Below are 57,671 nucleotides of genomic sequence, written 5' to 3'. Positions count from 1 at the left end.
GCCAGCGCTTCCCTCGAAGCGGCCGAACCTCTGGCCGGAACGGCAGCCACCGCCCGGACCTGGCTGTTGATCGAGCAAGCCGGGCCCTGGGGAGCCAAGGCACTGGCGGACAGCCACCTCGACCCGCACATCGGCCGGGCCCTGGAGGCCGCGGCAGACGGCACCGGCGTGCGCGTCGCTCTCATCCGCCGGCCCGGACGCCACGCCGATCTGCACGGCACCCCCCGGCGTCGCCTGTTCCTTGCGCACACCGCTCCAGGACACTCCTGGATCCGCACCACCACCGTCACCGACCCGGGAGCCGCGCTCGACCTGGATTTCGCCGCCGCGGGAGCCGGAAGCCACCTCGGTGTCTGGGAGCCGTACACCGGCGACCCTGTGGTGCTTGTGTGCACCAACGGCAAACGGGATCGCTGCTGCGCCCTCCTCGGCAGACCGCTGGCCGCTCAGCTGGCCGACAGGAGTACCGCGACCTGGGAGGTGACGCACATCGGCGGTCACCGCTTCTCCCCCACGCTCTTCGTCCTCCCCTACGGCTACGCCTACGGACGTGCCTCGGCTCAGCTCGTCGAGGATGTCGTGAAAGCGGCGGGCCATGGACTCGTCACGCTCGACCAGTGCCGGGGCCGCTCCACGTGGGACCGGCCGGCCCAGGCCGCCGACCTGGCGGTCCGGGAGCTGATCCGAGAGCGGGGCGCGGACGCACTCGACGTCGTAGGGACCGACCCGATGCGGCCCGAACCTGGGAATGGGCACGGACGGGCGCCTGCCGGCGGACCGACGGCTGACGCCGCTCGCAGTTGGACCGTCACCGTTGCACACGCCGACGGGCGGGCGTGGCGCGTGGTGGTCGATCAGCGGGCCGATGGTGCTCCGTCGCCCGCCAGCTGTGGTGCGCCGCTCGGTCCACCGTCGCGCATGGCGGTCGCTTCCATCACTGCGCTCACGGACGGCGCTGCCGCTCGACGGCCCTTCTGTCCCGCTGGTCCGCCGTCCTGACACCGGAGGCGTATCCGGCTCGGCCGCTTTGCCACTCCGATCGGAGTTGCGTGCCCCATCGACCGGTGCCGCGCCTGACTCCACGGCGCGAGCCAGCACAACCCCCAACAGCAGCCCCAGCGTCGCCGCGAACCCTAGGCTCGACACCGCCCCCGTAGCTCGCAGCACGGTGGCGCGACTCCGGTTGCTCCGTGCACCCGCAATCGACGCCCCGGCAACCCCTCCCACAGCACACATGCCCGCTCCCCCTCCGCACGCTGTCCTGGCGCGCACAACGGCCGGTCTTTCGCACGCCCGAGCGCGACGTTCTGCTCCAGCCGCCAAGCAACATGGGCGTACGACCGGCCTTGGACCTGACCCTGCGAGGCTACGCAGACACAACCCGCCACCGAGCGGGCTGTGGATAACCTCCATGCCCGCGCCCGTTCACGCGTTGCCTTCGCCTGGAGCATGACCGAGGCGACGCGCTCCGTGGAATCACCCAGCGCCCTTTGCCGACTTGGCGGGCAGCGTCCGACCCCGCCGGATTACCGCGCCGATGCGCCAGGAGGCTCCGCGAGCCCATGGCGGTAGGCGTAGTGGATCGCCTGGGCCCGGTCCCGTAGTCCCGCCTTGGCGAAGAGATTGTTGATGTGGGTCTTCACCGTCGCCGTGGAGACGTGCAGCGTCCGGGCGATCTCCGGATTGCTCTGTCCTGCCGCGACGAGACGTAGAACCTCAACCTCCCTCGCCGTAAGCCCGTCCGGAGGCTCATCGGGGGGTTGAGGGCGGCTCGCTGCGGGCTCGGCGATGCGCTCCAGCAGGCGTCGCTGGATCTTCGGGGACAGCCCGGCCTCGCCCGAGAGCACGTCGTCGATGGCGCGGACGATTTCGTCGCCGTCGGCATCCTTGGTGAGGTACCCGCGAGCGCCGGCCTGCAGGGCGGGAAAGAGCGAGTCGTCATCGGCATACGTGGTGAGCACCACGACTTGTGTGCCGGGGTGGTCCGCGCGGATGCGGCGTGTGGCCTCGACACCGTCGCAGCGCGGCATCCGCAGGTCCATCAGGACGACGTTGGGGGCGAGTTCGGCAACCAGGTGGACGGCCTCGTCGCCGTCGGCCGCCGAACCGACCACTTCGATGCCCGGCAGCAGGCCCAGCAGCATCACGATTCCCTCGCGCACCACCGTCTGATCATCGGCCACGACCACACGCGTCGTCGTGCGCGCCGTCATGCGGGCACCCGCAACCGCACCACAAAACCCTCCTCGTCGGGGCCGGACTCCAGCGTTCCGCCGAGGAGTTCGGCGCGCTCCCGCATCCCGAGGAGACCGTACCCGGAACCGCTCTGCGCGAGCTCACCCGTCGTGCCGCGACCGCCGGAGTCGCGCACCTCCAGAGTCACGTTGTCCTCGGTGTACTCGAGTCGCACGCGCACCTGAGCGCCGGGAGCGTGCTTGCGTACGTTGGTCAGTGCCTCCTGGGCAACCCTCCGGACCGCGAGTCCCGCCTCGGCGGACAGCGTGCGCTGCTCCCCCACGACGTCGAGCTGGGCGCCCTCAGCAGCCGTCAGACGGCGCAGGAAGTCGTCGACCGGGACCATCTCCCCACGCAGGGCGGAAAGAGCCTCACGCGTGCCGTCAAGCCCTTCTCGCGCCATTCCCCGGCATGCCACCACCCGCTCCAGCAGCTTTTCGCGATCCGCCTCCAGATCGCTGCTGCGCTGGATCAGCTGGCGAACCGCCTCTAGGTGGACCAGTTGGGCGCTGAGGCTGTGTGCGAGGACGTCGTGGATCTCACGAGCGATACGGCCCCTTTCGGCCAGCGCCGCGGTTTCCGCTTCGGCACTGCGGGCCGCGCGCTCCTGGGCCAGCAGCCGCTGTGCGTTGCCGCGCGCCTCGGCGTCCAGGCGCACGACGTAACCGGCAAGGGCAAGACCTCCGGCAGTCACGGCAGTGGTCAGCCAACTGCCGTTGTTCACCGTGACGAAGCCGCCGAGTGCGAGGGCGGAGCACGGGACCGCTGCGCCCAGGGGCAGTCGCTCCATCGCCGTCAGGGCGCAGGCGCACCAGAGGACGATCGCCGGTATACGGGCGCCCACCAGGAAGAAGCCGAAGGCAGCGGCCTCCAGTACGGCGAGCAGGCCGATGGAGGGCCAGAGCCGGCGCTCCAGTGTCATGCGGAAGAAACCCCGGAACGCCAGCACGGTGACGACCAGCACGGCGCCCGCGGCGGCCAGTCCCCAACCGCTGAAGGTCCCGCTCCCGAAGGTGGCCCATAGCAGGCCGCCGACCATCACGACGCGGACGCCGCGGCCGATCAGCAGACGAGTCTCGCTGAGGCCCGCCTTGGAGAGCGACTCCCGCAGCGGCCAACTCGTCAAGGCGTTCGGCGGCACGTCGGTCCTTTCGGTGCGTGGCGCAGGACCTCAGCCCGCGACAGGGACACGGTACGTCGACCGCAGTGCCTGGGCCCGCCAGGCGGTCACACCGGCACGGGTGAGCAGCATCGCCGCTACGGAGAGCAGCGTCGGCTGGCTGCTCTGGTGGATACCCAGGGCGGCAGCGATGCCCATGAGGCCCAGCCGCAGGGCCATGGCGCAGAGCCACACGCCGGCCGCCGCCCAGGTTCCCTCCGTCCAGACCGCGCCCTGCTCGTCCGTCCAGAGACGGGTGGTCCACGCCCATGCCGCGCCGCTGGCCAGCCCGATCAGGATCGTCGCGACCAGCAGGACCTCGGAGGCAGCGCGATGGGCGGGGTCCAGGAGGCCGGGCTGCCGCAGCGCCATGAAGATCAGGACGACCGGTATCAGCCACCACTTCCGACCCTCCGACGAGATGCGCTGCGCGGTGAACTGCCGCGCGAAGACGAGCGCGACTACCGCGACGAGCACAGCGATGTTGAGCAAGCCGGTCATGGCCTGAGCCTCCGTGGAAGGGGAATGTCAATGCCCCGACGCTACGGAGAGAGCCCCATCGCCCGTATCGGAGCCAGGGTGGGTCATGGGTGGAAACGGCGACGGGCGTCTCTCCACCCCCGGGTGGAGAGACGCCCGTAACGGCCGGGGGCCGGCTCAGGTGTCGATGCGCGAACGGTCCAGAGTGGCCGCGGAGTTGGTGATGAACTCCTTGCGGGGGGCGACTTCGTTGCCCATCAGGAGGTCGAAGGTCTTCTCCGCCGTCTCCAGGTCGCTGATGTTGATCCGGCGCAGGGTGCGGTGGCGCGGGTCCATCGTCGTCTCGGCGAGCTGGTCGGCGTCCATCTCACCCAGGCCCTTGTAGCGCTGAATGCTGTCCTTGTAGCGGACGTTCTTGCGCTGGAGCTCCAGCAGCGTCTGCCGCAGCTCATTGTCCGAGTAGGTGTAGATGTACTTGTCCTGCCCCTTCTTGGGGTTGGTCAGCTCGATGCGGTGCAGCGGCGGCACGGCGGCGAAGACTCGGCCCTGCTCGACCATCGGCCGCATGTACCGCTGGAAGAGGGTCAGCAGCAGAATCCGGATGTGCGCGCCGTCGACATCGGCGTCGGCCAGGAAGATGACCTTGCCGTAGCGGGCCGCGTCGATGTCGAACGTGCGGCCCGAACCGGCCCCTATGACCTGGATGATGGCGCCGCACTCGGCGTTCTTGAGCATGTCGGAGACCGACGACTTCTGGACGTTGAGGATCTTGCCGCGGATGGGCAGCAGCGCCTGGAACTCCGAGTTCCGCGCCAGCTTGGCGGTGCCCAGCGCCGAGTCGCCCTCGACGATGAACAGCTCGCTGCGGTCGACGTCGTCGCTGCGGCAGTCCGCCAGCTTGGCCGGCAGGGAGGAGGACTCCAGTGCCGTCTTCCGGCGCTGGGCCTCCTTGTGCTGGCGGGCGGCGATGCGTGTACGGGCCGCGGCGACGACCTTCTCCAGTACGGAGCGCGCCTGCTGCTTGGCGTCCCTCTTGGTGGAGGTCAGGAACGCCTTGAGTTCCTTGCTGACCACCTGGGCGACGATCCGGGAGGCGGCAGAGGTACCGAGCACCTCCTTGGTCTGACCTTCGAACTGCGGCTCCGCGAGTCGCACCGTGACGACGGCGGTCAGGCCCTCCATGGCGTCGTCCTTGACGACGTCGTCCTCGGCGACGCGGAGCAGCTTGCTGGACCGCAGCACCTCGTTGACCGTCTTGGTCACCGAGCGCTCGAAGCCGGCGACGTGGGTACCGCCCTTGGGGGTGGCGATGATGTTCACGAACGACTTGATCGTCGCGTCGTAGCCGGTGCCCCACCGGAGGGCGATGTCGACGCCCAGTTCACGGGTGACTTCGGTGGGTGTCATGTGACCGCGCTCGTCGAGGACGGGCACGGTCTCCTTGAAGCTGCCGTGGCCGGTCAGCCGCAGGACGTCGCAGACGGCCTTGTCCTGCGCGAGGTACTCGCAGAACTCGCTGATCCCGCCGTCGTAGCGGAAGGTCTCCTCCGTCTTCCCGGCGCCGTCGATGCCGCGTTCGTCCCTGACGACGATGGTCAGGCCCGGCACCAGGAAGGCGGTCTGGCGGGCGCGGGCGTGCAGCGTCTCCAGGGAGAGCTTGGCGTCCTTGAGGAAGATCTGGCGGTCGGCCCAGTAGCGCACCCTGGTGCCGGTCTTGGTCTTGGGGATGCGCTTGCCCTTGTGCAGCCCGTTGGCGGGCTCGAACGGGGCCTCCGGGCCGGGCTTGGTGAAGGCGCCGGGGACGCCGCGGCGGAAGCTGATCGCATGCGTCTTGCTGTTGCGGTCGACCTCGACGTCCAGCCGCGCGGAGAGCGCGTTGACCACCGAGGCGCCGACGCCGTGCAGACCGCCGGAGGCCGCGTACGAGCCGCCGCCGAACTTTCCGCCGGCGTGCAGCTTGGTCATCACGACCTCGACGCCGCTGAGCCCGGTCTTGGGCTCGACGTCCACGGGGATTCCTCGGCCGTTGTCCTGGACCTCCACGGACCCGTCGCTGTGGAGGATCACCTCGATGTGGTCGCAGTAGCCACCGAGCGCCTCGTCGACGGAATTGTCGATGATCTCCCACAGGCAGTGCATCAGGCCGCGACTGTCCGTCGAGCCGATGTACATGCCGGGGCGCTTCCGGACGGCTTCCAGGCCCTCAAGGACGAGCAGGTGCCGCGCGGTGTAGTTGGAACCGTCCCGGTCTGCCCCGGTCAGCACTGCGGTGGACGGCACGGACATCTCGGCGGTCACGCGGTTCGCTCCTCGCTGAATTTCTGGCAGTCCGCATTCCGCGGACTCGGTTGTGGCGGTGTCGCCGGTGAGAGGGTACCGAGGCCCAGTAGAGCCGATGTGACGCCACCCGTGAGCGTGACCATGGTAGTAGAATTTCGCTCGTACGTTCGATCGCTCGATAGGGTGACGTCTGAGTGACGTGCACATCACGTTCCCTTCGAGGCATGAACCATTTAGGCTCCGGGCACGTCCTCAACAACAACCGGCAAGCCAGCCGGGAGGGCAGACTCCAGCAACCAACGTGAATCGGACCACCACGCAATACGGCTCATTCGCCGCCACCGGCAACACCCGGCCCCCTCGGAAAGTTTTTTTCGGGGAAAAGGCACGAGCGGGAACGTTTTCGGCCTGGTTGGATGTTGACCCTGGTACGACAGCTCGTCGAGCTAGAGAAGAGGCGACGTGACTACTGTTCTGACACCCGCGAGCCCGCTGACGGCCGCTGACCGGTGCGACCGCTGCGGCGCCCAGGCATACCTGCGCGTCGTCCTGATGTCCGGCGGAGAACTGCTCTTCTGCGCCCACCACGGCCGCAAGTTCGAGCCAGAACTCAAGAAGATCGCCGCGGAAATACAGGACGAGACGGAGCGGCTCACCACCACTCCGAGGTCTGCGTCCGACGAGGAACGCTGACACATCGCATCCACGACGAGCGAGTAGCGGCTCAGCGCCGTGCGGCGGGCGGTCTTTCCGGTACGACCGGGGAGGTCGCCCGCACTTGTACCCTCTCGTGCGCCCGCGTCCCCGCTCGCGTTCAGTCGGCGCCGTGCGCCAGTACTGCCGGGAGCAGCGCGGACGCCCTCGTATAGACACCGGGGCTCCCTGGCCGCCCGCAGCCGGTCCCCCACGACACCAGCCCCACCAGCCGCCCTTGCACCACCAGCGGCCCACCACTGTCCCCCTGGCAGGCGTCCCGCCCGCCCTTCGGTTCCCCCGCGCACAGCATCGACGCCGCGTTGTACATCCCGTCCGCGCTGCCCGGGTAGGCGCGGGCACACACCGAGTCACGTAGGACGCTGACCTTGGCCGCCCGCAGCCGTGACGCGTAACTTCCGTCCCCCGTCATGTCGCCCCACCCGTAGACGGTGGCGGCGTTGCCCGCTTCGTAGACGCTGTCCTCGGGGCCGGCTATGGGGATGGGTTCGTTCGGGACTTTCTTCTGGAGGGTTATGACGGCCATGTCGTCCTCGTTGGTCCAGCTGTTGTAGCTCGGATTGATCCACACCTTGGCGATTTTTATCTCCTCGCCGTCTTTGCCGGTGAGGTTGTTGCGGCCCACGACGACCCGCAGGTCCTTCACCTCCTGCCAGGGCAGTCCGAGGACTTCCCGGCCCAGACAGTGCGCGGCCGTCACCACCGTCGCGTGCCCGACCAGCACTCCGCCGCAGAACTGTCCGGAGCGCCGGTTCCCGAACCGCTGGTGCGAGGCCAGGGCGACCGTCCAGGGGCTCTGGGCGCGACGGACGGGCTTTCCCCCGACCACCGAGTCGTCTGCGGCCGCCGGGGCCGGCGCGGCGAGGATCAGCGCCAGGGCCCCGAGGGCGGCGCGTACGGTGGGGCGCATACGGACTCCTGACTCTGGGACAGTGGTCGCCCACCCAGCGTGACCCAAACGGGGGCGCGCCGCACCCGGACGGCCGCGAGCCCGGCCCTCCCACAGGTGGAGAGCCGGGCTCGCGGCGCGGTCGGAGCTCTTCGGCTAGTCGAGGTAGTCGCGCAGCACCTGGGAGCGCGACGGGTGGCGCAGCTTCGACATGGTCTTGGACTCGATCTGGCGGATCCGCTCACGGGTGACGCCGTAGACCTTGCCGATCTCGTCGAGGGTCTTGGGCTGGCCGTCCGTGAGGCCGAAGCGCATGGAAACCACGCCGGCCTCGCGCTCGGAGAGGGTGTCCAGCACCGAGTGCAGCTGCTCCTGCAGGAGCGTGAAGCTGACCGCGTCGGCCGGGACGACGGCCTCGGAGTCCTCGATGAGGTCACCGAACTCGCTGTCGCCGTCCTCGCCCAGCGGGGTGTGCAGGGAGATCGGCTCGCGGCCGTACTTCTGGACCTCGATGACCTTCTCGGGGGTCATGTCCAGTTCCTTGGCCAGCTCCTCCGGGGTGGGCTCGCGGCCCAGGTCCTGGAGCATCTGGCGCTGGACGCGGGCCAGCTTGTTGATGACCTCGACCATGTGGACGGGGATACGGATCGTGCGGGCCTGGTCGGCCATGGCACGGGTGATGGCCTGGCGGATCCACCACGTCGCGTAGGTCGAGAACTTGTAGCCCTTGGTGTAGTCGAACTTCTCGACGGCACGGATCAGACCGAGGTTGCCCTCCTGGATCAGGTCCAGGAAGAGCATGCCGCGGCCGGTGTACCGCTTGGCCAGGGAGACGACCAGACGGAGGTTGGCCTCCAGGAGGTGGTTCTTCGCCCGGCGGCCGTCCTCGGCGATGATCTCCAGCTCGCGCTTGAGCTTCGGTGCGAGCTTGTCGCTGTTGGCGAGCTTGTCCTCGGCGAACAGACCCGCCTCGATGCGCTTGGCGAGCTCGACCTCCTGCTCGGCGTTGAGCAGCGGGACCTTGCCGATCTGCTTGAGGTAGTCCTTGACCGGGTCGGCGGTGGCACCGGCGGCGGCGACCTGCTGGGCGGGCGCGTCGTCCTCGTCCTCGTCGGACAGGACGAAGCCGGCGTTCTCGGCGGCCTCGGCGTCGGTGGGCTCGCCCTTGCCGGGCGCCGGGGTCTCCTCGGTCAGCTCGTCGTCGAGCAGGTCGTCGACGTCCTTCTTGCCCGCGGTCTTCTTCGCGGTGGCCTTCTTGGCCGTGGCCTTCTTCGCGACCGTCTTCTTGGCGACCGTCTTCTTCGCCGCGGCCTTCTTGACAGGCTCGGGCTCGGCCTCACCGACGGCCGGGTCCGCCACGGCGGTGGTGGCGGAAGCGGTGGTGGTCTTCTTCACCGTGGCGGTCTTGGCCGCGACGGTCTTGGTGGCGGTGCGCTTCGCCGGACTCTTCGCTGCGACGCTCTTGCGGGTGCGCTTGGGCGCCTCTGCGGCACTGACCATCAGCGTCACACCCTCCTCGTCGAGGATCTGGTTGAGGCTGCGCAGAACGTTCTTCCACTGGGTTGGCGGAATCTGGTCAGCCTCGAAGGCCCGACGCACGTCATCGCCGGCGATCTGCCCATCTGCCTTTCCCCGCTCGATGAGCGCCATCACAGACTCGGACTCGGCGATCTCCGGCGGGAGCGTACGGGATGTGCTGGCCGACACGAACAACCTCTCGGAACGATGGAAACGGCTTCCGACCCCGTCCACTGTGGATCGGAGCCGACGACCGCCGGTGGGGATGGACCGACGGCGCAGGGGCAACCGGGGAGTTGAACAGCGCCACGAACGCCGCTCGTATTCCCTCCTCGGCTATCACCTCTTACGTCATCGCGCTTCCTGGGAGAGCGTTACGCCCAATCTGCGTGGCCCGAGTCACACCCCATAACGACCCCTTCCCCGTCATATGCCCTGCAATCCTCTCAAAGTCTTCTGCCGGATCCGGACGATGCCCCGGATCCGGCGATCTTGCGCTCCTTCGGTACGTTCGGCGCGACCTCGGCAGGGGCGTACGGGGCACAAGGCCACGCGGTGCTTACGGTCCGCACGCGGTCGGGTACGAGCCTTCAGTGCTCGCGTGGTGCGGGGACGACATGGTCCACCGGCGTCCCGGCCCCCTGGCCACCGGTGTCGCCATGGGCGGCGAGGAGCTGGCGCATCGCGGACTCGGCGGCGGTGGCGTCGCCGGTACCGATGGCGTCGACGACCCTCATGTGCTGGCCCACGGATGTCTCGACGGGCCGCTCGCAGCCGCTGCCGGAGCCGCCGGAGACCTGCAGGGCGGAGGTGACGATGCCCGCGAGGTGCTCGAGCATGCGGTTGCCGGCGAGCTGGAGGAGCAGGGTGTGGAACTCGGCGTCGGCGCGGTTGAAGGTCATGGTGTCGCCCTGGGCCGCGGAGTGGCCCATGATCTCGACCATGTCCGCGAGCCGCTGCTGGATGTCCTCACGACCGTGGCCTGCGGCGAGCCGGGCGGCGAGCGGCTCGATCGTCCAGCGCAGCTCGCACAGCTCGCGGCGCTGGTCGTCGCGCTGCGGCCCGTAGGCGCGCCATTCGATGATGTCGGGGTCGAGGAGGTTCCAGTCGCTGACCGGGCGTACTCGGGTGCCCACGTTCGGGCGCGCGCTCACCAGGCCCTTGGCTTCGAGGACGCGCAGTGACTCGCGGACGACGGTGCGGGAGACCTCGAAGCGCTGGCCGATCTCCTCGGGGACGAGCGGGCGGTCGGCGCCGAGATCGCCGGAGACGATCATCTGGCCGAGCTGCTGGACGAGTTGGCCGTGGAGGCCGCGGCCGCGGCTGCCCGCCGCGCGCCGGCCGACCCGGCCGATGTCTGCCTCGGAGCCATCCCAGACCGGGGCGACGCGCTCTGCGCGGTCCTGGCCGGTCGCGTTGGCCGCGTTGGCGTAGGGGTAGCGGTCAAGCTCGCCGGGGCCTGCGAGGCCGGTGTCGCCGGGGCGAGCCGCGGTCATCATGGTGTGCGCAAGGGTACTCACGCATCCTTTGTCGGCGGCACCCTGAACGGCCTTGAGGTCTTTGGTGAAAAGCACACGAAAGGGTGATCGCCCGTTATCTCGCAATTGACGCTTTATCGGAAAGAAATGCGCTTTCGACGGTGAGTTGTGGACAGGGGGCGCAACAACGGGGCCCGGAAGCGGACGTTTTGGCCGATCGGGGCCTCCGGCCCGTTAGCACGCTGAACACATAAGCGCAGCCCAGGACCATCGGGGCAACGCGCCTGCGGTGACTCCTGGTTGAACCCTCGGCGGCGCCAGGACCGGAACACCTCGATCGTTTCCGGACGGCAGCCGAGGCGCCTCAGTGGAGGGCCGACTCGGTGCGGTGAGGGGGCGCGGCAGTGGGTGGGTGGGGCCGAGGTCGCGGTGGTGGTCGGATCGGGCGTCAGTTGCCCTGAGGGGAAGAGGAGTTGGCGGCACGCCGGTGACGCGATCCCGGTGGGGGTGTGATGGCGGTGTGGGGGTGCGGTTGGTCCGGTGGCCGGCTGGGGGTGAGTGCGCTCGGGGCGCCGGGGTTGCGAAGCCGCCTTGGCGGATGGGCCGGGTGGGGGCGGTGCTGTTGCCTGAGCGCGCGAAGTCACCTGGGACGGTGAGTTCGGGGGCGTGGTGTTGACGGTGCGGGGAGCTGCGGGCAGGGGTAAACGGGGTGGTCGTCGTAAGCGGTGGCCGTGGGTGGCCACACACCGCTGCGGCGGGTCGCGGGGATCGGGGCGGGGTCCGGCGCGGGTGGCGTTGTGCGGTGTTCCCCGGGGCGCGGGTGGTCGTCAGACCTCCGGGCGCAGCATGGGTGGGTTGAGGAGGGTGGCGCCGCCGGCGCGGAAGAGCTGGGCGGGGCGACCGCCCTGGCGGGTGGTGGTGCCGCCGGTGGGGACGAGGAAGCCGGGGGTGCCGGTGACCTTGCGGTGGAAGTTGCGGGGGTCGAGGGCGACGCCCCAGACCGCCTCGTAGACGCGGCGCAGCTCGCCGACGGTGAACTCCGGCGGGCAGAAGGCCGTGGCGAGCGAGGAGTATTCGATCTTCGAGCGGGCGCGTTCCACACCGTCGGCGAGGATGCGCGCGTGGTCGAAGGCGAGCGGGGCGGTCAGGTCGCCTTCGCGGGTGTGGGCGTTGGCGTCCTGGTCCAGGAGGGTTTCGACCGGGGCCCAGCGGGCGCTGTGGGCGTCGCCGCCGGCCCGGGGGGCCGGCAGGTCGGGGGCGAGGACGAGGTGCGCGACGCTGACCACGCGCATGCGGGGGTCGCGCTTGGGGTCGCCGTAGGTGGCGAGCTGTTCGAGGTGCGCTCCGTACGCGGGCGGCGGGCTGCCCTCCGGCGGGCAGGCGTGCAGGCCGGTCTCCTCGGCGAGCTCGCGGCCGGCCGCCTCCGCCAGGTCCTCGTCGGCGCGGACGAATCCGCCGGGCAGGGCCCAGCGGCCCTGGAACGGCGGCTCACCGCGGCGTACGGCCAGCGCGCACAGGGCGTGGCGGCGCACGGTGAGCACGACCAGGTCGACGGTGACAGCGAAGGGCGGGAAGGCCGACGGGTCGTAGGGAGGCATGCCGCGATCATAGTCGTCCGCCTGACGATAAACAGGTCATGCGGGCTTCACGACCCCAGTTGCAGACCGTCCGCGGCCTCCTCGACCATTCCCATGCCGAGCCGGCCGATCCGTACGGCGAAGGGCTGCTCGGCGATGGTCAGTCCGGTCAGCTGCATCGCACCGAGCGGGGTGGTGCCCAGGGGGCGGACGGCAACCGTCCCGGCCGGGACGTCGGGGCGCAGTCCGGCGAGAGCGATCAGCATCTGCACCGCGCCGGCCGCCGCGACGGCCGCGGGGCGGCAGGCCGCCGGGTGCGGGACGGGAACGCCGCCGGCGGTGCGCTGCTCGCCCGCGAACATCTCGGGCAGGCGATGGCCGAAGCTCTCGGCGGCGTCGAGGATGCCCTTGGTCAGGGCGCCGGCGGCGGCTTCGTGTCCGGCCGCGGCGAGGCCGGCGGCGGCGACGGCGGTTTCGTGGACGCGGACCGCTCCGCTGCGATGGCCGAACGGGTTGTGGCCGCTCTCCTTGGCGCCGAGTCCGCGCAGGCCCCACCCGGAGTCCATGGCGGGGCCGCGGAGAAGTCGGGCGAGTTGGTCGGTCTGGGCGGCGTCCAGGAGTCCGGGGGCGAAGGTTCCGCCGCCGAGGAGGCCGGTGTCGAGGAGGTGGGCGGCGGTGGCGCCGAGGTGGGGGACCTGGCGGCCGTCGCCGGTGAGCAGGGCGGCCGGGCGGCCGCCGAGGCGGTCCTCGGCCCAGAAGTCGGTGCGGAAACGGGCGCGCAGTTGCGCCGCCCAGTCGCGGAGCGCGGCGGCGCCGGGGGCTCCGCAGGCGTCCAGGAGGTCGGCGCCGAGGACCGCGGCGCGGTGGGCGTGGGCCTGGGTCTCGCAGCGGTAGGGGCCGTGGGGGGCGGGGTCGGGGAGGTAGCCGCCGCGGTCCGCGCCGCGGGGGTCGGTGGCCGTGCGGAGCCACTGGAGGCAGCGTTCGGCGGCGGGCAGCAGGCGTTCGGTCTCCTGGTCCGGCAGGCCCCAGCGGCGGGCCTCGGCGAGGACCGCCGGGAAGAGGAGGGTGGCTTCGATGCCGGTGCAGGCGGGCGGGGCGTGCGGCCCGGAGTCCCGGAGGGGGCCGGGGATTCGGCCGAAATCCGCCCCCGGGGTGGCCTGTTGGGTGCGGGCCAGGGTGCGCAGGGTGGCGGCGGCGAGGCGGGTACCGAGGGGAAGCAGCATCCGGGCGGCCCACAGGGCCTCGGCGGGCGCGAGGCCGCAGCGCCAGGGGAAGCCGCCGGCGACGAAGACGTCCGTGGGCAGGGCCGGGTCGCGCATCAGCAGGCCGTGCAGATCGGCGAGACTGCCGGCCAGGAGGGCGTCGGCGCGGGGGTCGTCGCACTCCAGGCGGGCGTCGGACCAGGAGCGCGGGGGCCGTTCGCTGCGGGGGCGGGGGCCGGCGGGGCCGTTGCGCGGGCCGGGGATCAAGGCGGCGCTGCCGCGTCCGGACAGGGTCGGCGGGGCGCCCGTGCCGTGTTCCAGGCGGGGGTGGAGGGTCAGGGTGCGCCTGCCTCCGGGCGGCAGTTCCAGTTCCCAGCGGAGCAGGCCGGCGGAGGCCAGGGCGTCCTGGGGTGCGGGGTCGGCGGTCACCACGGCGTGCGCCCCGCGTCCTGACCAGCGGAGGCCGGACCCATGGACGGCGGCGCGGAGTTCGGGGCCGGGAAGGCCGACGGAGACGGCACCGAGGTCCGCGAGATCGGTGCCCAGGTGGAGTTCGACGGGCAGGCGGACGGGGCGGGTGGCACTGCTGTGAAAGGTGATCCACTCGGTGCCGTCGGCGAACCGCAGCCGCTCGATGCGGATCTCCGGGTCGGGACCGCGCTCACCCGCTCTGCGCAGCACTCCGGTGAAGCGGGCGCGGTCCGTGGCGATCAACCGCCCCTGGACGAAGAGTGGTTCGCTGCCCGCGGCGCGCAACTCGCAGCGGGAGAGGATGCGGCGGCCGTCGCGGTAGCTGCCGTCCAGGCCCCGGCCGGTGAGCTGTCCCGTGGTGGACGACACAGTGAGCGAGGGCAAGGCCATGCAGACCAGTGCCGCGTGGACGGGTTGGGGCTGGGGTGGCCGGGCCGGCGTGGCGCGTCGGTCTCCGGTGGGGCGGTGGGTCGGCTGGGTGGTGGGGACAATCCCTGGCACGCTGTGTGCTCCCTGGTGAGGTCGGGGCTCCGTACGGACTGCGCCATACAGGTGAACGGTGCGGCCGGCGACCAGGTCACGCCGGCCGTACCTCGCCCCTCGCGGTCACCGCCGACTTCGGTCACCGTCCCGTCCGGTCCGGCGGGTGCCCGGCGCTCCGGTCGTCCGGGAACCGGGGGCGGTGCCGCCCCGTGGGCCGCGGCGCCGGGCGGAGTTTCCCTGGCGCGGTGGGGCGGCTGGCCGTTGTGCGGTGCCGCGGCGGCCTTTTGTGGTCGCCTCACCGCCGGCGGAGGCGGCCTCGGCCTCCTCGCGTTGCCGGCGCAGGCAGCGGCGCAGTGGCTCGGGGTCCAGGCCCTCGTTGATGGCGCGGTGCAGCAGTTGGGCGAAGACGCAGTCGGGGTCGGCGGTCAGGGCGCGGCTGAGGGCGACGCGTGCGGACGGGCCGTCGGCCGTGGACCAGCAGACCCAGCCGGCGAGGGTCAGGGGCGCCGCGGCGTGTTCCCCGTAGCCGCCGGTGCAGCGGCGGGCGAGGGCGCGCCAGAGCCGGAGCGCCGCGGCGGCGTCGGGACCGTCCATCCATTCCGCGGCACGGTCCCGGGTGGTGCGGTCCTGGAGGCCGAGGATCAGGGTGGCGGCCTCGGCGTCGGTGATCAGCGCGTCGTCGCAGGCGTCCCGGGCGCGGGTGCTGCCGGAGGGGGTGTCACGGCGGAAACGGTGGACCATCGCGGCGGCCAGTTCGAGCGTGTCCCGTTGGACGGTGCCGGCGCCGTCCGGGCGGAGCATCCGCGGGAGGAGTTCGGAGGCCGCCTCGTCCAGTGCCTTCTCCTGGTCGGCGCCGCGTGGGCCGGTGCGGGGCGCAAGCCTGGCCTCCATCTCCTTGAGCGAGCCGCGCACCTGCATGCCCGCGTAGGCGGCGGCCGCGGCCATGACGGACGTACCGGGCAGGAACAGCGGGGTGCCGTCGGCGGGACAGCAGCGATAGTCGGGGCAACAGTAGGACCAGAAGCGGCCGTTGGAGAGGCACAGGGCTTCCAGGACCGGCACGTCCAGGGAGCCGCAGGCGGTGCGGAGCCGCTGTGCCAGAGGGCGGAGGCGTTCCTTGACGTCCTGGCCGCTCTCGCCCGGTGACGGCTCCTGGCAGAGGAAGACGAGGATGCCGACGAGGCGGTCGGAGCGCTTGCGGGCGCCGGAGATCAGGCAGTCGGCGAGCTGATCGCTGACGTCGGGCCAGTGGGACGGGTCGGCGGGGATGCCGAGTCGGAGTCGGCCGCCGAAGCGGGTGCGTTCGCCGTGCAGGGCGACCATGACGATGCTGTCGTCCGGATAGAAGCCGAGGAGGTAGGGCAGCGCGTCGGCGAGTTCGGCGGGGCCGCGGAGGACGACTTGGGGCTCGGTGGGTGGAGGCGGGGAAGGGTTGGGCGGCGGGACGGAGTCGGCTGCTGCGGCGGGGGCGGAGGGGTTCGCGGCGTCGGGGAGTCGCGGGGTGGTGTTGGGTAGGGGGTTGTCGGTGTTGCAGAAGAGGGAGGGGCTTGGCGGGTCGTAGGGGGTCGGTGGGTGGTTGTGGGGCGCGTGGGGCGGCGCGGGGTCCGGGGTGGCGTCGGCGGGGGTGGTGGCGGTTTCGTCGGGGTGAGGGGTGGCGGAGTGCGGCTTGCCGGCGCGGGAGTTGGCGGTGCAGGAGTTGTCCGGGTCGGGGGTGTCGGGGTGGGTGGCGCGGGTTTCGGCGTCGTGGGGTTGTTGCGCGTCGTCGGGGGTGGGGTCGTGGGGTTCGTTGTGCGGATTCATGGCTCGAAGATCCCGCGGCGGCGCGGCGTTCCGCGACCCCTGTGGACAACTCGCGCGAGCGGTTTTCCACAGGCGGGAGCGGTGGGTTGCGTTGCGCATCCGATCGTGCCGGTTGCCTCCGGACGCGGCTCCGCCGAGGCCCGGGGGTGCTCAGGTGGGCCTCGGCGGTCGTGGCGGGTATGGCCTGTGTCAGGCGGTCGAGCGGGCGTGGGCGACGAGGCGCTTGTTGATGTCCTCCTGGTGGTCGGCCAGGTAGAAGTGGCCACCGGGATAGACGGCGAGGTCGAAGGGGCCGTCGGTGTGCGCCTGCCAGCCGCGGGCGTCCTCGATGGTGGTGCGGGGGTCGTCGTCGCCGGTGAGGACGGTCACGGGGCAGGCAACCTTGGCGCCCGGCTCGCAGCGGTAGGTCTCGATGGCCCGGTAGTCGCTGCGGATGGCCGGGAGCACCATGCGCAGGATCTCCTCGTCACCGAGTACGCGCGCGTCCGTGCCGCTCAGCTTCTTCAGCTCGGCTATCAGACCCTCGTCGTCGCGCTGGTGGACGGTCTCGTCGTAGAAGAGCGAGGGGGCCCGGCGGCCGGAGAGGAACAGCATGGTGGGGCTGATGCCGTCCTTCTCCAGGCGCAGCGCGGTCTCGAATGCCAGCACCGCACCCATGCTGTGCCCGAAGAAGGCGAAGGGCCGGTCGGTCCACGGGCGCAGGGCGTCGGCCAGTTGGTCGGCCATGGCGGAAATGCTCCCGATCGGCTGCTCGCCGTGCCGGTCCTGACGGCCCGGGTACTGCATCGCGAGGACCTCGACAGTGCCGGAGAGCGCGGTGGACACCGGGAAGTAGAAGCTGGCGGAGCCGCCCGCGTGCGGGAAGCACATCAGCCGGGAGCCGGCAGCGGGGGCGGGGTGGTAGCGCCGGACCCACGGGTCGGTGGCGGTGGAGCTCTGTGTCACGGGCGTCGATCCCTTCCTCGGCCCCGCCCATGGCTGTCAAGCCGGGGAGGGCACGGTGAACAGGGGCGCCGCAAGTGCGACGGCGCACATGCGGCACCCCTGAGACGTAAGGTCCGCCGGCCAAGGCGGAGTTCGCCGGTCATCGGCGTTCCGGTACCGACCACGTGTTCCGTGGTTCATGCGGTTCCGGCACTGTGGCGCGGGTCAGCCTTCGACCCAACCGTGGTGGCGCGCGATGTCGACGAGGCTGGTACGGATCCGCTGGATCTGCGCGGCCGTCAGGGTCTCGTCGGCCGCGACCAGGGTCTCGATCAGTTCGCTGCGGAAATCGGCGGCGGTCAGGACGTCGCACAGGTCGTCGTCGACCCGGCGCTCCGGCGCAAGGGTGGTACGGACCGTGCCCGGGGCCAGTGAGCCGCGGGCGAGCTGGCGGCTCACCGGCTTGTTGACGAGCCTGATCTGGGATGCCTTCGGGCCCTTTTCCCCCGCTTCCATGAAGAACTCGACCTCGTAACCGGCCTGGTAGAAATTCTTCTCGTCAACCAGGTCGTTCGCATGCATGAAAACGTCTTCGTCGCCCGTATCGGGAGCGATGAAGCCATAACCGCGAATCTCGTCGAACCGCAGGATCTTCCCGGTCATCAACACAACAGCCACGCCTTCTCGCACATACTGCTACCGCACACAACGGACGCCCCTTTGGCGCCTGTACACAACGTACCTAGGTTCGCGGTTTCGTACGAGTCCTTCCCTATGGATACGGGAGGTGGGGCGTGGGAGGGGGCCCGGCGGCTCGGCCGGTGAACGGGCCGTCATCCGGTGGCGGACGGGCTGTGACCGTGTGTGCTCGTGTCGGCCGGGGAGGCGGGCAACTCGGGCGGGGCGTCGAGCGGTTGTCCTGGAGCGGTTCCGGTTGCGGTTCCGGTTGCGGTTCCGGAGCTGGTCGTCGGCCGGTCGCCGGCGGTGAGCCCGTACCGTCGGCGTTGGAAGGCGTAGGTGGGCAGGTCGACCCGTCGGCCGGGGCCGAGGACCGCTGCCCAGTTCACCGTGACGCCCTGGACGTAGGCGTCCGCGAACGAGGCCAGCAGACGGGCCGGGCCGCCGTCGTCGCGCCGCAGGGTGCCGGTGATCAGGACGGCGGGCGTGCCGCGGGGGTGGGCGGCGACGCCGTCCCGGACGGTGTCGCCGATCGCGGAGACCAACACCGGGTGAGGGGAGGTCTCGATGAACGTCCGGTGCCCGCCCGCGACCAGGGTGCGGAGGGCGCGGTCGAACTCCACGGGGGCGCGCAGGCTGGCGTACCAGTACGCCGGGTCCATCTCCGGGCCGGCCAGCATCTGGCCGGTCATCGCGGAGACGATCGGGATCCGGGCCTCGCCCGGTCTGATGCCCTCCAGGGTCCGGAGGATCTCGTCCCGCAGGTCGGCGACCTGCGGGCTGTGCGAGGCGTGGTCCACGGGGATCAGGCGGGCGCGGACACCGTCCGTCTCGCAGACCGCGGCCAAGTCCTCCAGGGCGTCCGGGTCGCCGGAGACCACGGTGGCCGCCGGGCCGTTGACGGCGGCCACCGACAGCCGGTCGTCCCAGGCGGCGAGCCGCTCCCGTACCCGGGCGGCGGGCTCGGGCACCGAGAGCATGCCGCCCCGGCCCGTCAGCGCCCTCACGGCCCGGGCGCGGAGGGCGACGACCCGGGCGCCGTGGTCCAGGGACAGAACGCCGGCCACGCAGGCGGCGGCGATCTCCCCCTGGGAATGGCCGATCACGGCATCGGGGGTGACGCCGGCGGCCTGCCAGACGGCGGCCAGGGACACCATCACGGCCCAGAGTGCGGGCTGTACGACGTCGGCTCTCTCCAGGGCGGGTGCGCCCTCCGCGCCGGCAAGGACGTCATCGAGGGACCAGTCGACATACGGGCCCAGCGCCTCGGCGCACCGGGCCAGGCGGGCGGCGAACACCGGGCTGGTCTCGCGGAGTTCACGGCCCATGCCGAGCCACTGGCTGCCCTGGCCGGGGAAGACGAACGTCACCCGGCCGGGGCCGTCGGTCGTCGCGGCGGTCACGCCCGTGACCACGCCGGCGGCCGGCTGGCCGGTGGCCACCGCGGCCAGGCCGGCGGCGAGTTCCTCCCGGTCCGCGCCGGTCACGACGGCCCGGTGCGCGAAGGACGTCCGGGTCGTCGCCAACGACCGACCCACGTCCGTGGCGTCGAGCTCCGGGCGGGCCAGGGCGAATTCACGAAGCCGGCCCGCCTGTGCCGCCAGGGCCGCCGCGCTGCGGCCCGAGACCGGCCAGGCCGACATTCCGGGAGCCGAAAGCACCGGCAGCGGCTCCGGATCTGGTTCCGGTTGTGCGTTCCAGGCCGGTGCGGGTGTGGCATCGGCGGCGGGGGCCTCCTCGACGAGGACGTGGGCGTGGGTGCCGCTCGGGCCGAAGCCCGATACGCCGGCGCGCCGGGGCCGTTCGCCCGCCGGCCAGGGCAGGGGGGCGGTCAGCAGCCGCAGCCCGTCTCCCGCCCCGTCTACGGGCAGGTTCGGTTCCTCGTCGTGCAGCGACCGGGGCAGCACCCCGTGGCGCAGCGCCATGACGGTCTTGATGACGCCGGCGACACCGGCCGCGGCCAGGGTGTGGCCGATGTTCGTCTGCACCGATCCGACCAGCAGTGGGCGGCCCGGCGGGCGGTTGCGGCCGTAGACGGCCGTCAGGGAACGGGCTTCGGTCAGATCGCCGAGGCGGGTGCCCGGGCCGTGGGTCTCGACCGCGTCCACGGCGTCCGGAGTGAGGCGGGCGTCGGCCAGGGCTTGGCGGATGACGGCTACCTGCGCGTCCCCATCGGGGGCGGTGTTGGGCGCGCTGCCGGGAGCGGCATGGGGCGTGGTCGAACCACCGCCGAAATCGTCCGAGTTGATCGCCGATCCGCGGATCACGGCCAGGGCGGGGTGGCCGTTGCGGCGGGCGTCGGACAGCCGCTCCAGGGCGATCATGCCGACGCCCTCGGACCACATCGTGCCGTCGGCGACCGCGAGGAACGCCGTGCGGCGGCTGCCCGGGGCCGGGGCCCGCAGTCCGCTGAAGGCGACGGAGTCCGCCGGTGTGGCCATCGCCGAGACGCCGCCGGCGAGCGCCAGCGAGCACGCGCCGCGGCGCAGGGCCTGGGCGGCGTGATGGAGGGCGACCAGCGAGCCGGAGGCGGAGGTGTCCGCTGTGACGCAGGTCGTGTCGCCGCCGGTCAGGAGGGCCAGGAGGCGTCCCGCCAGGCCGGGGGCGTCCCGGAACCGTGGGCCGTCCTCGTGTGGGTCGGCGCCGACGAAGACGCCGGTGCGGCCGCTCCGGAGGGTGGTCGGGTCGAGGGCGGCCCGCTCCAGGACCTCCCGGGACACTTCGAGCAGCAGACGCTGCTGGGGGCTCATCGCCGGCGCCTCGTGGGGCGAGATGTCGAAGAAGGCGGCGTCGAAGCCGGCGGCGTGCTCCAGGAAGCCGCCGCGGTTGACGTACGTCTTCCCGGGGACGGCCGGGCCGGCGTCGTTGTCGTTGTCGTTGGGAGAGTCCAGGTCCCAGCCTCGGTCGTCGGGGAAGTCGGAGATGACGTCCCGTTCGTCGGTGACGACCTGCCACAGATCCTCAGGAGAGCAGATCCCGCCCGGGTAGCGGCAACTCATGGCGACGATCGCCAGGGGCTCGTCGGCGGCGGCTTCGCCCGGCCCGGTCGGGCCGGTGTTCTCGGACTCGCTCATCCTTCGCTCCAAATCCGTAAGCGAATGCTCCGCGCAACGCGAGCGGGCGAGGGCGTCTTTCACGCCTCGTGGGGCTGATACGCGTACCCGGTGCGCCGTGGCCCGTATACGGAAGGGGCCGGTGTACGTCACATCGGGGTAACGCTCGGTGGCGGTGGTGGATTCAGGGCCGGTCGCTTTTCTTTCGCCGTGGTCTGCGCCCCTGTTCAGGAATTCCACCGCACATCAACGGCGCCGTTCCTCACAAGTGCCGCTCCTCACATTCCGCTGGAGTATTCCAGAGCCCGGCGCGCGGCGTAAGGGTGTTCGGGGAGGGCCAGGCACCAGCCGGCCGCGGCAGTGCATGCCGCGGTGGCCTTCAACCAACAGGCGCACAGGGGAAGTTCCCCGACGCGGGAGAGCTTCTCCTCGTCGGCCCCCTGGAGGCTTCCCGTTCGGCGTCCGGTGGGAGCCGGTCGAGCCGCGAGCGCCGTCAGCCCGCCGCGGCGAGGACCAGGGGGAGGACCCGTTCGCTGCCCGCCCGGCGGAGCAGGCGAGCGGCGACGGCAAGGGTCCAGCCGGAGTCGGTGTAGTCGTCCACGAGCAATACGGGGCCCGGGGTGTTCCGGAGGGCGTCCGCCAGCTCCTCGGGGACGGTGAAGGCGCCGGAGAGCGCCCGGAGTCGCTGGGCGGAGTTGCTGCGGCGCGCCGCGTGCGCGCCGCCCGGCCCGCCGTACGCCAGGGTGCCGAGGAAGGGGAGGCGGCCGACGGTCGCGATGCCCTGGGCGAGCGAGCCGACCAGCTGCGGGCGGGCCAGCGACGGTACGGCGACGACTCCGGCCGGGCGGGCGGTGGCGTCCTGGACGTTCGGCGCCCAGCCTCCCGGGGAGCGTGCCCAGTCGGCGAGGACGGCGACGGCGGCCCGCAGGACGTCGTCGGGGACGGGGCCGTCGGGGGCGTTCTCCGCCAGTAGCGGGCGCAGCCGGTTGCCCCAGCCGATGTCCGAGAGCCGGCCCAGGGCGCGGCCGGTGGCGCACTGCTCGGCGGCGGGAATACGGCCCTTGAGCTCGATGCCCAGTGCCGGCATCCCCGTCGGCCACATCCGGCGCGGTTCGATCTCCGTCCCGGGCCGATCCAGCTCCTTCTCCGCCGCCGTCAGCGTCTCCGCCGAGACCGCGGAATCGGCCCACGGGCCCGCGCAGTTGTCGCAGCGGCCGCACGGCGCGGCCCCCTCGTCGTCCAGCTGCCGGCGCAGGAACTCCATCCGGCACCGGGACGTGCGCACATAGTCGCGCATGGCCTGCTGCTCGGCCGCACGCTGCCGGGCCACCCAGGCGTAGCGTTCGGCGTCGTAGACCCACTCGGCGCCGGTGGCCGTCCAGCCGCCCTTCACACGCTTGACCGCGCCGTCGACGTCCAGCACCTTGAGCATCGTCTCCAGGCGGCTGCGCCGGAGGTCCACCACCGCCTCCAGGGCCGGCACGGACAGCGGGCGGCCCGCGTCGGCCAGGGCGGCGAGCGTCTGCCGGACCTGTGCCTCGGGCGGGAAGGCGGTGTCGGCGAAATAGCGCCAGATGGCCTCGTCCTCCGCGCCCGGCAGCAGCAGTACCTCGGCGTGGGCCACCCCGCGGCCGGCCCGGCCGACCTGCTGGTAGTAGGCGATCGGCGAGGACGGGGCGCCGAGATGCAGCACGAAGCCCAGGTCCGGCTTGTCGAACCCCATGCCCAGCGCGGACGTCGCCACCAGCGCCTTGACGCGGTTGGCGAGCAGGTCCTCCTCGGCCTGCAGCCGGTCGGCGTTCTCCGTGCGGCCGGTGTACGAGGCCACCGGGAAGCCGCGCTGCCGCAGATAGGCGGTGGCCTCCTCGGCGGCGGACACCGTGAGGGCGTAGATGATCCCGGAGCCCGGCAGCTCGTCCAGGTGCTCGGCGAGCCAGGCCAGGCGGTGCGCGGCGTCCGGCAACCGGACCACACCCAGCCGCAGGCTCTCCCGCTCCAGCGGTCCGCGCAGCACCAGGGCCTCGCCGGCGCCGGTGCCGAGCTGCTCGGCGACGTCCGCGGTGACCCGTGCGTTGGCGGTCGCGGTGGTGGCCAGCACGGGCACGCCGGGCCGGAGGTCGGCGAGCATGGCCCGCAGCCGGCGGTAGTCCGGGCGGAAGTCGTGGCCCCAGTCGGAGATGCAGTGTGCCTCGTCGACCACCAGCAGGCCGGTGGTCGCGGCGAGCCGGGGCAGCAGCTGATCGCGGAAGTCCACGGAATTGAGGCGCTCCGGGCTGACGAGGAGGACGTCGGTCCCGCCGCGCTCGACCTCCTCGTGGATGGCGCCCCACTCCTCAGGGTTGGCGGAGTTGATGGTGCGCGCCCGGATACCGGCCCGCTCGGCGGCCTCGACCTGGTTGCGCATCAGTGCCAGCAGCGGCGAGACGATCACCGTGGGGCCGGCGCCGCGGCGGCGCAGCAGCGCGGTGGCGACGAAGTACACCGCCGACTTGCCCCAGCCGGTGCGCTGCACCACCAGGGCGCGCCGGCGCTCCTCCACCAGGGCCGACACCGCCTGCCACTGGTCCTCCCGCAGCCGCGCCGCGCCCCCCGGGTCACCGACCAGCTCGGCGAGGATGGCATCGGCTTCGGCGCGCAGCTCCCGTTCGTCCATGCCTCCATGCAACCGGATGCCACTGACAATCAGCCAACTCACTCAGCGTGACCCCGCGCTCGCGAACGGTTCGCGGGTCACTCGCCGACCGGGTGCGGCCGGGCCCGAGCGCTCGTCCGCGCCCCGCCCCGGCCGGCGCCCCTGCGCGGCCAGGAATCCGCCGCGGCCGAACCGGCGGCCACCGGGCGGGCGTTGGGCGCCCACGGGATGTCCCCACCGGTCCCGCCCCCAGGGCGACCCGTCGCCGACGGCGGGAACGGGAGCGAAGGGAAGCGAAGGGAGGGGCGCACCCGGGTATCGGAGGCGGTCGCGGCGGGCAGGGATAACGGCAGCGCACCGGGTGTTTCCGGCCGCGGGCGGGGAATTGCTGATTGCCGCATGCCTGTACGAACCGCGAGAATGGGAAGTGCTTCCCGGTATCCGGCCGTTCGCGGCCCGGCGGGGTCATGCCGTGGTGCGCCGGAGCGCCCGGCCTTGGCCCGCAGCACGGACGCGTAGACGAAGGGAGGACGATGACCTTCGGATTCGCCCGGCCCCCGCAGGATGCATCACCCGATGCGGACGGCTCCGCGGCCCGTCCGGGGCGGTTGTTGGAGCTCGCGGAGTGGGCGTCGGCCGGAATCCCGCTGCTGCGCGATCCCCGTGAGGTCGTCGCCGATCTGCACGACCGTCATCTTCCGGGGCCGTCGGCGGTGGTCGTGGCCGTGCTGGACCCTCGGGAGCGGATCGTCGCCAGCGCGTCGTTCACGGGCCCGGCAGCGGCTCCCGACGGCTGGGAGTACCGCAATGCGCTGCTGACGCAGCTGCGCCGGATCATCCCGCACGATCTGCGGCTGCGCGTCCCGGTGCGCACGGCGGTCCTGTTGCACTGCCGGGAGGGCGACCCGCGCTGGACGGAGGCGGACGGGGCGTGGATGTGGGGCCTGCGCGACGCCTGCACCCTGCACGGCCTCCGGTGCGGCGCGTTCATCGCGCTGACCCGGGACCGCTGGCAGGTACTGGGCGAAGGACGGGGCGGACGGCGCCCCAGGGCGGCCCCGCCCGGACGGCCGGACCGCGGGCCGGACGCGGCGCGATCGGAGCCCCGTCATGAGGCGCGATCGGACCCGCGCCATGACACGCCCGCGATGACCACCGGCACCACCAGGACGGGCGGTACCACCGGCACCAACGGGACAGGCGACACCGCCGGCTCCACCGGGACCGCGACGGCCGAAGTCACGGATGCCGCAGGCGGATTGCCCGCCCCCGACGGCCTCGCGCCGGACGGAACGGCGCCCCCGACGGACCCGCGGGCCGCGGAGGGCCGGGCCGTCCGGCCGGACCGGCCGCCAGGTCCGGACCCGGCGGCTCCGCAGCGCATCCCGCCGGCGTGGCACGCATCGCCGGACGAGCAGCAGCCGCGGCACGGCGACCAGGGCCTGCCCCGGCGCCCCGCCGGCGCGGCGGCGGAAGCGCGGCGCCACCGGGCGGCACGCTGACCGCGCCGGGTGCGGGCCGTCGCCCCGTATGCGGGCGCGCGAACGGGCCCGCTCGGCCATGAGGGCCGGCGGGCCGTGCCGGACCGGCGTCGGTCAGGCGTTCGCGCCGAGCACGGCGTTGATCCGCTGCGGGTCGCCGCAGACGATCAGCAGCGCCCCGGCACGGGCCATGGCCGCGGGCAGCGCCCGTGCGGTGGTCTCGTCGTCGCCGCCGTTCACGGCGACGACCACGACAGGCCGTGCGCCGAGGCGTTCGGCGCCGGCGTCCGCGTAGAACACATCGTCACGGGCGTCGTGCTGGGCCCAGTAGGACGTCTCGCCGAAGGACAGTTCGTGGGCCGCCCACGGGTGGTTCTCGCCGGTGGTCAGCACCAGGATCTCGCCCGGCGCACGGCCGGTGTCCAGGAGCAGGTCGACGGCCTCGTCGGCGGCGTCGATCGCTCCGTCGGCGGGTGCCGGGATCAGCTGGAGCTGGGCGCCCGCGGCACCACCGGTCGTGGCGACCGGAGGCTGCGGGGAGCCGGTGCGCTGCGCCGGCGGGGCCGGGACGGGCCCTCGGGACGGAGCGGCGGGTCCGGGCTTGCCCGGACGGGCACTGGACACGGGGGCACCGCGCGGCGGCGCGGGGCGGGGACCGGGACCAGGGACGGGACGGGGGGTCGACGCGGTGCGGCCGGCGGCCGGAGTTGCGCGGGGACCCGGGACACTCTCGTGAATCTGAGGCTCCTCGGGGATGAGAGGCATAAAGGGATGTCTATCAAACGTAGGTGCGGGACATGTCAGTGGGTACCGAATTCCTGCCCGCTCCGCTCAGAAGTCGAAGCCGAGTTGGCCACCGGCCTCCAGAGCGGCTGCTTCGGGGGTGACGCGCACCTTCTTGAGGTGCCGCCACCGGGGCAGGGCGTCCATGTAGGACCACGACACCCGGTGGTACGGCGTGGGACCGTGCTCCTCCAGGGCGGTGCGGTGGGTCGGCGAGGGGTAGCCGGCGTTGGCCGCGAAGTCGAAGTCGGCGTACTCCAGGCCGATTTCGGCCATCATGGTGTCCCGTCGCACCTTGGCGATCACGGACGCCGCGGCGACCGCGACACAGGACTGGTCGCCCTTGATGACCGTACGGACCCGCCACGGCGCGCCCAGGTAGTCGTGCTTGCCGTCGAGGATGACCGCGTCCGGCCGGACCGGAAGCGCCTCCAGGGCGCGTACGGCGGCGAGCCGCAGTGCCGCGGTCATGCCCAGGGTGTCGATCTCCTCCGGGGAGGAGTGCCCCAGGGCGTACGAGGTGACCCAGGTGGACAGCGCCTCGCAGAGTTCGACGCGGCGCTTGGGGGTCAGCAGCTTGGAATCGGTGAGTCCGTCCGGTGGTCGGCGCAGACCGGTGATGGCGGCGCAGACGCTGACGGGGCCGGCCCAGGCTCCGCGCCCGACCTCGTCGATCCCTGCGACGATCCGGGCGCCCGTGGTGGCGCGCAGTGATCGCTCGACGGTATGGGTGGGAGGCTCGTACGGCATGGCGCCAGCCAGATTACGCCTATTCGGCGCCGTCGTCCGCATCGGATCCGGACCTTGCGTGCGCGGGCGCCGGCGGAGGGCCGGGCGCGGCGGTCCGGGGCGACCGCCTAAGGCCGGGCGGAGGGGCGCGGACGGGCCCGGGGAGGGCGCTTACGGGACGTGAAGTCGCCGGTGGGCGCGGCCCGTTGTGCCTGGAGGCGGTGGGGCGGGCGGTGCGGAGGGAGCGGTTCCGGGGTGGCCGGTCAGTGCGTGGGCGCCCAGGTGGGGAGCGGCTCGGTACGGGCGAGCCATTCGTGGGGCGGGGTGCCACCGGGGGCCGCGGCGACGATGCCGCCGACGATGCCGCAGGTGGTGTCGACGTCGCCGCCGGCCCGGACGGTGGTCCAGAACGCCCCCTCGAAGTCGCCGAGGTTGCGTGCCGCGGCCCAGAGGGTGAACGGCACGGTGTCGTGGGCCGTGGTGCGGCGGCCGCAGCCGAGGACGGCGGCGACCGTACCGGGATCGGCGTAGTCGAGCATGTCGCGGGCCCGGCGCAGGCCGGCCTGTACGGCGCTGCGCGGGATCAGGGCCAGCACACCGTCGATCAGCTCCCGGGGGCCGGGGGTGCGGACCGGGTCGGCGGCCAGGGCGGCCGCGGCGGCCACGGCCATGGCGCCGACGACGGCTTCGCGGTGCTGGTGGGTGGGGTAGGCGGAGATCTCCGCCTGGTGGGTGGCCTGCTCGGGGTCGTCGGCATACCAGGCGCCGAGGGGCGCGATGCGCATGGCGGCGCCGTTGCCCCAGGAGCCGTGGCCGTTGAAGAGCGCGGCGGACAGTTCGCGCCAGTCGCCGCCGGCGCGGATCTGCCGGAGGAGGCGGTCGACGGCGGGGCCGTAGTCGCGGGTGTCGTCGTGGCGGTCGGCGAAGGAGCGGGCCAGGGCGTCCTGGTCGACGCGGTGATGGGTACTGAGGACGCTGAGGACGGAGCAGGCCATCTCGGTGTCGTCGGTCCACCGCCAGGGCCCGGGCGGCAGCTCGCGCCGCCTGAGGTGGGGGTGGTGGGCGGGGACGAAGAACTGCGATCCGAGGGCGTCGCCCACGGAGAGGCCGCGCAGGCTCGCCAGAGCCCGCGTACGGCGGTCCGCGTCACGAGGGTCAGGGGTCGTCATCGCTGTGCACTTTAACCGGTGACGCCATAAGACCGGGGTTCACACCAGCGGTCGAAAGGCCGGTCGAGGGTGTAGCGGCCGTCCGGGCCGAGGAGCAGGCTGCGCCACTCGGCGTTGCCCGGGTTGGACAGCGACTCGAAGTCGGCGACCGTCCAGTGGAACCACCGCATGCAGAACAGCCGCATGGTGAGCCCGTGCGTCACGATCAGGACGTTGGGCGGGTGGCGGGGGTCCTCGAAGCTGCGCCAGAGGCTCTCCAGGAAGGCCCCCACCCGGTCGTAGACGTCGGCACCGGACTCGCCCTGCGCGAAGCGGTAGAAGAAGTGGCCGTAGGCGTCGCGGTACGCCTTCTGGCGCCGTACGTCGTCGCGGTCCTGCCAGTTCCCCCAGTCCTGCTCGCGGAGCCGGGGCTCCTCCCGGACCCGGACCCGGCCCGCGTCCAGGCCGAGGCTCCGGAAGGTCTGGTGGGTGCGGCGGTACGGCGAGACATAGGCGGAGATCCGTTCGCGGCCGAACATCTCCCGCAGCGCGCGCCCGGCCTCCTCTGCCTGGCGCTGCCCGGCCCGCGTCAGGGCGAGCGCGTGGTCCGGCTCGCGCTCGTAGACGGTGTCGTCGACGTTCCCCACGGACTCGCCGTGGCGGAGCAGGACGATGCGTCGGGGCCGCGCCATGCGGCCAGCGTAAAACGCCTGCCCTGTACATGCCGTGCACGGCGGGAGCGCCTGGTGGACGGGGCCGCGCCACCGCTTATACAGGCGACGAGGACGGACGGGGCGACAGGCGACGAGAACCGGGCGCCCGTCGAGGAGCAACACCGCCGACCATCAAACGCAACTCCCGTTGCATTACAATGAGGATGCCGCAACCCTCCCCCGACGCAGCCGGAGCAGCAAGTGACTGGTGAGGCCGAGAAGAAGCAGCCGGCCGGGACCGACGATCCCGCGTCCCCTCCCACGCCCGGCACCCGGCGCCCCGGCGGACGCACGGCCCGCACCCGGGCCGCCGTCCGCGACGCCGTGCTGGCCGGCCTCACCGAACTCGGCTACCCCGGGCTGACCGTCGAGTACGTCGCCGAGCACTCCGGGGTGCACAAGACGACCCTCTACCGCCGCTGGGGGGACGTGGAGGGCCTGGTGGCCGACGCCCTGGACCTGGCGGGCGAGGACAGCTGGCGGCCGCCGGACACCGGGTCGCTGGAGGGCGATCTGCGCGCCCTCGCCCGGGAGGTCGTCAGCTCGTTCACGGGAGCCGCGGCGGCCGCTTCCGGCTCCGCGATGATCGCGGCCGGCTTCCGGTCGGAGCGGGCGGCCGCGGCACTGCGCGCCTACTACGCCGAGCGGTTCGCGCGCTGCGAGGCCATCGTCGAACGCGCCGTGCGGCGCGGCGAGCTGGCGGCCGGCCCGGAGACCGGCATCGATGCCGGGGCGCTGGTCCGGGCCGCGCCCGCACCGCTGCTCTGCCGGCTCTTCGTCACCCGTGAGCCGATCGACGACGAGCTCGCCGACCAGGCTGCGGCGGCGGCACTGGCCGCGGCCCGCGCGGGTGTCTTCACCCGCGGCCGGCCGGCCGGCGCCGCGGCGGGCCGCCCGGAGCGGGCGGACTGAGCCCGGCGCTCACACCGTCCAGGAGGGTTCGAGCTGCACCACGTCGCCCGCGATCGCCTGGACGTCCGCGGCTATCTGGGCCCGCAGCGCCAGCCGCTCCACCCGCTCCGGGCGGTACTTGCCGCGCTCGGCCGCCGACTGCCACATCGACAGGACCAGGAACTCCTCGCCCGGCGCGCGGCCCACCATCCCCCGCAGCATCCCGGGCGAACCGGCCATCGCCGGATTCCAGACCTTCTCCTGCATGAGCACGAAGTGCTCCACCCGCTCCGGGCGCACCTGGCAGTGCGCCAGCCGCAGCACGTCCGCGTCCCCGAAGGCCGGCCGGAAGCCCACCTTCACGTCGAATTCGTGCTCGAACAGCCGGACTTGCGGGTCCTTGTAAGTGCCGCTCTGGGCGGCCGCCAGCCGGTCGTGCGAGCGCGCCATGAAGGAGTCGTAGAAGGCCCGGCTCTCCCAGAAGCCGATCAAGTGCGCCACGCCGGGCCGGGACCGGCTCCAGCCCCCGGCCTGTCCGCGGAAACCGGGCTCCCCCAGGAGCCCGGCCCATTTGCGCTGCCCCCGTTCGAACCCTCGGCGGTCCACGACGGTAAGGCGAATCCACTTGACCAGCACCGCGCCATCGTACGGCCCGGTGGCCACGGGTACGGCTGGACGCCGGCTTCCCGCCGCCCCGAACTCCCTTACGGGAGCGGATCGATGGGCGTCGGTACGCCCAGGCGACGCTCCACCTCTTCTGCGGCCGCCAGACACAGGTCCTCCCGGTAGGCGCGACCGATCAACTGCACGCCGTAGGGGAGCCCGTCCACCACCCCCGTCGGCACCGCCACCGCAGGCACTCCCACGAAGCTGGTCGCGGTGCACAGCCGCATGGCGTTCTGCACCCGCCGATGGCTCTCCGCGTCCCGTGACTCCTCCCCCGGCGGGAACGGCGGCTCGGTGAACACCGGCGCCAGCACCAGCGGCCAGGCGTCCAGGAACGCCGCCCAGTCGCGTTGGACACCGAGCCGCGCGCCGGTCAGCCGCAGGTACTCCGGCAGCTCCGCGGGGGCGGCATCGCCCATCCCCAGCTCGATGTAGCGGTGCCCGCCCTCGCCGAGCAGCGGCTTGACCCTCGGCCAGGTGGTGGCGAACTCGCTCCGGGTGAGGCGCCCGTACACCTCCACCGCGTCGTCCAGCCGCGGGACGTCCATCCCCTCGCACACCTCGTAGCCGGCGTCCCGGAGGGCGTCCGCGGCGCTCTCGACCGCCGCGCGGACGACCGGGTGGACACCGCGGCCGCCCGGGTCGGCCACCACCGCCACCTTGAGGGGACGCGGCAACGGCTCGCCGTACAGGGGCACCGGTACCGCCCTCGGGTCGCGCGGGTCGGCCCCGGCGAGCACCTCGTAGGCCAGTCGCAGATCGTCGACCGTACGGGCCAGCGGTCCGTCGGTGACGAGGACCTGGGCGGCGAAGGAGGGATCGTCCGGCCCGATGCGGTGGTCGGCGGCGAACCTCCCGTAGGTCGGCTTCAACCCCGCGACACCACAGAAGGACGCCGGGATGCGCACCGACCCCCCGGAGTCGTTGCCCAGGCCCAACGGGGCCATCCCGGTGGCCACCGCCGCGCCGTCACCGCCACTGCTACCGCCCGGGGTGACTTCGGGGTTCCACGGGTTGACGGTGTCCCCGTACAGCGCGCTGCGGGTGTGCACCCCGGCGAGGATCATCGTCGGCATGTTGCTGTGCCCGATGGGGACGGCGCCGGCGGCGCGCAACCGGGCCACCGGGGGCGCATCGGCCCGGGCCACGAGGTCGCGGAACCGCTCGACCCCGAAGGTCGTCGGCACGCCCTCGATGGCGGTGGTCTCCTTGACCGTGAACGGCACACCGGCCAACGGGCCCAGCGCGACGCCCGCGGCACGTCTGCGGTCGGTCTCCGCGGCGGCCGCCCGCGCCCGATCGGCGAGCAGCTGGGTGACGGCGTTCACCGTCGGATTGACCTCGTCGATCCGCGCCAGATGAGCCTCCACCAGCTCCGCCGCGGTCACCTCCCCGGCACGCACCGCCGCCGCCTGGGCGCGGGCCGGCATCTTCCACAGCGCATCGCGCATCTCCGTCAGACCTCACCGTTCGTCGTCGTCACGTCGTCATCACGACGTCGCCGCACCGTCGTCGACCACCGGCACCGGCCGACCGCCGCCACCACGACCCGACGTTCCGATGCATGCGCATCGCTACGCCGTCATCGTACCCTAGCAACCGATACGAACGCATCGGAAAGAGCGGGGTGCCCGGATGCCCAGACAGGTGGACCACGAAAGCCGGCGCCGGCAGATCGCCGACGCCGTGTGCCGACTCGCCGACGAGAGCGGCCTGGAGGGCGTGACCCTCAGGGACGTCGCGGCCCGCGCCGAGGTGTCCATGGGGGCCGTTCAGCGCTGCTTCCGCACCAAGGAGGAGATGCTGGTCTTCGCACTCACCCACATCGGTGAGCAGATCACCGCCCGTGTGACGACCCAACTGACCTCCTCGCCCGCCCAGTCGGCCCGCACGACGCTCGGGCATGCGGCAACCGAGGTCGCACTCCTGCACGAGCAGCGGCGTGCCGAGGCACGCGTCTGGCTGGCCTTCGTCGCCCAGGCCGCGGTCACCCCGCGCCTGGCCGCCATCCTGCGCGCCAGTTACACCGAACTCCAGGACCTGTTCGCCCGGTTGATCGCCGGGGCCACCGAGACCGCCGCCCCCCAGCGCGCCGCCCGCGCCCTCCTCGCCCTCGCCGACGGCCTCACCACCCACGTCCTGATCGGCCACCTCTCCCCCACCGAGGCACTGGACGTCCTCGACGACCACCTCACACACCTGTGGGGCGAAGCCACAGGGTGACGCCCCACAGAACGGGAAGCGCACCGAGCTGCGGATCGACCGAAGTTGACGGAAACAGCAAGACGAAAGCGGCAGGACGAGAGCGCGCTCAGCACATCGGCCCCTCGTGCCCGGCGCAATACATCTCATTGCACCGAGGCGCCGAGACACATTGCACCGACGACAAAGACGGCTTTGCAGCGAGCGCGTCAACGCCCGCGGAGCGCGCCGGTCTTACCGGGCCCGCGTCCACCGCCACGTGGCACGATGGTCGAACACGGGGAAATCCCGGGGAGTTGCCCGCAAACGCGCGGACGGGCTGGGCCACGGGAGCTGACGGAAGGGGACCCGGTGAGCACGTTCAACAAGGGGATCGAAAAGGTCGTGGTGGCGCTCGGATGGGACCCCAGCCCCATCGGTGAGCCGGACATCGACCTGGACCTCATCGCGGCGACATACACGGCGGACGCACCGCACGGCGAGCCGGCCTATCTGGTGCACTTCGACAGCCGATCGCCGGACGGGACCATCACCCTCAACCGCGACAGCCGCACCGGCCAGGGATTCGGTGACGACGAAGTCATGACCCTGGAGCTGGAGCGCCTGTCGGAGCACTACTCCCGCGTCGTGGTGGGTGTGGTGATCCAGCAGGCACACGGCCGCAAGGTCTTCTGCGAGGTGGCGAACACCCTCATCGAGGTGCGCGAGGGGTACACCAAGCTGGCGCGGAACGACTTCGCCGGGGTGCCGGAGGCGACGGCCGCGGCGGTCGCCGAGTTCACGCGCGACGCGTCGGGCGAATGGCGGTTCCAACCCGTACTGCGCGGGTTCGACACCGACCCGGAGGGATTCGCCAGGCTGATGGGCGCCTGAAGCCCGAGGCGGTCGACGGCAAACGGGAGGGGAGGCGGTAACGAACCGCCTCCCCTTCGGCGTTCGACCGGACCGTCGCGCCGTCACCCGCCCACCTTCATACGACGCCGGTGGGCCGCGACCCGCTCCCGGGTGGCACAGGCCGTCGAACAGTAGCGACGGGCACTCCCCGGACCGGTCCCCAGATACAGGGTGATGCAGCCGGAGGCCGCGCACTCGCCCCAAGGAACGCGACCGCACTCGGTCAGGATCTGGGCCAGCGCCAGCGCACTGGAGGCCAGGAACCAGTCGCCCCAACCTGCGTCGTCACCACGGTCGACGTGCAGATGCCAGGGATGACCGCCGTGCCGGGACAGCCGCGGCCGGGCCCCGCAGGCGGCCATCAGCTCATTGAGGGCATGGGCGGCTCGATCGGTGTCGGTTACGGTGAGCAGACCGGCGATCCGGGCCGCGGCGCCGCGCAGTTCGTCGGCATCGCGCTCCGAGAACGCCTCCTCGGTGAGGTCGTCAGCGCTCTCCCCATGCCGGCCGAGAAGCGCCACGAGAGCCTCGCGCGGCAACTCGGGGGCCGCACGGACGGCATTGGCGAGATCGATCATCCACTCCGCGGGTCGAAAACCGTGCGGTGCGATGCCACCGCCGGCCGCGTTGCCACTCCCCATCCCTGTCACCATCCCCCATCTCCCGTCTCGCGCGCGGTACTTGACCCCGGTCAAGCCCACTCCACTGCGATCCGGGACCGCCCCGTCTCCGTAACGGCTTATTACAGTAAGCCGTTACGGAGACCTGGGAAAGGAAAAGACCGGCCGTGCACACCGATCACCATCGCGCCCGATTACCGCGCTATCTGGCCGTCGCCCTGCTCGCCCGGTTGGCCGAGGAGGGCATGGCCGTGGCGGTCGTGCTGCTGGCACTCGACCGCACGGGCAGCGCCGCCCAGGGGGCGTTCGTCCTCACCGCATGGATGGCGCCGCACGTCCTCGCCGCTCCCCTGGTGGGCACCCTCGCCGGGCGGACACGGCGCCCCCGGCTCTTCCACATGGCGGCGCTGGGCGGCTTCGCCGCGGCCATCGCGGCGCTGGCGCTGCTCACCGGACGGGCCCCTGCCCCCGTGACGTCGGCCGTAGCCGTCATCGGCGGCAGCTGCGGCCCGGTGGTCTCCGGTGGCCTGTCGGGGATGATCGCCGCGCTGACCCCCGCGGGACCGCCCCGCGACCGCGCCTACGCGCTGGACGCCGCGGTCTACAACGCCGCGTCCGTGACCGGGCCGGCCGTCGTCAGCATGGTCGCCGGGCTGTGGGCGCCGGGGCCGGCGACGGCCCTGCTCGCCGGTGCGGCGATGGTCGCCGCCGGACTGGCCCTGGGGCTGTTCCCCGGGAACCGGCCGTCCGACGCCCGTCCGCCTCGCCGCGAGCCCGCCCCGGACGCGTCGCGCTCGGGTCCGGCGGCGGGGCTGTCCGCCGTACTCCGCGTCCGGGAACTACGAGCGATCACCGCGGCCACCTGTCTGGCGTTCGTCGGGATCGGTGGGCTGACCACCACCACGGTGCTGCTCGCCGCCCACCGGGGGCACCCGGGCAGCGGCGGCGTCCTGATGACCGCGTTCGCCGCCGGGGCACTCGCCGGGTCGCTGGCGATGGCTCGTCGGCAGTCCGGTGCGCCGGCGCAACTGATGGCCACCGCCGCCCTGTTGGGCACTGGGGTGGCCCTCGCCGGCGCCGCGCTCGTCCCCTGGCCGGCGGCCGTCATGGCGCTGTTCGTGCTCGCCGGACTCTGCGACGGCCCGCTGCTGACCGCGACGCTACGGATCCGGGCCGACCACGCCCCGGCTGACGTACGAGCCCAGGTCTTCACCCTGGGCGCCGGCTTGAAGATCACGGCAGCGGCCTGCGGAGCCGGGCTCACCGGACTCGCCGCCACCCTCCCGCCACCCGCGCTGCTGCTGGGGATCGCCACCCTCCAGTTCGCCGCCGCGCTGCTCCACGCCCTGCTGCTGGCCCCGGGCGGACGGCCCACCCCGACGCCCCACTCCCCCTCAGGCCGCAACCCTGGATCCGCGCCCTGGGACAACGCGCCAGAGAGGCCGACGGGCGACAGGAAGGAGATGACGAGAAGGAGATAAAGCGAGAAAGAGAGAAAGGGGACAGGCAGGACGGCGACAACAGCAGCAGCACCTCACCACAATCCCCCGCCCCGATCACGACCGGCCCCGAATTTCTGTCAACACCCCAATACCCCGGCACCTCAACACCCCCAACTCCCCACCCCCACAACACGATTCACCATTCCCCCAGCCCCCTATGCCCCTGGCATAACCACTTGCCCCACGGTTCGCCCCCGCCAAGGATTACGCCCATGCCTGTTCTCACCGCGTCCGACGGGACCGTGCTCGCCTATCACCTCGCCGGAAAAGGCACGCCGCTGCTCTGCCTTCCCGGCGGCCCCATGCGTGCCTCCGCCTACCTCGGCGATCTCGGCGGTATGGCGGACCACCGCCAATTGATCCGGCTCGATCTGCGCGGCACCGGTGAATCCGGCATTCCCGCCGACCCGGCGAGCTACCGCTGCGACCGGCAGGTGGACGACGTCGAGGCGCTGCGCGCGCACCTCGGGCTCGAACGCATCGATCTTCTCGCGCACTCCGCCGCCGGCGATCTCGCCCTGCTCTACGCGACCCGGTTCCCGCGGCGGATCCGCAGTCTCACCCTGGTCACCGCCCGGGCCCGGGCCCTGGGCATCGACTTCACCGAAGCGCATCGCCGGGAAGCGGCGGCGCTGCGGTCCGCCGAACCATGGTTCCCGGACGCGTACCGCTCCTACGAGGCGGTCTGGGCCGGCACCGCCACCGATGCGGACTGGGACGCCATCGGCCCGTTCTTCTACGGCCGTTGGGACGCGGCAACCCAGGAGCACGCCGCGTCCGAGGTCCCCCAGACCAACGAGGAGGCCGCGGAGCGGTACGCGACCGCCGACGCCTTCGACCCGGCGGCGTCGCGGGCCGCGCTGGCCTCACTGGACGCGCCGGTGCTGCTCCTCACGGGCGAGCGGGACAGCGGGCCGCTGCCCCGGGTGGCCGCGGAGATCGCCGCACTGCTTCCCGGCGCCACGCTGACCGTCCAACCGGGCGCCGGCCACTTCCCCTGGCTCGACGACCCGGAGCGCTTCACCCGGACCCTCATGGATTTCCTCCCCCAGCCCGGCTGACGAGCGGGCCCCCACACGCCAGAGCGGTGGAGCCGGGTCTCCCCGTCTCCACCGCTCTGATCGCCAGGTCCGTCCTGGTCGTCCCCGTCGGACGCCCCGGTCAGCTCAGGCCCGCCGCCCGATCACCGACCGACGCCCCTCGGCGCCCCAGGGCCGACCGGCTCAGCTGCACCCGCTGGTCGAGCCGCAGCCCTCGCAGAGGTAGCAGCTGCCGGCCCGCTGCATCTTGGTGCCGCAGGAGAAGCAGAGCGGGGCGTCGGCGTTGATGCCCAGCTGCATCTCGACCAGCTCGGCGTTGGTGTGCGCCTGCTTGGGGGCCGGTGCCGCGGTCTCCTCGACGACCTTGGCCGTCGGCGCGGACTCCTGCCGCGGCTCGATCTGCCGCGGCGCGGACTGGGCCAGGCCCTCCACGTCGACCTCGTCGTCGGGCAGCTCGTACGAACCGGTCTCCAGGTGGCGCTGGCGCTCCTCGACGGAGTGGATGCCCAGTGCCGAGCGGGTCTCGAACGGCAGGAAGTCCAGCGCCAGGCGGCGGAAGATGTAGTCGACGATCGACTGCGCCATCCGCACGTCCGGGTCGTCGGTCATACCGGCCGGCTCGAAGCGCATATTGACGAACTTCGAGACGTAGGTCTCCAGCGGCACGCCGTACTGGAGGCCGACCGACACCGCGATGGAGAAGGCGTCCATCATGCCCGCGAGGGTCGAGCCCTGCTTGGACATCTTCAGGAAGACCTCGCCGAGACCGTCGTCCGGGTAGGAGTTGGCGGTCATATAGCCCTCGGCGCCGCCGACCGTGAAGGAGGTGGTGATGCCGGGACGGCCCTTGGGCAGGCGCTTGCGGACCGGGCGGTACTCGACCACCTTCTTCTCCGCGGCCGGCTCGGCCTCGGCCTTCTTCTCCGCTTCCTTCTTCTTGGCGGAGAGGGGCTGGCCGACCTTGCAGTTGTCGCGGTAGATCGCGAGCGCCTTCAGGCCGAGCTTCCAGCCCTGGAAGTAGACGTCCTCGATGTCCTCGACGGAGGCCGACTCCGGGACGTTGACCGTCTTGGAGATGGCACCGGAGAGGAACGGCTGGGCGGCCGCCATCATCCGGACGTGGCCCATCGGGGAGATGGAGCGCTCGCCCATGGCGCAGTCGAAGACCTCGTAGTGCTCGGGCTTGAGGCCGGGGGCGTCGATCACGTTGCCGTGGTCGGCGATGTGGGCGACGATCGCCTCGACCTGCTCGGGCTGGTAGCCGAGCCGCTTGAGCGCCTTGGGGACCGTGTTGTTCACGATCTGCATGGAGCCGCCGCCGACCAGCTTCTTGAACTTGACCAGCGCCAGGTCCGGCTCCACACCGGTGGTGTCGCAGTCCATCATCAGGCCGATGGTGCCGGTCGGGGCCAGCACGGACGCCTGGGCGTTGCGGAAGCCGTTCTTCTCGCCGAGGTGGAGCACGTCCTGCCACGCCTCGGTGGCCGCGGCCCAGACCGGGGTGTCCAGGTCGTCCATGCGCTTGGCCACGCCGTTGGCGTCGGCGTGCTGCTTCATGACGCGCTTGTGGGCGTCGGCGTTGCGGGCGTAGCCGTCGTACGGGCCGACGATCGCGGCCAGCTCGGCGGAGCGCTTGTAGGAGGTGCCGGTCATCAGCGAGGTGATGGCACCGGCCAGCGCGCGGCCGCCGTCGGAGTCGTAGGCGTGGCCGGTGGCCATCAGCAGTGCGCCGAGGTTGGCGTAGCCGATGCCCAGCTGACGGAAGGCGCGGGTGGTCTCGCCGATCTTCTGGGTCGGGAAGTCCGCGAAGCAGATGGAGATGTCCATCGCCGTGATGACCAGCTCGACGACCTTGGCGAACCGCGCGGCGTCGAAGGACTGGTTGCCCAGGTCGTCGTCGCGGAGGAACTTCAGGAGGTTGAGCGAGGCGAGGTTGCACGAGGAGTTGTCCAGGTGCATGTACTCGCTGCACGGGTTGGACGCGGTGATGCGGCCGGACTCCGGCGAGGTGTGCCAGTGGTTGATGGTGTCGTCGTACTGGATGCCGGGGTCGGCGCAGGCCCAGGCGGCCTCGGCCATCTTGCGGAACAGGCCCTTGGCGTCGACCTCTTCGATGACCTCGCCGTTCAGCCGGCCGCGCAGGCCGAACTTCGAGCCGGACTCGACGGCCTTCATGAACTCGTCGTTCACGCGGACCGAGTTGTTGGCGTTCTGGTACTGGACGGACGTGATGTCGTCGCCGCCCAGGTCCATGTCGAAGCCCGCGTCGCGCAGCGCGCGGATCTTCTCCTCTTCCTTGACCTTGGTCTCGATGAACGCCTCGACGTCGGGGTGGTCGACGTCCAGGACGACCATCTTGGCCGCGCGGCGGGTGGCGCCGCCGGACTTGATGGTGCCGGCGGAGGCGTCGGCGCCGCGCATGAAGGAGACCGGGCCGGAGGCGTTGCCACCGGAGGAGAGCAGCTCCTTGGAGGAGCGGATACGGGAGAGGTTCAGGCCGGCGCCGGAGCCGCCCTTGAAGATCATCCCCTCTTCCTTGTACCAGTCCAGGATCGACTCCATGGAGTCGTCCACGGAGAGGATGAAGCAGGCGCTGACCTGCTGCGGCTGCTGGGTGCCGACGTTGAACCACACCGGGGAGTTGAAGCTGAAGACCTGGTGGAGCAGGGCGTAGGCCAGCTCGTGCTCGAAGATCTCGGCGTCGGCCGGGGAGGCGAAGTAACCGTTCTCCTCGCCGCCCTTGCGGTACGTCTTGACCACGCGGTCGATGAGCTGCTTGAGGCTCGACTCGCGGGCCGGGGAGCCCACCGCACCACGGAAGTACTTGCTCGTGACGATGTTGACCGCGTTCACCGACCAGAACTCGGGGAACTCGACGCCACGCTGCTCGAAGTTGACCGAGCCGTCGCGCCAGTTGGTCATGACGACGTCACGGCGCGCCCACTCGACCTCGTCGTACGGATGCACGCCGGGGGTGGTGTGGATGCGCTCGATGCGCAGACCCTTGCTCGCCTTGCTGCCCTTGGCGCGGGAGCCGCGTGCCGGGCCGCTCGTCGTCTCTGTCATTCCGCCTCCCTGTATACGGGCAAACGCCCATATGTGCCCACAAATTCCGTGGCACGGTGTATGTCTTTCCGGAGTCGGGACGCCCTGCTCTCGTCCCGGCTCAGGTCTGGATGCTCGCCGAGCTCTAGTCGGCAGCGGTGGCGGGCACGGGAACGGCCGGCTCGCCGGCCTCCTCGTCGGCCCCGCCGTGCGCGGGCGGCCCCTGCTCGCGCTGCTCCCGCAGCTCGGCGATGGCCGCCTCGAAGTCCTCGAGTGAGTCGAACGCCCGGTAGACGGACGCGAAGCGCAGGTACGCGACGAGGTCGAGTTCCTGCAGCGGGCCCAGTATGGCGAGCCCGACGTCGTGGGTGGTCAGCTCCGCGCTGCCGGTGGCGCGCACCGCCTCCTCGACCCGCTGGCCGAGCTTGGCGAGGGCGTCCTCGGTGACCGGGCGCCCCTGGCACGCCTTGCGCACCCCCGCGATGACCTTGGTGCGGCTGAAGGGCTCGGTGACCCCGCTCCGCTTGATCACCATGAGCGAGGCCGTTTCGACGGTGGTGAAACGGCGGGAGCAGTCGGGGCACTGGCGGCGCCGGCGGATCGCCGTCCCGTCGTCCGTGGTGCGGCTGTCGACGACCCGGCTGTCCGGGTGCCTGCAGAAGGGGCAGTGCATGGCTCCACCCTCCTCACCCTCGAAAACGGACGCACGCCGACGGAACCGGCGTACGGTGACGGAACCTCCGGCCGGTCCGTACGGGCCCTTCGGAGCAGCCACAAGCATAGGCGATCCGTGGGGCCCGACGGACCCGGCACCACAACTTGTAGGCGGCCGACCGCATCTAAGCACTAGATGTGGTGTCGGGGTGCTTATATCTGCCTACCGCGTGTCGCCACGGGGGGCCGGCGCGCAGCGCCGTCGTCCGGGGGCGGAGGCCGAGCACCGGCCGGGCCGGCGGACCGCCCAGAAGCGTACGGGAAGCCACCCGGCGCGGGGACAACAGGGGCGGGATGACAGAATCGGCGGCGCCGCGGCGGACTGCCCGCCGCGGTACCGTTCGCCGCTTTTCGGGACGGGAGCCGACCGGCATTCCGGACAGCAATCCGGACGGGAATCCCGGGCAGGACGTCCCGGAGGCCCGAATTGCCATTCGGCCATACACCGCACTGCTTGATCAGGTCAGCCAATCGCGGAATTTTTCACTCGAACGTGTGTTTGGCGCAACCTTTCGAAAGCAACTACCGTTGGCTAACTAGGGAGAACATTTCGAGAGGGGCCGACGTGACCACCACCGCAGACAGCGCGACCATCACCGCACAAAGCCACTCCCCGAGCCGATTCGAGCAACCGCAAAGGGCATCGCGGCCGATGGACGAGACCACGTCGGACTCCGAAGAGCACAAGCCGACTCGTTCGCTGCCGGGACGCCCCCCGGGTATTCGCGCCGACAGTTCCGGCCTCACCGACCGCCAGCGCCGGGTGATCGAAGTGATCCGGGATTCCGTGCAGCGGCGCGGATATCCACCGTCCATGCGGGAGATCGGCCAGGCGGTCGGCCTCTCCAGCACGTCCTCCGTCGCCCACCAGCTGATGGCACTGGAGCGCAAGGGCTTCCTCCGGCGCGACCCGCACCGCCCGCGGGCGTACGAGGTCCGCGCCTCGGACCAGCCGACGAGCACGGCGACCGAGACCGCCGGCAAGCCCGCCGCGTCCTACGTCCCGCTGGTCGGCCGGATCGCGGCCGGCGGCCCGATCCTGGCCGAGGAGTCCGTCGAGGACGTCTTCCCGCTCCCCCGGCAGCTGGTCGGCGACGGCGAGCTGTTCGTGCTGAAGGTCGTCGGCGACTCCATGATCGAGGCGGCGATCTGCGACGGCGACTGGGTCACCGTCCGCCGTCAACCGGTCGCGGAGAACGGCGACATCGTCGCCGCCATGCTCGACGGCGAGGCGACCGTCAAGCGCTTCAAGCGCGAGGACGGCCACGTCTGGCTGCTGCCGCACAACGCCGCGTACCAGCCGATCCCGGGCGACGACGCGACCATCCTGGGCAAGGTGGTGGCGGTGCTCCGCCGGGTCTGACCCCGCCCTCACGACCGGGCCCCGGGACGGAACCACTGCGCCGGTTCCGTCCCGGGGCTCTGTTTTGCGCCTAAGCCGGCGCCGCTCTCGCGGACGGGGTGCTGTTCGGTGGGGGTTGCTCCATTGATGGTTGCGGTACAAGCCTGAGGGTGGCGGTACAGACCCGGGTCGGCTACTCCTGCGCCTTCGCCGCGGCATCGATCGCCGCCAACGACCTGCGGACCTGGTTGCGGTCGGTCGTGTACCAGAAGTCCGGCATGGACTTGCGGAGGAAGGAGCCGTAGCGGGCCCGCTCCACGCGCGGGTCCAGCACCGCCACCACACCGCGGTCGCCGGTGGCCCGGACCAGACGGCCCGCGCCCTGGGCCATCAGCAGCGCGGCATGCGTCGCCGCGACCGCCATGAAGCCATTGCCGCCGGCCTCCTCCACCGCCTTCTGCCGGGCGCTCATCAGCGGGTCGTCCGGCCGCGGGAACGGCACCCGGTCCATCACCACCAGCTGGCAGTTGGGACCCGGGACGTCCACGCCCTGCCAGAGCGAGAGCGTGCCGAACAGGCACGTCCGGGCGTCCGCGGCGAACGTCCGGATCAGCTCGCCGAGGGTCTCCTCGCCCTGGAGCAGGACCGGCATGTCCAGCCGGCCGCGCATCGCCTCCGCCGCCGCCTGCGCGCCCCGCATCGACGAGAACAGCCCCAGCGTCCGCCCGCCGGCCGCCTCGATCAACTCCGCCAGTTCGTCGAGCATGTCGTCGCGGCTGCCCTCCCGGCCCGGCTGGGCGAGGTGCTTGGCGACGTAGAGGATGCCCTGCTTGCCGTAGTCGAAGGGTGAGCCGACGTCCAGGCCCTTCCACACCGGCTCGTCCTCGGTCGCGGTGCCCTCCGGGCCCAGGCCCAGCGAGGCGGCCACGCCGTTGAAGTCACCGCCCAGCTTGAGGGTGGCGGAGGTCAGCACCACGGAGCGGTCGGTGAAGAGCTTCTCCCGCAGCAGCCCGGAGACCGACAGCGGCGCCACCCGCAGCGACGCACCGCTGGGCCGGTACGCACCTCCGCCGCGGTGCTCATGGCGCTCGTACCAGACGACGTCGTACTCGGAGCCGCCCGCGATCCGCTCGGCGACGTCGTGGACGGTCTCCACCGAGGCCAGGGCCTGCTTGCGGACGGCGTCCTCGTCCTGGACGGACTTGTCGCGGGTCGAGCCGAGCGCACTGATCACCGTGCGGGCCGCGTCCCGCAGCGCCATCAGGCAGTAGCCGAGGTCCTCGGGGATCTCCTCCAGGCGGCCCGGGAGCGCCAGCTCCATCAGGCGCTCGAAGGTCTCGGCGGCGGTCTGGAGCTGGTCGGCGACCTTCTCGTCGACCAGCTTGGCGGCGCGGCGCACCGCGCGGTTGACCTGGCCGGGGGTGAGCTCGCCGGTGGCCACGCCCGTCACCCGGGAGACCAGCTCATGGGCCTCGTCGATGATCAGGACCTCGTGCTGCGGCAGGACGGGGGCGCCCTCGATGGCGTCGATCGCCAGCAGCGCGTGGTTGGTGATCACCACATCGGCGAGCTTGGACCGTTCCCGGGCCGCCTCGGCGAAGCACTCCGCGCCGTACGCGCACTTCGACGCGCCCAGGCACTCCCGGGAGGAGACCGAGACCTGGCCCCAGGCGCGGTCCGAGACGCCGGGGGTCAGATCGTCGCGGTCGCCGGTCTCGGTCTCGTCCGCCCAGTCCCGCAGTCGCAGCAGGTCCTTGCCGAGCTTGCTGGTCGGCGCCGCCTGCTCGAAGACGTCGAAGAGGCCCTCCTCCTCGTCCTGGGGGGCGCCCTCGTGGAGGCGGTGCAGGCAGAGGTAGTTGGAACGGCCCTTGAGCATCGCGAAATCCGGGCGGCGGCGGAGCTGCGGATGCAGCGCCTCGACCGTCCGCGGCAGATCGCGCTCGACGAGCTGGCGCTGGAGGGCGAGGGTGGCCGTGGCGACCACCACTCGCTCGCCGTGGGCCAGCGCCGGCACCAGATAGCCGAGGGACTTTCCGGTGCCGGTGCCGGCCTGCACCAGCAGATGGGCCTGGTCGTCCACGGCCTCGGCGACGGCCTCGGCCATGGCCACCTGGCCGGGCCGCTCGGTGCCGCCGACGGCGGAGACGGCGGCATGGAGCAGATCGGGGAGAGAGGGCTTCGTCATAGCGCTTGCAAGCCTACGCGGGACCGCTGACAGCGCGGGCCGGTCCCGCGGGGTATCCCGGTCACGGTGCGTACAGGGGGTTGGGGACGGTGCCGTGGACGGCGGCGTGCGGGCGGTCGCGGCGGTCGCGGTAACCGTCCACATGCAGTCGGTTGCGGTTCAGGCACAGCCGCTCGATCTCCGGGGTGAGCAGGTCGAAGGTCTCCTGCCGCTCCTTGAGGTGCGGGAAGCGCTCGTGGTGGCGCAGGATCTCCGCCCGGACGAGTGACCAGAACTCGTCCTCGGGAACGCCGAGTTGGTCCTCGCAGAGCGGCGCCAGATAGCGGAAGACCCCGACGAAGAGGCCGGAGTGGATGAACTGGGTGAGGAAGGAGGGCGGTTCGGTGAGCAGCACCGCCCGGACGTCGCCCGGCATGGCGTCGTGCTCGGGCAGCGGCTGGTCGCTGGTGTTGACGTCGTCGACGAAGTCCTTCATGGCCAGGCGGGTGGGGACGTCGTGCTCGTCGAAGACGACGATGGCGTTCTCGCCGTGCGGGGAGAAGACCGTGCCGTACTGGTAGAGGAAGTGCAGCAGGGGCGGCAGCAGCGCGGCGAACAGCCGGGCCAGCCAGGCCCGTGGGGGCAGGCCGGAGCGGTGCACCAGTTCCGCGGTCAGGGCGCGGCCGGCGGGGTCGGTCTGCAGCAGGGACGCCAGGGTGCGGGCGCGCTCCCCCGCCTCCAGGTGGGCGGCGAGCGGCTCGCGCCAGATGCAGCCGAGCAGTTCCTTGTACTGGTACGGAACCCCGGGCAGCCGGTCGTAGAGGGGGTGCTCGACGGTGACCGAGGCGGTCTCGCCGAGGAGGATCACCCGGGTCTCGTCGCGCAGATACGTATCGCCGTCGCGCAGGCCGTGCACCCAGGCGGTGACGGCGGGGGCGGCGAGGGTGCGCTCGGTGGGCAGGCCGCGCCAGACCAGGGTGTTGAGGATGGACAGCGGCAGCTTGACGGTCCGCGCCCGGGGGCGGGTGAGGTTGAGGAAGGTGCGGATCGACTGCTGCGGGAGCCGGAGGTCGTTGTCGGTGGGCAGCGGGATGAGGGATCCGTCGGCGAGTTGCGGGGCGAAGAGCGGGGCGATGGTCTCGTCCCACTGCCAGGGATGCACGGGGAGGTAGAGGTAGTCGGCCGGGTCGCGGCCGGCGTCGGTGAGGGTGCGGGCGAAGGTGTGCCGGGTGGCGGGGGCGAGCTCCTCGCCGTAGAGGAGATCGGGGGTGGCCAGGGCGGGAACGCCACGGTAGTGGGCGATGCGGCGGTGCGCGGCGAGCCAGGGCAGCGGCTGCGGGGCGCGGGCCTCGGGCGCCCAGGTCTCGGCGTCGGTGGCGGAGAAGCCGAGCCGGCCCTTGTTGGCGACGAGCCAGGGGTGGCCGGTCTGGTGGCCTTCGAGGGCGGCGTAGTCGAGGTCGGCGAGGTCGGCGGCGCTGAGCGCGGTGGCGTCCAGGCGGGTGTCGGCGGCGAGGGTGGCGGTCAGTTCGCGGATGAGGTGGCCGGTGGTGTCGCCGGACAGGCCGAGGACGGTGTCGTGGGCGTGAGTGAGGAAGCGCAGCGGATCGGCGTGCGGGGTGATCGAGTGCGGGTCGATGCGCCAGTGCCCGTAGGCGCTTCTGCGGGCGGTGAAGCGGTAGGTGAGGTCGTCGGTGACGGGCAGGCGGTAGCGGGGCGTGCCGTCCGGGGCGGTGCCGTCGGGTTCGGGGGTGAGGATCTCCTCGTAGGAGAACTCCGCGAGGGTCTTGGCGAAGAGCCGGCGGGCGGCGCGCCGCCAGGCGTCGTCCGACGGGATCCGGCCGGGCGCGGCGGGGGCGGTGGGACGGGACACAGGAGACAAGGTGGGACTCCTCGGGACGGGACCGGCCCGGCACGTGCGGGGGACAACCGGACCGGCGGGGTGGATGGCGGACCGGACCGGGGCCGTCGACGGACGGCCCCGGAGTCAGAGCCGGTGGCGGTGCGCGCGGTCGCGGATCATCAACGCCGCGCGCTTCTCGGGGAGTTCGATCTCCTCGGCGTAGCGGAAGCCGGCGCCGAGGAACGCCGCGACGGAGCCGGTGTTGCGCAGGTCGGGCTCGGCCAGAACGCGCGCGCAGCGCGGGCGGTGGTCGAGGACGAGGTCGGCGGTGGCGCGCAGCAGCGCGGTGCCGAGGCCGCGGCCGCGGTCGCCGCTGCCGCCGATGAGCAGGTGGATGCCGGTGTCGTGGGGCCGGGCACGGTAGTAGCCGGCGAGGCGGTCCAGGTCGGCGCGGTAGATCTCCCAGTAGCTCATCGGGACGCCGTCCAGGACGCCCAGGCAGGGCACGCTGCGGCCGTCGCCGTCCAGTTGGGTGCGCAGATGGGCGGCGGTGGTCTCCGGGGGGCCGGCCAGCTCCCAGAAGGCGGCGACGGCCGGATCGTTCATCCAGGCGGTGATCCGGTCCAGGTCGCGGTCCGGCTCCACGGGGACGAGGGCGAACGGCCCGGCGGGGGTGTCGGCCGGCGGCCAGCCGGCGAGGTCGTCCAGCAGCGGGCCCGCGGCCGGGGTGGGGGCTGCGGGCGGCGTCGCGCCGGGGTGGGGCGCGGGCGGGTCGCCGCGGGTGTCGTCCGGCGCGGAGGTGGGGCCGGATGCGGTCGAGGGCACGTGACGCTCTCCTGTGGGGCTGGGGGACGACAGGGTCTAGAGCGCGAGCGGGTTGGACAGGGTGACGTAGACGGACTGGGTGTCGACGGGGCCGACGAGCTCGTCCAGGCCGTGCAGCCGGGTGGCGAGGTTGGCCTTGCAGCGCAGGGTGCGGGCGGAGAGCAGCAGCTCCGGCAGGGTGGAGCGGTGGGCCCGGGGGGCCGTGGCGGCGTCGGCGAGGAAGCGGCGGAAGGCGGCGAGCAGCACCTCCTCGCGGATCAGGCGGGCCGCGCCGAACGCCCCGATGAGACCGAGGACGTTGTTGATGCCGAGGTAGTAGGCGAAGCGTTCGTCGGTGACGTCGTCGGCGACGAAGGTGTCGCTGGCGGCGCCGATGCCGGGCAGCCGGCGCTCCAGTTCGGCGCGGCGGGAGGCCCGGAAGTAGTAGCCCTGGTTGTCGCGGTAGCGGCCGCCGGCCGGCCAGCCGTCGGCGTCCAGCAGGACGAGGGTGTTCTGCTGGTGGGCCTCCAGGGCGACGCCGGCCGTCCCGTCGAGCCAGAGGACGGGCCGGACGACCGCTTCGAGGTAGCGCAGGAACCACTCCGTGGCCACCGCGCCGGCCGGCCGCCCGGTGCGGGCGCTGAGCGCGCCGACCACGCTCTCCAGCCGCGAGCGCATCGCGCCGTGGTCGGGCCAGGGGCGCGGTGCGGTGAGCCCGGCGATGCAGACGGCGTCCTCGTCGGGGCCGAAGGGCTGGTGGCGGATGACGACGTCGAAGCCCTGGACGGGGGTGCCGTCCGGGCCGTCGACGGCGAGGTAGGCGGGGTCGCGGACGATGTCGAAGCCGGGGGCGGCGGGGAAGGCCGCCTGCCACTGCGCGGCCAGGCCGGTGCGCAGCAGCCGGTGGACCTCGACGCCGCGCAGCAGCTCCTTGCGGAGGTTCTCCCGGCGGGAGTTGGTGATGCGGACGCCCAGCGAGAGCTTGAGCATCGCGGGTGCGCCGGGGCGGCAGACCGTGCGGACGGAGGAGGTGGGGTACCAGTGGGGTCCGTGCGGGCCGAGGTCGTGCAGCAGTCCGGCGTCGCGCAGCGCGGCGGTCTCCGGGCGGGCGGCGAGGTCCCGGGCCTGCCAGGGGTGGAGCGGCAGCGGCACGGTGCCCTCGGGGAGCGGCAGTCCGTCGCCGGCCAGTTCGGCGGCGAGTTGGGCGGCCGGTACGGTGCGGCCGCGCTCGGTCCAGGCGGAGTCGGTGGCGACGGCGGAGGGGTCGACGGCCATCCAGTGGAGCGGGAAGGCGCCGCGGAGTTCGGGCGAGTAGGCGCCGAGCTCGGCGTCGGTGAGGCCCTCGCGGCTCTTGGGCGTGGGGTGCAGGGGGTGGCCCAGGAGGAGAGACTGCTCGGCGTCCAGGAAACGGGAGCCCGGCTCCTCGGCGGGGCGGGCGCGCCGGTCGGCGATGAACAGGGCGGTGTTCCGTACGGAGTTGGCGACCCGGCCGACCAGTTCGGCGCCGTCGCCGTCCGGGGCCTGCGGGGTGTCGTCCGCGGCGGGCGGTTCGTCGCCGTCGGCGACCCGGTGTTCGCCGCCGTCCGAGGCCCGCCGGTCGCCGCCGTGCGCGGCCTCGCGGCGCAGCAGGGCGGCGAGGGTGACGGCGTCCAGCGGGGCGGAGCCGGGCGGGGTGCCTTCGAGGGCGGGGGCGCCCAGGCGGTGCCAGCCGGTGGCGGACCAGTAGCGGACGGGGATGTGCAGGGCGGTGGCGCTGGCGTGCAGCGGGAGGCGCAGCCGGCCGGCGACGGGGCGGGCGGTGCCGTGTTCGCGGAGCCAGCAGCGCAGGAGGTTCTCGATGCCGGCGGCGTCGGCGGCGACGGCCGGGTCCGGGTGGTCGAGGGGGTCGGCGTCGGGGTGACGCACGGGGTCGGGCCGGCCGGGGGCGCGGTGGCCGGCGGCCGGGGTCTGCTGGTGGCAGGTGTCGTCGCCGGGGCGGCGCCCCTGGCGGGGGACGGACGGCTCGATGAGGCCGGCGCCCTGGTGGGGGGCGGGGAGCCGTTCGGCGGCGTGGGTGCCGTCGGAGCCGGGGCGTTCGTTCATGCGGGGGTGCCTCGCAGTGTGGTGGGGGACGATCCCGGGGGCCCGGGGGTGGTGCGGACGGCCGCCGCGATGGCGTCGGCGAGGCGGTCCAGGACCGCGTCCGCCTGTTCGTCGGTGAGGGTCAGGGGCGGCAGCAGCCGGACGACGGCGGAGTGCCGGCCGCCGAGTTCGACGATCAGGCCGCGGTCGAGGCAGGCCCGTTGGACGGCGGCGGCCAGCACCGGGTCGGCGGGGCGGGCGCCCAGCGCGTCGGCGCCGGCGTCGCGGTCGACGAGTTCCAGGCCGAGCATCAGGCCGCGGCCGCGGACGTCGCCGATGCAGTCGTGGGCGGCGGCCAGTGCGCGCAGCCGGGCGAGCATGGTGGCGCCGAGCTCGGCGGCGCGGGCGGCGAGGCCGTTGCGGCGGACGTAGGCGAGGGTGGCGGTGCCGGCGGCCATGGCGAGCTGGTTGCCGCGGAAGGTGCCGGCGTGGGCGCCGGGGCGCCAGGCGTCCAACTCCTCGCGGTAGACGATGACGGCGAGCGGGAGGCTGCCGCCGATGGCCTTGGACAGGACCAGGACGTCGGGCACGATGCCGCTCTGCTCGACGGCCCAGAAGGTGCCGGTGCGGCCGACGCCGGTCTGCACCTCGTCGACGATGAGGGGGACGGAGCGGGCGGCGGTGATCTCGCGCATCCGGCGCAGCCAGCCGTCCGGGGCGGGGATCACGCCGCCCTCGCCCTGGACCGGTTCGAGGATCATCCCGGCGGGGCGGGGCACCCCGCCCTTGGGGTCGTCGAGGAGGTTCTCGGTCCACCGCGCGGAGAGTTCGGCGCCGCGTTCGCCGCCGACGCCGAAGGGGCAGCGGTAGGCGTAGGGGTAGGGCAGCCGGGTCGCGCCGGGGTGCCGGGCGCCGCCGGAGGCGGTCAGGGCGTCCGCGGTCATGCCGTGGTAGGCGCCGGAGAAGGCCAGCAGGCCCTCCCGGCCGGTGGCGGTGCGGACGAGGGTGAGGGCGGCCTCGACGGCGTCCGTGCCGGCCGGTCCGCAGAACTGGATCCGGCCTTTTTCGGCCAACTCCCCGGGCAGGGTGGCGAACAGCTCGGTGACGAAGGCGTCCTTGACCGGGGTGGCGAGGTCGAGGATGTGCAGCGGCGCGCCGGAGTCGAGGACGGTGCGGATGGCTTCCAGGATCACGGGGTGGTTGTGGCCCAGCGCAAGGGTGCCGGCACCGGAGAGGCAGTCGAGATAGCGGCGGCCGTCGGCGCCCTCGATGGTCAGCCCGCGGGCGCGCACCGGGACGATCGGCAACGAGCGCGCATACGTACGGGCGGCGGACTCACGCAGGGCCTGGCGGCGCAGGATCCCCTCGTGGGCCGGCGGTGCGGCCGCCGGCACGGTTTCGGTCAACGCCACGGCAGTTGTGTCCTCCTGCTGGTGAACTGTCGGGTACCGCGCGGGCCCGGCGGGCAGCGGCCGTCCCCCGTACGTACCAACGACGGCACCCGCGCGGGAACACGGCCGAGGGCAAGATCCTTGACGTCGGGAACCAGGGCCCCGAGTACCGCCGTCCCTCCGAACACCGGCATAGTGGGGGGCTGCACCCGGATCTTGCGGTTCATGACAAGAGCCGGACGGGGGCACCACTCATGAGCCGCACCGGCTCAGCCCGTTTGACACAGGGGGAGAACCACCCATGCGATCGATACGTCGGCCCGTGCTAGCGGCCGCCGCCCTCACCGCCATCGTGGCGCTGACCGCGACCGGCTGCGGCCCGTCCGGCGACAACGCGGACGCCAAGCCGTCGGAGTCGGCCCAGGACACCTCGGGCGGGGGTGCGATCAAGATCCCCAAGGACCTCCAGGACAAGCTCAAGGAGCACGGCGTCGACCTGGACAAGTGGAAGAACGGGGAGTGGAAGAACTGGGACAAGGACAAGTGGCTCCGCGAGGCCGGGGAGTTCATCAACCCGGTCATCAAGAACTTCTGGGACCCGGACAAGATCAATAAGGTCAAGCCGCCCCAGGACCCGAGCAAGACCTCGGACATCACCGAGGACCAGGGCAAGACCGACCCGGAGCCGACGGCCGTCCCCGCGCGCTCGGTGCAGACGCCGTACACCTCCACCGCGCCGGGCATCGGCCTGCTGCTGTTCAGCACGCCGAAGGGCGAGTCGCGCTGCTCCGCCACCGTGGTCAAGGACCCGGCCCACCCGGGCAAGTCCAACCTCGTGTGGACCGCGGCGCACTGCGTGCACGCCGGCAAGAACGGCGGCTGGTACCGGAACATGATGTTCGTGCCGAACTTCAACCGGACCGGCGCGTCGGCCGCCCAGATGAAGACCACGCCGTTCGAGGACCGCGTCCCTTCCGGCAAGTGGTGGGCGGACGACATGGCGACGTCCAAGGAGTGGATCGCCGGCGGCGGTGACGTCCCGGGCGTGCCGATGGCTCCGTACGACTTCGCGCTGATGCACGTGAAGCCGGAGGAGAGCACCGGCGGCAAGTCGCTGGAGGAGATGGCCGGCGGCGCCTACGCGGTGGACTTCAGTGCCCCGGCGATGTCGAAGATCCCGAGCCTGACGGCGCAGGGCTTCCCGGCCGAGCCGCCGTTCGACGGCGCGACGGAGCAGTCCTGCACCACCAAGCCGACCCGGCTGACGATGGACGCCAAGAAGCCGACCATGTACCGGATCGGCTGCACCATGACCGGTGGTTCGTCCGGCGGCCCGTGGTTCATCAAGGGCGCGGACGGCAAGCCGGTGCTGATCTCCAACACGTCGATGGGGCCGCGTCCGGCCCAGTGGCTGGCCGGCCCGCACCTGGGCACCGAGGCCAAGTCGATCTTCGACGCGATGAGCAAGAAGTGGGCGAACCAGCAGTAGCGACGTGACGGACGGGCGGTGCCGGGCGACGGCGCCGCCCGCCCGTACACCGCGCACGCACCACCTCTGCGGTACACGGCGAAGGCCCGCCCCCGGGGAATCCGGGGACGGGCCTTCGCCGTATGTGCGCCGGGCGCGGACCGGCCGTCAGGCGGCCGGGACGAACGGCCGGAACTCGGCGGCCAGTTCCTCATGGACGCGGGCCTTGAGGACCGTGCCCTCGGCGGTGTGCTCCTCGGAGAGCACCTCGCCCTCGGCGTGCGCCCGCGCGACCAGTGCGCCCCGGGTGTAGGGCACCAGCACCTCGATCTCGACCTGCGGACGCGGGAGTTCCGCGTCCAGCAGAGCCCGCAGCTCCGCGATGCCCTCGCCCGTGCGGGCGGAGACCACCAACGCGCGCTTCTCCTGGCGCAGCAGCCGCTGGAGCGTCAGCGGGTCGGCCGCGTCGGCCTTGTTGACGACCACGATCTCGGGCACCTGGGTGGCGCCGACGTCGCGGATCACCTCGCGGACCGCGGCCAGCTGCTCCTCCGGCACCGGGTGCGAGCCGTCGACCACGTGCAGGATGAGGTCGGCGTCGGCGACCTCCTCCATCGTGGAGCGGAACGCCTCGACGAGGTGGTGCGGCAGGTGGCGGACGAAACCGACGGTGTCGGCGAGGGTGTAGAGCCGCCCGGTGGGGGTCTCGGCCCGCCGGACGGTCGGGTCCAGGGTGGCGAACAGGGCGTTCTCCACCAGGACGCCGGCGCCGGTGAGGCGGTTGAGCAGGGAGGACTTGCCGGCGTTGGTGTAGCCGGCGATGGCGACCGAGGGGATCTTGTTGCGCCGGCGCTCCTGGCGCTTGACGTCCCGGCCGGTCTTCATCTCCGCGATCTCCCGGCGCATCTTCGCCATCTTCTCGCGGATCCGCCGCCGGTCCGTCTCGATCTTGGTCTCACCGGGGCCACGGGTGGCCATGCCGCCGCCCGCCGAACCGGAGCCACCGCCACCCATCTGCCGGGACAGCGACTGACCCCAGCCGCGGAGCCTGGGCAGCATGTACTGCATCTGTGCCAGCGAGACCTGCGCCTTGCCCTCCCGGGACTTGGCGTGCTGGGCGAAGATGTCGAGGATCAGGGCGGTCCGGTCGACCACCTTGACCTTGACGACGTCCTCCAGGTGGATCAGCTGGCCCGGGGAGAGCTCACCGTCGCACACGACGGTGTCCGCCCCGGACTCCAGCACGATGTCGCGCAGCTCCAGGGCCTTGCCGGAGCCGATGTAGGTGGCCGGGTCGGGCTTGTCGCGGCGCTGGATGACGCCGTCGAGCACCTGGGCGCCGGCGGTCTCGGCCAGCGCGGCCAGCTCGGCGAGGGAGTTCTCCGCGTCCTGCACCGTGCCGGAGGTCCAGACACCGACGAGCACCACGCGCTCCAGGCGCAGCTGGCGGTACTCGACCTCGGTGACGTCCTCGAGCTCGGTGGAGAGCCCGGCGACGCGGCGCAGCGCCGCACGCTCGGAGCGGTCGTACTGGTCGCCGTCGCGCTCCCCGTCGATCTCGTGGCTCCAGGCGACGTCCTCTTCCATCAGGGCGTCGGCCCGAAGGCTCTCGGGGAGGCGCTGCCGGTCCTGCGGAAGGGAAGAAGAGGAGGTCATTTGATCCTTTGCGTCGTAGGGAGCCCCCCGGGGACCGGTGGGTCCCGTCGGGACTGGAATGGCTGTGCCGTTCGGTCTGCTCAACGTCCGGGCCGGCCGGGAGATTCCCGGGCCGGCCGGCGGTTGTCGGCCCGTTGATGGTCGCACGGCCCGGAGACGGGCGTCACGCGGGTTTTCCCGTACGGGCGGAGCGCTGCCGCCCGTACGGGGGCGCGGGCCGCCCGCCCCCGGCGCCGGTCACCGCTTGTGGAGGTGCGCGGCACTCTTCGTGGTGGCCGCGCGCGGCGCCGCCGACTGCGGTGCGGCGCCCTTGGCCTTGCTCTGCGCGGCCACCTGCGGCTTCCACTCGGGATGGCCGGGCATCGCCGGGGTCTTGGCACCGTAGAGCCACTCCCAGAGGAAGCCGGAGAGGTTGTGGCCGTAGATCTCGGAGGCGAGCTCGATGAAGTCCGAGGTGCCGGCCACGCCGTCGTGGTGCCTGGACACCCACTCCCGCTCCAGGCGGTCGAAGCCGGCCTGGCCCATCTTCTGCCGCAGCGCGTACAGGACCAGGGCGCTGCCGTCGTAGATCACCGGGCGGAAGATGCTGATCTTCCGGCCGTGCTCAGGGATCTTGGGCAGGGCCGGCGGGCCACCGTCGGCGCGCCAGCTGTCGGACATCTCGTACGCCTTCTTCATCCGCGCCTCGAAGGAGACCCGCTGGCCGCCCTTCTCCTGGGCGTAGAGGGCCTCGTACCAGGTGGCGTGGGCCTCGTTGAGCCAGACGTCGGACCACCGGCGGGGGCTGACGCTGTCGCCGAACCACTGGTGGGACAGCTCGTGCACCATCACCGACTCCACGTACCAGTCGGGCAGCTGGGCGGTGGTGAACAGGCGCTTCTCGAAGAGCGAGAGGGTCTGGGTCTCCAGCTCGAAGCCGGTGCTGGCGTCGGCGACCAGCACCCCGTACGCCTCGAACGGGAACTTTCCGACCTTCCGCTCCATCCAGGCCACCTGCTCCGGCGTCTTGGCGAGCCAGCGGGCGAGCGCGGGCTTGGCCGACGCCGGGACGACGTCGCGGAGCGGCAGACCGTGCGGGCCGCGCTGCGACAGGACGCTGGAGCGCCCGATGGAGATCTGGGCCAGCTCGGTGGCCATGGGGTGGGCGGTGCGGTACGTCCAGGTGCGGCGCGCGGCGCGGCCGCCGGCGTCGACGGGCAGGCCGTTGGCGACGGCCACCAGCCCCTCGGGCACGGTGATGCGGAAGGTGAACTGGGCCTTGTCGGAGGGGTGGTCGTTGCACGGGAAGACCCGGTGCGCGGCGTCGGCCTGATTGGCCATCGCCAGGCCGTCGTTGGTGCGGATCCAGCCGCCGTTGCCGCGGCCGCGCGGGTCGCTGGTGTGGTGCACGACGATCCGCAGGTCCTGGCCGGGCGAGATGTGCGCGGCCGGGGTGAGCACCAGGTCCTCGCCGGCCTGTTCGTGCCGGGCGGGCTTTCCGTCGACCGTGACGGAGCGCACGGTGCCGTCGGCGAAGTCGAGGTTGAGCCGGTCGAGGTTGGCGGTGGCCCGGGCCTTGATCGCGGTGACCATGTCCAGCGGGCGGTCGTTGCGGCCCGCGTAGTCCAGGGAGATGTCGTACGCGGTGACGCGGTAACCGGGGTTGCCGAGCGACGGAAAGAGGCGGTCGCCGATGCCCTCCGGCTCGGGTGGCTGCGGCGCGGCCGCGGCGATCGTGGCGGCGACCGCGAGCCCGAGGGCGGTGGCCCGGCGGGGAATCCGGCCGCGGCGGGCCCGGGGGCGGTCCCGGCCGGGGGCGGCGGAGCGGTCGGCGGCGGTGGTGCGGTCGGCGGCGGGCCCCTGGGGCTCGCAGGACGAACGGCGCAAGGGAAGGGACATGCGCTACCGCTATCAGCGCGGCCTGCCCGCCCGTGGACGGCACGGCACGACGGCACCCGAACGGGCGGCACCTCGGCCGTCCCGCTTGCGCCCGCATGCCTGATCTGCCCTTGATCGGTCGGATTGCGGGCGCCCGGCCTCTTGGGGGTGCCCTAGGGCGCTTCTGACGGATCTCCGTGGAGGAAGGAGCGGCGTCTGGTGCGTGCTCTCGCAAGGCGCCGGGATGTCTTCATAGCGGAGCTATGGAGGCATTTCGGCAACGCCACGAGAGTGCGTGCCAGACGCCGCGACGCCGCGGAGATCCGTCAGAAGCGCCCTAGGGCGCGGAGCGCACCGCGGTGGCGGCGCGGACCACGTCGAAGACGCCGGGGACCTGGCGCATCGCGCGCATCAGGGAGGGCAGCGCGGCGGCGTCGGGCAGGTGGAGGGTGTAGGTGTGCCGGACCAGTTGCTCGTGCGGGGGCTCGACGGCGGCGGAGACCACGGCGGCGCCCTGGGCGGCGATCGCCTCGGTGAGGTCGGGCAGCAGGTGCGGGCGGCTGAACGCCTCGGCCAGCAGCGTCACCCGGCAGCCGTGGCCGCCCTTGGCCGCGCCGCGCCAGCGCACCCCGACCGGCTGCCGGCCCGTCGCCGCCATCCGGGCCACCGCCGGGCACTGGGCGCGGTGCACGGTGACCGTGCCGCCGCGGACCGCGAAGCCGGTGACGGTGTCCGGCGGCACCGGGGTGCAGCAGCCGGCCAGTCGGACGGTGGCGCCCGGCAGGTCGGCCACCACCAGGACGGAGGCGGCCGCCGGGCGGTCCAGGCCGGGGGGCCGGCGGGCCGGTGCCCGGCGGCGCTCGCTGCGGCGGCCGGCGGGCGCGGCAGGGGGTTCGCCGGGGCCCTGGGGCCGGGCCAGCCAGCGGGAGATGGCGAGCCGGGCCGCGGGGGTGCGGGCGTGGTCGAGCCACTCCGGGGACGGGCCGGCGGAGTCCTGGGCCATCAGCAGGTGGAGGCTGTCGCCGTCGTGCAGGACGGTGCCGAGGGTGGCGAGGCGGCCGTTGACGCGGGCGCCGATGCAGCCGTGCGCGACCTCGCCGTGCCGGGCGTACGCGGCGTCCACGCAGCTGGCCCCGGCGGGCAGGCCGATGGTGCCGCCGGGGCCGTCCGGGGCGGCGTCGGCGCAGAAGACGGTGATCTCCCGGTCCTGGGCGAGGTCGTCGCGGAGCGAGGTCCAGAAGGTGTCGGGGTCGGGGGTGGTGCGCTGCCATTCCAGGAGCCGGTCGAGCCAGCCGGGGCGGGTCGGGTCGGCGCGTTCGCCGTCGGGTGCGTCGGCGCCGTCGGTGGGGGTGTACGGGTTGCCCAGGGCGATCACCCCGGCCTCGGCGACCCGGTGCATCCGGTGGGTGCGGATCAGGGTCTCGGCGATCTCGCCGTGCTCCCCGGTGATGGCGGTGTGCAGCGACTGGTAGAGGTTGAACTTGGGCGCGGCGATGAAGTCCTTGAACTCCGAGACCACCGGGGTGAAGCAGGTGTGCAGCTCCCCCAGGACGGCGTAGCAGTCGGCGTCCTCGGCCACCAGGACCAGCAGCCGCCCCAGGTCGGCGCCGCTGATCCGGCCGCGCGCCAGCAGGACCCGGTGCACGGAGACGAAGTGCCGTGGACGGACGAGGACTTGGGCGTCGATGCCGGCCTCGGCGAGGACCGTCCGGGCCCGGGCGGCGATCGCGGCGAGCGGGTCGCGGCGGCCGGCGTACCGCTCCACGAGATGGCGGGTCTCGGCGTACTCCTCGGGGTGCAGGACCGCGAAGACCAGGTCCTCCAGCTCGGTCTTGAGCGCCTGGACGCCGAGGCGTTCGGCGAGCGGGATCAGTACGTCGCGGGTGACGCCGGCGATCCGGGCCTGCTTCTCGGGGCGCATCACGCCGAGGGTGCGCATGTTGTGCAGCCGGTCGGCGAGCTTGATGGACATCACCCGGACGTCGTTGCCGGTGGCGACCAGCATCTTGCGGAAGGTCTCCGGCTCGGCCGCGGTGCCGTAGTCGACCTTCTCCAGTTTGGTGACGCCGTCGACGAGATAGCAGACCTCGGCGCCGAACTCCGCACGGACCTGATCAAGCGTCACTTCCGTGTCCTCGACGGTGTCGTGGAGCAGGGAGGCGGTCAACGTCGTTGTCTCGGCACCGAGTTCGGCGAGGATCAGGGTGACCGCGAGCGGGTGGGTGATGTAGGGCTCGCCGCTCTTGCGCAGCTGGCCGCGGTGCGAGGACTCGGCGCGGTGGTACGCCTTGCTGAGGATGTCGAGGTCGGCGTCGGGGTGGTGGTGGCGGTGCACCTTGGCGACGTGTTCCAGGGCGTCCGGGAGGCCGTCACGGGGGGCGGGGCCGAGGAGTGCGGCGTGGCCGATGCGGCGGAGTCCCCGGAGTGCCGGCCGGGGGCGGCCGCGCCGGCGGCCTGCTTCGGGGTTACCAGGGTTCGTGGCCTCTGCGCTCATGGGCACCTCCGGCGGCGTCGACCGGCGGTGGGACGCCGTCAGTTCGGTCGCCCGGGCCGGTGCTTGATGCTACCGAGCCCATCACGCAGCGCTGCCCACCTCTCGCTCAGCGTGAAACGGATCACCCATTCGAGGGAACTTTCTGGCCTGAACCGTTTCTGTCCGCCGAAACCGTTTCCCCTGGGCGGCGGGCGTGCCCCGGCGCCCCGTCAGCCGGCGAGTGCGCCGGCCAACCACTCCGGCTCGAAGCTGCCCTCGGCGACGATCTCGGCCGGGCCGGTCATCTCGACCGTGCCGTCCGGCAGCTCGGTGATGGTCAGGCTGCCGCCCAGCACGTCGACGGTGTACGTCACCGGGGTGCCGGTCGCGGCCGGGTCCAGGCCGTCCCGGCGAGCGGCGGCGACGGCCACCGCGCAGGCACCGGTGCCGCAGGAGCGGGTCTCGCCGGCGCCCCGCTCGTGCACCCGCATCGCCACATGGCGCGGGCCGCGGTCCACGACGAACTCGATGTTGACGCCGTCCGGATACACCGCGGCGGGGCCGAACCGCGGCTGTTCGTGCAGCTCACCGGCGTGCGCCAGGTCCTCGACGAA

At 72.6% G+C, this 57,671-nt stretch carries 41 protein-coding genes and 1 pseudogene (2 of these 42 cut by a window edge); 10 read left to right on the top strand and 32 right to left on the bottom strand.

What is annotated here, in order from left to right:
- Positions 1-999, top strand: partial view of a sucrase ferredoxin gene (locus tag B073_RS0111690; RefSeq protein WP_018538281.1) — the 3' portion only. It extends 12 nt beyond the left edge of the window; the window shows 999 of its 1,011 coding nt (coding positions 13-1,011); its start codon lies off the left edge, out of view; the stop codon is at positions 997-999.
- A 527-nt stretch (positions 1,000-1,526) separates the two neighbouring features.
- On the opposite strand, the gene B073_RS0111685 is transcribed toward B073_RS0111690, so the two are convergent.
- The 4 genes from B073_RS0111685 to B073_RS0111670 form a co-directional block, all read right to left on the bottom strand.
- Entirely contained in the window at positions 1,527-2,213 is a 687-nt protein-coding gene (locus B073_RS0111685; RefSeq protein WP_018538280.1) for a response regulator transcription factor, read from the bottom strand.
- Complete coding sequence (locus tag B073_RS0111680) at positions 2,210-3,376, bottom strand: sensor histidine kinase (protein ID WP_018538279.1); 1,167 nt, start codon at positions 3,374-3,376, stop codon at positions 2,210-2,212. Before B073_RS0111680 ends, B073_RS0111685 begins: the two co-directional genes overlap by 4 nt.
- A gap of 30 nt (positions 3,377-3,406) precedes the next feature.
- The gene (locus tag B073_RS0111675; RefSeq protein WP_018538278.1) at positions 3,407-3,895 is read right to left on the bottom strand and encodes a DUF1453 family protein; all 489 of its coding nucleotides are present in this window, start codon (positions 3,893-3,895) and stop codon (positions 3,407-3,409) included.
- A 156-nt stretch (positions 3,896-4,051) separates the two neighbouring features.
- Positions 4,052-6,172, bottom strand: coding sequence for a DNA gyrase/topoisomerase IV subunit B (locus tag B073_RS0111670; RefSeq protein ID WP_018538277.1), 2,121 nt, complete (start codon positions 6,170-6,172; stop codon positions 4,052-4,054).
- A gap of 444 nt (positions 6,173-6,616) precedes the next feature.
- Here B073_RS0111670 and B073_RS0111665 point away from each other — a divergent pair, with 444 nt between their 5' ends.
- Positions 6,617-6,847, top strand: a complete 231-nt coding sequence (locus B073_RS0111665; protein ID WP_018538276.1) for a DUF7455 domain-containing protein — start codon at positions 6,617-6,619, stop codon at positions 6,845-6,847.
- A gap of 121 nt (positions 6,848-6,968) precedes the next feature.
- Here the strand turns inward: B073_RS0111665 and B073_RS0111660 are convergent, their stop codons facing one another.
- The 10 genes from B073_RS0111660 to B073_RS0111615 all read right to left on the bottom strand — a co-directional run bounded on the left by B073_RS0111660 (position 6,969) and on the right by B073_RS0111615 (position 23,594).
- Positions 6,969-7,778, bottom strand: a complete 810-nt coding sequence (locus tag B073_RS0111660; protein WP_018538275.1) for a serine protease — start codon at positions 7,776-7,778, stop codon at positions 6,969-6,971.
- A gap of 135 nt (positions 7,779-7,913) precedes the next feature.
- The gene (locus tag B073_RS0111655) at positions 7,914-9,470 is read right to left on the bottom strand and encodes an RNA polymerase sigma factor (RefSeq protein WP_078507985.1); all 1,557 of its coding nucleotides are present in this window, start codon (positions 9,468-9,470) and stop codon (positions 7,914-7,916) included.
- A gap of 395 nt (positions 9,471-9,865) precedes the next feature.
- Positions 9,866-10,849, bottom strand: coding sequence for a FadR/GntR family transcriptional regulator (locus B073_RS0111650; RefSeq protein WP_037811483.1), 984 nt, complete (start codon positions 10,847-10,849; stop codon positions 9,866-9,868).
- Positions 10,850-11,580: 731 nt separating this feature from the next.
- Positions 11,581-12,351, bottom strand: a complete 771-nt coding sequence (locus B073_RS0111645; RefSeq protein WP_018538272.1) for an NUDIX hydrolase — start codon at positions 12,349-12,351, stop codon at positions 11,581-11,583.
- A gap of 47 nt (positions 12,352-12,398) precedes the next feature.
- Positions 12,399-14,393 (bottom strand): glycogen debranching N-terminal domain-containing protein, encoded by a 1,995-nt coding sequence (locus B073_RS0111640; RefSeq protein WP_018538271.1) that lies wholly within the window; start codon positions 14,391-14,393, stop codon positions 12,399-12,401.
- A gap of 216 nt (positions 14,394-14,609) precedes the next feature.
- On the bottom strand, positions 14,610-16,286 hold the full coding sequence (locus B073_RS0111635; protein WP_018538270.1) for a DUF4192 domain-containing protein: 1,677 nt from the start codon (positions 16,284-16,286) through the stop codon (positions 14,610-14,612).
- 189 nt (positions 16,287-16,475) lie between these two features.
- Positions 16,476-17,231 carry a thioesterase II family protein gene (locus tag B073_RS0111630; RefSeq protein WP_018538269.1) on the bottom strand — a complete coding sequence of 252 codons (756 nt, stop codon included), beginning with the start codon at positions 17,229-17,231 and terminating at the stop codon, positions 16,476-16,478.
- Positions 17,232-17,435: 204 nt separating this feature from the next.
- Positions 17,436-17,879: a cold shock domain-containing protein gene (locus B073_RS39805; RefSeq protein WP_037811482.1), complete on the bottom strand. Its 444-nt coding sequence runs from the start codon at positions 17,877-17,879 to the stop codon at positions 17,436-17,438.
- 164 nt (positions 17,880-18,043) lie between these two features.
- Complete coding sequence (locus tag B073_RS0111620) at positions 18,044-20,962, bottom strand: type I polyketide synthase (protein WP_018538267.1); 2,919 nt, start codon at positions 20,960-20,962, stop codon at positions 18,044-18,046.
- A 472-nt stretch (positions 20,963-21,434) separates the two neighbouring features.
- On the bottom strand, positions 21,435-23,594 hold the full coding sequence (locus B073_RS0111615; protein WP_018538266.1) for a RecQ family ATP-dependent DNA helicase: 2,160 nt from the start codon (positions 23,592-23,594) through the stop codon (positions 21,435-21,437).
- Between the two features lie 512 nt (positions 23,595-24,106).
- Between B073_RS0111615 and B073_RS47755 the strand changes: the two are divergent.
- Positions 24,107-24,682 (top strand): annotated as a pseudogene (locus B073_RS47755) (hypothetical protein); the annotation flags it as partial.
- Between the two features lie 486 nt (positions 24,683-25,168).
- Here B073_RS47755 and B073_RS0111605 read toward each other — a convergent pair.
- The 4 genes from B073_RS0111605 to B073_RS0111590 all read right to left on the bottom strand — a co-directional run bounded on the left by B073_RS0111605 (position 25,169) and on the right by B073_RS0111590 (position 28,406).
- Positions 25,169-25,819 carry a hypothetical protein gene (locus B073_RS0111605; protein WP_026247281.1) on the bottom strand — a complete coding sequence of 217 codons (651 nt, stop codon included), beginning with the start codon at positions 25,817-25,819 and terminating at the stop codon, positions 25,169-25,171.
- A gap of 66 nt (positions 25,820-25,885) precedes the next feature.
- Entirely contained in the window at positions 25,886-26,587 is a 702-nt protein-coding gene (locus B073_RS0111600; RefSeq protein WP_018538263.1) for a ribonuclease HII, read from the bottom strand.
- A 242-nt stretch (positions 26,588-26,829) separates the two neighbouring features.
- Entirely contained in the window at positions 26,830-27,735 is a 906-nt protein-coding gene (locus B073_RS0111595; RefSeq protein WP_026247280.1) for an ADP-ribosylglycohydrolase family protein, read from the bottom strand.
- Between the two features lie 11 nt (positions 27,736-27,746).
- A complete protein-coding gene (locus tag B073_RS0111590; protein ID WP_018538261.1) occupies positions 27,747-28,406 on the bottom strand; it encodes a histidine phosphatase family protein in 660 nt (219 codons plus the stop codon).
- A gap of 222 nt (positions 28,407-28,628) precedes the next feature.
- Between B073_RS0111590 and B073_RS0111585 the strand changes: the two genes are divergently transcribed.
- Positions 28,629-29,339 (top strand): TetR-like C-terminal domain-containing protein, encoded by a 711-nt coding sequence (locus B073_RS0111585; protein WP_018538260.1) that lies wholly within the window; start codon positions 28,629-28,631, stop codon positions 29,337-29,339.
- Between the two features lie 9 nt (positions 29,340-29,348).
- Here the strand turns inward: B073_RS0111585 and B073_RS0111580 are convergent, their stop codons facing one another.
- Together B073_RS0111580 and B073_RS0111575 are read right to left on the bottom strand one after the other, a co-directional pair.
- Positions 29,349-29,954: a YdbC family protein gene (locus B073_RS0111580; RefSeq protein ID WP_026247279.1), complete on the bottom strand. Its 606-nt coding sequence runs from the start codon at positions 29,952-29,954 to the stop codon at positions 29,349-29,351.
- Positions 29,955-30,022: 68 nt separating this feature from the next.
- The gene (locus tag B073_RS0111575) at positions 30,023-31,435 is read right to left on the bottom strand and encodes an amidase (protein ID WP_018538258.1); all 1,413 of its coding nucleotides are present in this window, start codon (positions 31,433-31,435) and stop codon (positions 30,023-30,025) included.
- A 184-nt stretch (positions 31,436-31,619) separates the two neighbouring features.
- On the opposite strand from B073_RS0111575, the gene B073_RS0111570 reads away from it, so the two are divergent.
- Positions 31,620-32,207 (top strand): TetR/AcrR family transcriptional regulator, encoded by a 588-nt coding sequence (locus B073_RS0111570; protein WP_026247278.1) that lies wholly within the window; start codon positions 31,620-31,622, stop codon positions 32,205-32,207.
- Between the two features lie 330 nt (positions 32,208-32,537).
- Positions 32,538-33,059, top strand: coding sequence for a TerD family protein (locus tag B073_RS0111565; RefSeq protein WP_018538256.1), 522 nt, complete (start codon positions 32,538-32,540; stop codon positions 33,057-33,059).
- An 83-nt stretch (positions 33,060-33,142) separates the two neighbouring features.
- On the opposite strand, the gene B073_RS0111560 is transcribed toward B073_RS0111565, so the two are convergent.
- Positions 33,143-33,721, bottom strand: coding sequence for a CGNR zinc finger domain-containing protein (locus B073_RS0111560; RefSeq protein ID WP_051093986.1), 579 nt, complete (start codon positions 33,719-33,721; stop codon positions 33,143-33,145).
- Between the two features lie 146 nt (positions 33,722-33,867).
- On the opposite strand from B073_RS0111560, the gene B073_RS0111555 reads away from it, so the two are divergent.
- Both B073_RS0111555 and B073_RS0111550 read left to right on the top strand, forming a co-directional pair.
- The gene (locus tag B073_RS0111555) at positions 33,868-35,181 is read left to right on the top strand and encodes an MFS transporter (protein ID WP_018538254.1); all 1,314 of its coding nucleotides are present in this window, start codon (positions 33,868-33,870) and stop codon (positions 35,179-35,181) included.
- Positions 35,182-35,414: 233 nt separating this feature from the next.
- Complete coding sequence (locus B073_RS0111550; RefSeq protein WP_018538253.1) at positions 35,415-36,263, top strand: alpha/beta fold hydrolase; 849 nt, start codon at positions 35,415-35,417, stop codon at positions 36,261-36,263.
- Positions 36,264-36,425: 162 nt separating this feature from the next.
- Here B073_RS0111550 and B073_RS0111545 read toward each other — a convergent pair whose 3' ends face one another.
- Positions 36,426-39,308 carry a vitamin B12-dependent ribonucleotide reductase gene (locus tag B073_RS0111545; RefSeq protein WP_018538252.1) on the bottom strand — a complete coding sequence of 961 codons (2,883 nt, stop codon included), beginning with the start codon at positions 39,306-39,308 and terminating at the stop codon, positions 36,426-36,428.
- Positions 39,309-39,432: 124 nt separating this feature from the next.
- Positions 39,433-39,960, bottom strand: a complete 528-nt coding sequence (nrdR, locus tag B073_RS0111540; RefSeq protein ID WP_018538251.1) for a transcriptional regulator NrdR — start codon at positions 39,958-39,960, stop codon at positions 39,433-39,435.
- Between the two features lie 606 nt (positions 39,961-40,566).
- On the opposite strand from nrdR, the gene lexA reads away from it, so the two are divergent.
- A complete protein-coding gene (lexA, locus tag B073_RS0111535; RefSeq protein ID WP_026247276.1) occupies positions 40,567-41,364 on the top strand; it encodes a transcriptional repressor LexA in 798 nt (265 codons plus the stop codon).
- 172 nt (positions 41,365-41,536) lie between these two features.
- On the opposite strand, the gene B073_RS0111530 is transcribed toward lexA, so the two are convergent.
- From B073_RS0111530 to B073_RS0111510, 5 genes are all read right to left on the bottom strand, one after another.
- Positions 41,537-43,528, bottom strand: coding sequence for an ATP-dependent DNA helicase (locus B073_RS0111530; RefSeq protein WP_018538249.1), 1,992 nt, complete (start codon positions 43,526-43,528; stop codon positions 41,537-41,539).
- Positions 43,529-43,589: 61 nt separating this feature from the next.
- Positions 43,590-45,377, bottom strand: a complete 1,788-nt coding sequence (locus B073_RS0111525) for an IucA/IucC family protein (RefSeq protein ID WP_018538248.1) — start codon at positions 45,375-45,377, stop codon at positions 43,590-43,592.
- Positions 45,378-45,491: 114 nt separating this feature from the next.
- Positions 45,492-46,172, bottom strand: coding sequence for a GNAT family N-acetyltransferase (locus tag B073_RS0111520; protein ID WP_018538247.1), 681 nt, complete (start codon positions 46,170-46,172; stop codon positions 45,492-45,494).
- Between the two features lie 36 nt (positions 46,173-46,208).
- Complete coding sequence (locus tag B073_RS0111515; protein ID WP_018538246.1) at positions 46,209-48,233, bottom strand: IucA/IucC family protein; 2,025 nt, start codon at positions 48,231-48,233, stop codon at positions 46,209-46,211.
- On the bottom strand, positions 48,230-49,624 hold the full coding sequence (locus B073_RS0111510; RefSeq protein ID WP_018538245.1) for a diaminobutyrate--2-oxoglutarate transaminase family protein: 1,395 nt from the start codon (positions 49,622-49,624) through the stop codon (positions 48,230-48,232). The genes B073_RS0111515 and B073_RS0111510 overlap by 4 nt, the downstream gene beginning before the upstream one ends.
- A gap of 280 nt (positions 49,625-49,904) precedes the next feature.
- On the opposite strand from B073_RS0111510, the gene B073_RS0111505 reads away from it, so the two are divergent.
- Entirely contained in the window at positions 49,905-51,092 is a 1,188-nt protein-coding gene (locus tag B073_RS0111505) for a trypsin-like serine peptidase (RefSeq protein ID WP_026247274.1), read from the top strand.
- Positions 51,093-51,239: 147 nt separating this feature from the next.
- On the opposite strand, the gene hflX is transcribed toward B073_RS0111505, so the two are convergent.
- The 4 genes from hflX to dapF all read right to left on the bottom strand — a co-directional run.
- Positions 51,240-52,727, bottom strand: coding sequence for a GTPase HflX (hflX, locus tag B073_RS0111500; protein WP_018538243.1), 1,488 nt, complete (start codon positions 52,725-52,727; stop codon positions 51,240-51,242).
- 237 nt (positions 52,728-52,964) lie between these two features.
- Entirely contained in the window at positions 52,965-54,605 is a 1,641-nt protein-coding gene (locus B073_RS0111495; protein ID WP_018538242.1) for a M1 family metallopeptidase, read from the bottom strand.
- 316 nt (positions 54,606-54,921) lie between these two features.
- Complete coding sequence (locus B073_RS0111490; RefSeq protein ID WP_018538241.1) at positions 54,922-57,078, bottom strand: RelA/SpoT family protein; 2,157 nt, start codon at positions 57,076-57,078, stop codon at positions 54,922-54,924.
- 209 nt (positions 57,079-57,287) lie between these two features.
- On the bottom strand, positions 57,288-57,671 hold the 3' portion of the coding sequence (gene dapF, locus B073_RS0111485; RefSeq protein ID WP_018538240.1) for a diaminopimelate epimerase. Its footprint extends 492 nt past the window's final position; the window shows 384 of its 876 coding nt (coding positions 493-876); its start codon lies beyond the right edge, outside the window; its stop codon occupies positions 57,288-57,290.

The organism is Streptomyces sp. MspMP-M5 (assembly GCF_000373585.1).
Classification (GTDB): Bacteria; Actinomycetota; Actinomycetes; order Streptomycetales; family Streptomycetaceae; genus Streptomyces.
Note: the sequence above shows the minus strand (reverse complement) of the source record. Positions and strands in the feature narration are given on the sequence as shown.

Bases quoted from the DNA above. Each gene is read 5' to 3' on its own strand.
- B073_RS0111685 (WP_018538280.1), bottom strand. From the start codon at position 2,213: ATGACGGCGCGCACGACGACGCGTGTGGTCGTGGCCGATGATCAGACG.
- B073_RS0111675 (WP_018538278.1), bottom strand. From the start codon at position 3,895: ATGACCGGCTTGCTCAACATCGCTGTGCTCGTCGCGGTAGTCGCGCTC.
- B073_RS0111660 (WP_018538275.1), bottom strand. From the start codon at position 7,778: ATGCGCCCCACCGTACGCGCCGCCCTCGGGGCCCTGGCGCTGATCCTC.
- B073_RS0111645 (WP_018538272.1), bottom strand. From the start codon at position 12,351: ATGCCTCCCTACGACCCGTCGGCCTTCCCGCCCTTCGCTGTCACCGTC.
- B073_RS0111640 (WP_018538271.1), bottom strand. From the start codon at position 14,393: ATGGCCTTGCCCTCGCTCACTGTGTCGTCCACCACGGGACAGCTCACC.
- B073_RS0111635 (WP_018538270.1), bottom strand. From the start codon at position 16,286: ATGAATCCGCACAACGAACCCCACGACCCCACCCCCGACGACGCGCAA.
- B073_RS0111620 (WP_018538267.1), bottom strand. From the start codon at position 20,962: ATGAGCGAGTCCGAGAACACCGGCCCGACCGGGCCGGGCGAAGCCGCC.
- B073_RS0111615 (WP_018538266.1), bottom strand. From the start codon at position 23,594: ATGGACGAACGGGAGCTGCGCGCCGAAGCCGATGCCATCCTCGCCGAG.
- B073_RS0111605 (WP_026247281.1), bottom strand. From the start codon at position 25,819: ATGCCTCTCATCCCCGAGGAGCCTCAGATTCACGAGAGTGTCCCGGGT.
- B073_RS0111600 (WP_018538263.1), bottom strand. From the start codon at position 26,587: ATGCCGTACGAGCCTCCCACCCATACCGTCGAGCGATCACTGCGCGCC.
- B073_RS0111595 (WP_026247280.1), bottom strand. From the start codon at position 27,735: ATGACGACCCCTGACCCTCGTGACGCGGACCGCCGTACGCGGGCTCTG.
- B073_RS0111590 (WP_018538261.1), bottom strand. From the start codon at position 28,406: ATGGCGCGGCCCCGACGCATCGTCCTGCTCCGCCACGGCGAGTCCGTG.
- B073_RS0111575 (WP_018538258.1), bottom strand. From the start codon at position 31,435: ATGCGCGATGCGCTGTGGAAGATGCCGGCCCGCGCCCAGGCGGCGGCG.
- B073_RS0111570 (WP_026247278.1), top strand. From the start codon at position 31,620: ATGCCCAGACAGGTGGACCACGAAAGCCGGCGCCGGCAGATCGCCGAC.
- B073_RS0111560 (WP_051093986.1), bottom strand. From the start codon at position 33,721: ATGGGGAGTGGCAACGCGGCCGGCGGTGGCATCGCACCGCACGGTTTT.
- B073_RS0111550 (WP_018538253.1), top strand. From the start codon at position 35,415: ATGCCTGTTCTCACCGCGTCCGACGGGACCGTGCTCGCCTATCACCTC.
- B073_RS0111545 (WP_018538252.1), bottom strand. From the start codon at position 39,308: ATGACAGAGACGACGAGCGGCCCGGCACGCGGCTCCCGCGCCAAGGGC.
- nrdR (WP_018538251.1), bottom strand. From the start codon at position 39,960: ATGCACTGCCCCTTCTGCAGGCACCCGGACAGCCGGGTCGTCGACAGC.
- B073_RS0111530 (WP_018538249.1), bottom strand. From the start codon at position 43,528: ATGACGAAGCCCTCTCTCCCCGATCTGCTCCATGCCGCCGTCTCCGCC.
- B073_RS0111515 (WP_018538246.1), bottom strand. From the start codon at position 48,233: ATGAACGAACGCCCCGGCTCCGACGGCACCCACGCCGCCGAACGGCTC.
- B073_RS0111505 (WP_026247274.1), top strand. From the start codon at position 49,905: ATGCGATCGATACGTCGGCCCGTGCTAGCGGCCGCCGCCCTCACCGCC.
- hflX (WP_018538243.1), bottom strand. From the start codon at position 52,727: ATGACCTCCTCTTCTTCCCTTCCGCAGGACCGGCAGCGCCTCCCCGAG.
- B073_RS0111495 (WP_018538242.1), bottom strand. From the start codon at position 54,605: ATGTCCCTTCCCTTGCGCCGTTCGTCCTGCGAGCCCCAGGGGCCCGCC.
- B073_RS0111490 (WP_018538241.1), bottom strand. From the start codon at position 57,078: ATGAGCGCAGAGGCCACGAACCCTGGTAACCCCGAAGCAGGCCGCCGG.